Raw genomic sequence first — 54,743 nt, forward strand, 5'->3', positions numbered from 1 at the left:
GGGGGCGCCGCCGGCGGCCCCGGGCGGGGGGCCGGCCGGGGCCCACCGGCGGGCCGGCCCCCCACATCGGGGTGGGTCGCCGGCCGCGCGGTGTCGTCCACTGCCGGTCGGTCCGGCACTCTGAATTCGGTCCGGGAAGTCGGTCCGACGCTCTGAGTCGGTCCGGAGACCTGGTCGGTCAGGAGCCGGTGCCGCCCGGGTCGGGTGCCGACGGCTCGTTGTCCGGCACCGGCGACCCGGCGAGCGGGTGCCCGGTGTCGTCGACCAGGCCCGGGGCCATGCTGCCGCCGTGCGCCTCCTCGGCCTCCCGGGTCACCCGCGGGTCCCGGTCGTCCGGCGCCGCGTCCTGTCCGTTCTGCCGCTGCTCCACGGATCCCCCCTCACGATCGTCCACCACACCGCCGTACCCGCCCGCCCGCCGGGGAAACGTCAGGCGCGGGCCGGTGCGGGCGCGACGCCGAGCAGGCCGGCCAGCGCGGCGGCGTCACGTTGGGCCTGGTCACCGCAGCAGTTGTTCATCAGCACATGCAGCTCGGCGCACTGCTCGGCCAGTTCGCGTAGCAGCACCGACCAGTGCCGCAGCTCCTGCTCGCCGTAGGCGTAGCGGAACCGTTCCTGCTTGTCCCCGCTCTCCCAGGCGGTGCTGTGGCCGTGGAACCGGATCACCGCGAGATCGGTGGTGGCGACCAGGATCGGGGGCACCGACGAGGGGTGCCCCTGCGGCATGTCCACGCAGGCGTAGCCGAGGTCGTGCTCGCGCAGGAACGTCACCGTGTCGGTCATCGCCTCGTCGGTGAACCAGGACGAGTGTCGCAACTCGACGGTGACCGGCCAGGGGCGGCAGCGTTGTGCGGCGGCCAGGATCCGCCGCCGGGCCGCGTCGCCGCGGGCCAGCCACGGTGGGAACTGCAACAGCACGGCGCCGAGCCGGTCGGCCGCCGCGAGCGGGGCCAACGCCGCGTGGAACCGGGCCCACAGCTCGTCGTACGCCCCGGCGGGCAGGTCCCGCCAGCGCACCCGGCTCGGTCCGCCGGCCGGGCGCAGGTCCCGGGGCAGCGCGTCGACCGGGGTGTGGTGGCCGGTGAAGAGGCGGAACGCCTTGACGTCGAAGATGAAGCCGTCCGGGGTGGCCGCCGCCCACGCCGCGGTGGTCTCCGGCACCGGCACGGCGTAGTACGAGGTGTCCACCTCGACCAGCCCGAAGTGCTCGGCGTACCACCCGAGTCGACCGGCGGGGGTGTTGACCCCGCGCGGATACCAGCCGGAACGGATCAGCATCTGATCGGCCCACGAGGACGTGCCCACCTTGATGACACCCATGTAGTTCAGTTCACCGCCACGCCGGGCCGTCGGCAACCGGAGGCGACGGCGACAGGGTCGTACCGGTGCGGCCACCGGCCCCGACTGCCGCCGGTGTGACGCGTGGACGGGTGGCGGCGCTGAGGATCACGAGATGGACGCATCCCGCCTGGACCCGGAAGCCGTCGAGCGACTGCTCGTCGGCCACCCCGGCGAGGCGTCCGCCGGACCGCCCGCCCTCGTCGGCCTGCTCGACGCGGTGCGGGCGGAACCCCGCGCCGGCGAACTCGACGGCGAGACAGCCGCCGTCGTGGCGTTCCGGGCGGCCCGCCGGACCCGCCGGGTCCGCCGGCTCGGCGTCCGGGTGGCGGTCTGCGCCCTGGTGGCGTCCCTCTCCGGCGGGGTCGCGCTGGCCGCGACCGGGCACCTGCCCACCGCACCCCAACCGTCCGCGCCACCACCGGCCGCCACCGCCACCGCCACCCGCCCGTCGGCGCCGGCCCGTCCGGACCCGACCGGCTCCGCGCACCCCGGCCCGCCGCACCCGTCGTCGCCGCCCGGCCGCTGCGTCGCCTACCGGTCCCTCACCGGGGCGGACCGTGGACGGGCGCTGGGCACCCCCGCCTTCGCGGACCTGGTCGCCGCCGCCGGCGGCGCGGACCGGGTCCCGGCGTACTGCGCCGGCCTGCTCGACAGCGGCGGCCCGGCGGCCGGCACCGGACCCGACGGCGACGCCGGCCGCCGCCGTGGCGCGGGACCTCCCGGCGACACGAGGGCGCCCGGCGACCCGGGGCCTGCCGGTGACACGGGGCCGCCCGGTGACACCGGTTCCCCCGGTGACACCGGTTCCCCCGACGGCACCGGACGACCCGACGCGACGGGTCCGGGACGCCACCGGGCGTGAAGCCGACCACCGGACGGGTGCCCGAGGACGTCGCGACGCCGGCCGACCGCGGCCCGGACTGACAACCGGCTGGTAACTTGCCCCGGTGACCCCGCGGCGTCGACGAGCGGCGATCCTCCTCCGGCTGACCGTGCCGCTCGGTGTGCTGGCCGGAATCGTGCTCACCGCGCTCGGCTCGGCCACGCTCGCCGGCCTGCTGCCGTACTTCACCATCCAGAGCAACCTGGCGGTCGGCGGGCTCGCCGGCTACGCCACCTGGTGCGCGCTGCGCCGCCGGCCCGAGCCGCCGAGCGCGCTGACCGGGGCGGTGACCCTCTACATCACCATCACCGGCACGGTCTACCACCTGGTGCTGGCCAACGCGGCCAGCCCGTTCGCGGTGCCCCAGCCGCAGCGGGACCCGGGCGAGTGGTGGGGCAACCAGTTGCTGCACACCGTCGTCCCGTTGCTCGCGATCGCCGACTGGGCGCTGTCTCACCGCCCCGGCCGGCTCCGCCCCCGCTACGCCGCCTGGTGGCTGGCGTTCCCGGTGGCCTACCTGGCGTTCGCGCTGGTACGCGGGCTGATCGTGGACCGCTATCCGTACCCGTTCCTCGACGCCGGTCAGCTCGGCTACCCCGGGGTGGGGGTCAACGCGCTGGGGTTCGCCGCCGCGTTCTGGCTGCTCGGCCTGCTGTTCGTGGCCGTCGACCGGCTGCTCGCCCGCGCCGGCCGGGGCCACCCGGTGTCTTCGGACCACCCGGCGTCCCCGGACGACGCGGCGCGGCGCACGCCGACAGGTGTCGGCCGGTCCGGGTCGAGCCGCGGCGAGCGGCGATGAGGTGGACCGGGGAACCCGCCGCCGACCGGGTGCTGCTGGCGCTGCTCACCATGCAACGGGAGTCCTGGGAACAGGGACTCCTCGGCCAGGCGCTGCTGGATCTCGATCTGCACGAGGCCGCCGTGCTGGTCGCCGACGCCGCGGTGACCCGGCAGCGACCGGACGGCCGGCTCGGCGAACCCGCCGGGTCGGTCGGCGCGGTCAACGGGGCCGCCTGCGGCGAGGTGGTCCGGCACGCCGCCCGCACCACCGGGGACCCCAGGTACGGCAGGGCGTTGGACGCGCAACTCGACTGGCTGACCGGGTGGGCGCCCCGGGCCGCCGACGGCACCCTGTTCCACCTGCTCGACGGTCGCCAGGTCTGGGCGGACACGATCTACATGGTCGTACCGCTGCTGGCGTCGACCGGCCGCACGGAGCTGGCCGCCGCGCAGGTCATCGGGCACCGGCGCCGGCTGCACGACCCGCACACCGGCCTGTACGCCGCCCGCTGGGACGAGGACCGCGGTGAGCTGGACCGGCCGGGCCCGTGGGGCACCGGCAACGGCTGGGTGGTCGCCGGGATCGCCCGCGCGCTGCGCCCCGGCCCGGCCTGGCCGGCGGCGCTGCGGGCCGAGCTGGCCGGCCACGTCGAGGAGGTGCTGACCGCCTGCCTGGCGTACCGGGGCGACGACGGCCTCTTCCCGGACGTGCTCGACGACCCCGGTACGTTCCGCGAGGCCAACACCGCCCAGCTCCTCGGGTACGCGGCCCTGACCGGGGTGACCGACGGGTGGCTGCCCCGTTCCTGGGCAGCCGTCGGCGCGGACCTGTTGGCCGCCGCCGACCGGCGGGTCGACGGGCACGGCCGGGTGACCGGGGTCAGTGGCGCCCCCGAGTTCACCGGACCGGGGACCTCCCCGGAGGCGCAGGCGTGCCACCTGCTCGGGTACGCCGCGCTCCGACGCACGCGCGCTGCGCTCAGCCCTGGATGAGCCCGCGCACGTACGCCGCCTGGCCGACGTGCTGGAGATCGTCGTCGAGCACGCTGACCAGCCGCACGCCGAGGGTGACCGGCGGGTCCCAACTGGTGTCCACCACCCGGTCCAGGTCGGCCGGGTTCAGCCCTCGCAGGTATGCCAGGGTGCGGTCCACCACCGCCCGGTGGTAGTCACGTAACACGTCACCGTCCTCCGGTCGTACCGCGGCGACCTGCGCCGGGCCGTGGCCGAAGCCGACGTCGTCCGGGTCGGGTCGCAGGCCGAACCGCGGCGCCCAGTCGCCGGTGACCCAGAGCTGGGGTTCACCCATGACGTCGGCGACGTGGTGATCCTGGATCCGGGTGAGGTGCCAGATCAGCCAGCCCACCGGGTTCGCGCCGTCGGCCGGCGCTTGGCGGAGCTGCCGCGGGTCGAGCCCGTCGAGCGCGTCGGCGACCAACCCGGGCAGCCGCCCGTACCCCTCGGTCAGCAGATCCTTCACATCCACGCGTGCCTCACCCCCGCCGTCTCGTACCGTCCTCCCCGGCCAGTACCGCCGTGCCGGGCGGACAAACCTCTGCGACCGATCCGGTTCGGCCCCTCGGGGGACGCGGGGTGGGCGGTCCGGGCGTGTCCCGGGCGCTAACGTGATCATGTGGTCGCGGCGCTGGAGCTCTATCTCGACACCGACGCCACCCGTCGGGTCCGGGTGCTGTGGGACCTTCTGGAGTCCGAGGGGGTGCCGAGCCTGCGGTCGCTGCTGGGGCAGCGGCACCGCCCGCACGTCTCGCTCGCGGTCGCGCCCCGCCTGGACCCCGAGCGGGTGGCCGAGGCGCTGGCCGGGATGGTCGTCGCCGCGCCCCTGCGGCTGGAGTTCCCGCACGCCGGTCAGTTCGTCGGTCGGGTGCTGTGGCTCGGTGCGGTGCCGACGGCCGCGCTGCTGGAGCAGCACGCCCGGGTGCACGGACGGTTGGCCCGCGCCGGCATCGACGTGCTGGAGCACTACCGGCCGGGGCACTGGGTGCCGCACTGCACGCTGTCCATGCGGGTGCCGAACCCGCTGATGGCCGCCGCGGTGCGCCGCTGCCTGGAGGTGCTGCCGCTGACCGCGACCGTGGTGGGCGCGGCCGTCGCCGACCACGCCCGCGACATCTCCCACCCGCTCACCTGACCGGCCCGTCACCGGCCCTGGCCTGCCGGGGGTGCTCCGGCAGCGGTGAGGTCCAGGAGGAACGTCGGGTAGTCCGGCTGCGGACACGGGTCACCCCGGTGGCCGAGCCGCTCGTAGAAGGGCGCCGCCCGCTCCCGGTGGGCCTGCCACTCCAGGTGCCGGGCGAAACGGTCCCGCTGGGCGCCGGCCGGCTCGTCGCCGACGCCCATCGCCGCGAGCATCGGCCGCAGCCGGGTCCAGTCCGTGCTGCGCAGGCTCCGCGCGGTGATCGACATCGGCTCAGGATGCCGGCCGGCCCGATGGCCGGCCATCGGGTTTCGCATCGCCCGGGACCCGCCCGCCACCCGACACCCCGACCAGCGGATACGGCGACCGGGCCGCGTACGGCCTGGCGTGGTCCGGCGTTCGCGGGAGAATAGAATGGACCTATGAGGCGATCTCGGTGAGCAGCGTGGGCGTGTCGTACCCGGGCTACACCCACCGCTGTCTCGCCTACGACGACCCGGCCGTGCTGCACGCGCTGACGGTCGAGCAGGTCACCACCGGCCTCGCGGTGGGCGAGCGGGTGTGGCTGGTGGGCACCGAGGATCCGGCCGCCGGGATCCACCGGTTGGCGGCGGTTCCCGGGGTCGACGCCGCGCTGCGCCGGGGCGCGCTGCGCGTGCTCGACGCCACCGAGGCGTACCGGCACGACGAGGTCGTCGACCCGGAACGGCAGGTCCGGGCCTATGCGCGGGCCACCACCGAGGCACTCGACGCCGGGCACACCGGCCTGCGGGTGGTGGCCGAGGCGACCAGCCTGGTCCGCACCCGGGAACAGCGGGCGGCCTTCGCCCGCTACGAGCACCGGATCGACCACTGGATGCGGCACCGGCCCATGTCCGCGGTCTGCGCCTACGACCTGCGGGTGCTCGGCGACGCGGCGATCGCCGAGCTGGCCTGCCTGCACCCGATGACGAACGCGGACGTGCTGTTCCGCCTGCACTCCGGCGGCGGCGACACGGCGGCGGCGCTCGGCGGCGAGCTGGACCCGTCCAACCATGAACTCTTCGCGGCCGCCCTGGAGCGGGCCGACCCGCGCCCGGTCGCGGGACGCGTCGTGTTCGATGCCTCCCACCTGCGGTTCGTCGACCACCGCAGCCTGCTGCACCTGCGCGACCACGCCCGCCGGTACGGCGCTGTCGCGGTGCTGCGCACCCGCCGTCCCGCTCCGGCCCGACTGGTCGACCTGCTCGGCCTGACCGAGGTGCGGGTGGAGGTCGTCGGATGAGAACCGGCGCGGCGTCGGGTCACCTGGGCTACTTCCACGAGGCGTTGGTCTACGACTCCGACGAGGAGTTGCTGGCCGTGGTGGTGCCGTTCCTGCGCGACGGTGCGGCGGCCGGCGAGCCGACGGCGGTGAACCTGAGCGAGCGCCACACCGACCTGGTGCGGCGGGCGCTGCCCACCGGCGCCGGGGTCACGTTCCTGCCGGTCGCCGACGGGCGGGCCCGACCCGCTGTCGCGTTGCGCGCCTGCCGCGACCTGCTGGCCTCCTGGGTGGCGGCCGGCGCGTCGCAGATCCGGCTGGTCGGTGAGCTGCCGCCGGTCATGCTGGGCGCGACCTGGGACTGGTGGGCCCGCTACGAGTCGGCGATCAACCAGGCGTACGGCGAGTTTCCCCTCTGGGGCATCTGCGCCTACAACCGTCGGCGCGCCCCCGCGCACGTGCTGGCCGACGTGGCGCGTACCCATCCGTTGATGGCCCGACCGGACGGCGGGCACGAGGCCACCGGTCTCTACACCGAGCCGGAGACCTACCTGGCCGAGTGCCGGCCGGCGCCGCTGGACCCGGTGCAACGTTCGACGCCGCTGGTGGAGCTGGTCGATCCGACGCCGGCCCACGCCCGGGCGGCGGTGCGCGGGGCCGACCAGGGTCTGCTCACGTCCGACGGCTTGGACGATCTGGTCATGGCGGTCAGCGAGGTGGTGAGCAACGCGCTGCGGCACGGCGAGCCGCCGGTGCGGATGCGGCTGTGGCGGGCGGCCGATCGGATCGTGGTGACCGTCCACGATCGAGGGGACGGCCCGAAGGACCCGTACGCCGGGCTGCTGCCGGCGGGGGACGGTTCGGACGGTGGGCTGGGTCTGTGGATCAGCCACCAGAGTTGCGACCATGTGACGCAGCTTCGGGGCACGGACGGCTTCACCATCCGTCTGACGGCGGGGAACCCGCACTTCCCGGTCTGACCGCGTGACCGACCGGCGGGCGGGGGGCGCTATGCGCGCGCGGACGCGGTACCGTTGCGCCGCATCGTGCCCGGCGGGGCGGTGGTCATCCGCCGGCCTGGCGCCGGCGGACCGACGGAGGATGGCACATGTCCCACGGTGAGGAGCCGTTCGCACCCCACGACGACGTGTCGGCGCGACCGCGGTTCGATCCCGCGTTGCGCGGCTACGACAAGCGTCAGGTGGACCGGTACGTCGAGCAGATGGACGTCGAGATGGGCGCGTTGGCCGCTGCCCGGGACCGGGCGTACGCGCAGGTGCGCGAGCTGACCACACAGGCGCAGCGGGCGCAGGCCGAGGCGGCGGAGCTGCGGGACCGTCCGACGACTGTGGACCGGGCGTCCTTCCGGGACCTGGGGCCGATGGTCGACCAGATCCTGGACCTGGCCGAGAAGCAGGCGGGCCAGATCACCGAGGTGGCGAGCCGCCGGGCCGAGGAGGTCCAGGTCCAGGCGGAGAAGCTGTTGACCGCGGCCCGGGACCAGGTGGCGCGGGAGCGGCACGAGTTGGACGAGGAACTGGCCGCCCGCCGCGTCGAGCAGGACCGGGCGGACGAGGAGCGGCGGGCCGCCGCGCAGGCGGAGCTGACCGCGGTACGGGAGCTGGCGGAGAAGCTGCGCGCCGAGGGCCAGGCGGTGCACGACCGGGCCCAGCAGGAGGCGAAGCGGATCACCGAGCAGAGCGCCCAGCAGGTCGAGCAGGCACGGTCGGCGTCCGAGGCCCTGGTGAAGGCGGCGCGCACGCAGATCCAGCAGGAGGTGCAGGCCAACCGGAGCAAGGCCCAGCAGGAGCTGGCCCAGTGGCAGGCCACCATGGCCCGGGAGCTGGACGAGCGGCGCGCCGCGGCCGAGCAGGAGCTGGCCGACCGGGCGGCCGCCGCCGAGAAGGACATCGCCGCGCTGGTCGCCGAGGCCCAGCAGTACGCCACCGACGTGCGGCAGCGGGCCGACGAGGAGACCGCGGCGCACCAGGGGCAGCTCGCCGTCGTGCAGCGGGACCTCCAGCAGCGGCAGGAGGCCCTGAACCAGCTCCGGGCGGAGCTGGAGACGGCAGGCCGCCAGTTGACGGAGACCCGCCGGGAGGCCGCCACGGTCGAGCGGGCCGGCGCCGAGCTGGACGAGCGGCTGGTCGGCGTACGCCGCGAACTGGCCACCGAGACCCGGCGGCTCGACGAGGCCCGGCGTGCGGCGGAACTGGCCGAGCAGCACGCCAAGGACACCCGCGCCCGGGTGCAGCGGGAGGCCAAGCGGGTCGCCGATCTGGCCGCCGCGGCGGTCATGGCGGCGGCCGCGGGAGGCTCGGAGACCGCCGAGTACCCGCATGTGCCGGCGCGTCTGGTGCCCCCTGTCCCGGCGGCCCACCGGATCGCGGAGGACCGGCCCTCGGAGGACCGGACCTCGGACGAGCGGACCGCGGAGGACCGCGGCGACGCCGGGTGGTCCGACGGCGAGGAGCCTGGGCGGGAGCGGGCCGCCTCCGAGCGGCTGACCGCGGAGCCGTTCATCGAGCGGCTGGACGGGCCGAGCTTCGACGCGTTCGGGGTGCGCACCCCGGCCCCGCGGGTCAGCCCAGAGGCGGAGAACACGGGTACGGACGCCGACGTGCGCGCCCCGGCGTGACAGTCGAGCCGTACGCCACCCACCGGCTCCCGGTCGGCGACGGCCACGTCCTGCACGTGGAGGAGGTCGGGCGGCCGGACGGCGTACCTGTGGTCTTCCTGCACGGCGGTCCCGGCGGCGGCCTGGTGCCGGCCGCCCGCGGGTTCTTCGACCCGGCGCGCTACCGGGCGGTGCTGTTCGACCAGCGCGGCGCCGGCCGCAGCACGCCGTTCGGCGAGTTGCGGGCCAACACCACCTGGCACCTGGTGGGCGACCTGGAGACGATCCGGCGACGGCTGGGCATCGACTCGTGGCTGGTGTTCGGCGGCTCCTGGGGGGCCACGCTGGGCCTGGCCTACGCGCAGGCGCACCCGGACCGGGTCACCGGCCTGGTGCTGCGCGGGGTGCTGCTGCTGCGCCGCAGCGAGCGGGAGTGGTTCTACCAGGGCGGGCTGCGCCACCTGCAACCCGAGGAGTGGGACCGGTTCGTCGCCCCGATCCCGCCGGCCGAACGCGACGACGTGCTGGGCGCCTACCACCGGCGGCTGCACGGCCCGGACGAGGCGCAGGCGCGGGTCTGCGCGCGGGCGTGGGGGCGGTGGGAGGCGGTCAACTCGTCGCTGCTGCCCGACCCCGCGACGCTGGCCCACTTCACCGGCGAGGAACACGCGCTGCCGATCGCCCGGATCCTCTCCCACTACGTGGTGCACGGCGGTTTCCTCACCGAGGGCCAACTGCTCGACGGGGTGGACCGGATCCGCCACCTGCCCGCGGTGATCGTCAACGGCCGCTACGACCTGTGCTGCCCCCCGGTGTCCGCGTACGACCTGGCCCGCCGGTGGCCGGAGGCGGACCTGCGGATCGTGCCGGACGCCGGCCACTCGGCCGGCGAGCCGGGTGTCGCCCGGGAGCTGCTGCGCGCGCTGCGCGACGTGACCGACCGGATCGGTTGACCGACTGGTCATCTGCGGGCGTCACTGGCAGGATCTTGCCGGTGACTGGTGGCCTGTACGCGGTCAGCGACCTCCATGTGTCGTACGCCGAGAACCGGGCGGTGGTGGACCGCCTGCGGCCGGCGACGGCCGACGACTGGCTCATCGTGGCCGGTGACGTGGGTGAGGTCTTCGCCGACATCGAGCGGACCCTGCGGCTCCTGCGCGACCGGTTCGCCCGGGTGGTGTGGGTGCCGGGCAACCACGAGCTGTGGACCCACCCGAACGATCCGGTCACGTTGCGGGGGGTGGCCCGCTACGAGGCGCTTGTGGCGATGTGCCGCGAGCTGGGCGTGCTGACCCCGGAGGACGACTGGGAGGTGTTCCGGGGCGAGGGCGGGCCGGTCACCGTGGTGCCGCTGTTCCTGCTCTACGACTACTCCTTCCGGGCGCCCGGCACCACGACGAAGGAGGAGTCGCTGCGGGTGGCGTACAAGTCCGGGGTGGTGTGCACCGACGAGATGCTGTTGCATCCCGACCCGTACCCGGACCGGGAGTCCTGGTGCTGGGACCGGGTGGCGGCGACCGAGCGGCGGCTGGCCGACACCGATCCGACGCTGCCGACCGTGCTGATCAACCACTGGCCACTGGTGCGCGAACCCACCGATGTGCTCTGGTATCCGGAGTTCGCCCAGTGGTGCGGCACCGACCGCAGCGCCGACTGGCACGTCCGGCACCGGGCGGCCGTCGCGGTCTACGGCCATCTGCACATCCCGCGCACCACCCACTACGACGGGGTGCGGTTCGAGGAGGTGTCGCTCGGCTATCCGCGGGAGTGGCGGCGGCGCGGCGACGAGCCGGCACCGATGCGGCGGATCCTCGGCGGTGCGGCGTGATCGAGGCGCTGCTGCCGGCCGACGCGCGGGTCGTCGAGGCGTTCGCCGACTCCCCCGGCGAGGGACCGTACCCCGGCGAGGAGGACCTCGTCGCCCGGGCGGTCGACAGACGCCGCCACGAGTTCGTCACCGCCCGCCGCTGCGCGCGGCAGGCGCTGGCCCAGCTGGGGTACGCGCCGGCACCGATCCGCAGCGGGCCCCGACGGGAACCGCTCTGGCCGCCGGGGGTGGTGGGCAGCATCACACACTGCGTCGGCTACCGGGCCGCGGCGGTCGCCCCGGCCGGCGCGGTCGCCGGTTTGGGCATCGACGCCGAACCGCACGAGCAGTTGCCCGACGGGGTGGCCGACGCGGTGACCACCCCCGGCGAGCCGGAGCGGCTGGCCGCGCTGCGCGCCGCCGACCCCGCCACGCACTGGGACCGGCTGCTGTTCAGCGCCAAGGAGTCCGTGTACAAGGCGTGGTACCCGCTGACCGGGCGCTGGCTCGGGTTCGAGGACGCGGAGTTGACCTTCGATCCGGCGGGCCGGTTCACCGCCCGCATCCTGGTCGACGGCACCCGCGCCGACGGCGGGCCGGCGCTGCGGACGCTCGACGGCCGGTGGCTGGTCGCCGGCGGGCTGGTCCTCACCGCCGTGGCGGTCTTCTCCCGGCCCTGACCAGCACCACCGCGCATCCACCCGGTTTGCCCGGGTCGACCTGGGGTAGGGCCGTAGAGGCACTGGTCATTTCACCGCAGGGAGGACAGGTCCTGATGGATTCCAGCAAGCCCACCCAGATCGTCAAGGGTGTCGTCGAGGCCGCCGTCGAGAAGGTCGGTGACGCGTTGTCCCCGGACGTGCCCGGCGCGCCGGGCAGCGCGCCGCCCTCGTTGGAGGAGCCGACCACGCCGCACGGCCCGCTGCCGCCCAAGCACGAGCAGGGCGCGCCGGACACCCGGACCCCCACCGGCGCGGAGACCGGCGTCCCGAAGATCGCCAAGGGGCAGCAGGGCGCGTACCTCACCACCGCCAACGGCGCCCGGCTGCGCGACACCGACCACTCGCTCAAGGCCGGCCCGCGCGGCCCGGTGCTGCTGCAGGACCACCACCTGCGGGAGAAGATCACCCACTTCGACCACGAGCGGATCCCGGAGCGGGTGGTGCACGCCCGGGGCGCGGGTGCGCACGGCGTGTTCGTCGCCTACGGCGCCGCCGAGGAGGTCAGCCGGGCCGGTTTCCTGAAGAAGGGACGCGAGACCCAGGTCTTCGTCCGCTTCTCCACGGTGCTGGGCTCGCGCGGCTCGGCGGACACCGTCCGCGACACCCGCGGTTTCGCCACCAAGTTCTACACCGACGAGGGTACGTTCGACCTGGTCGCCAACAACATCCCGGTGTTCTTCATCCAGGACGCGATCAAGTTCCCGGACGTCATCCACGCCGGCAAGCCCCACCCGGACCGGGAGATCCCGCAGGCGCAGAGCGCCCACGACACGTTCTGGGACTTCGTCTCGCTGCACACCGAGGCGCAGCACCACACCATCTGGAACATGTCCGACCGGGGCATCCCGCGGTCCTACCGGACCATGGAGGGCTTCGGTGTGCACACGTTCCGCCTGGTCAACGAGGCCGGGGCGACGGTACTGGCCAAGTTCCACTGGAAGCCGAAGCTCGGCGTGCACTCGCTGACCTGGGAGGAAGCGCAGCTGCTCGGCGGCATCGACCCGGACTTCCACCGCCGGGACCTCTACGACGCCATCGAGGCCGGCGCGTTCCCCGAGTGGGAGCTGGGCATCCAGGTCTTCCCGGACACGCCGGAGGAGACGTTCGCCGGGGTCGACCTGCTCGACCCGACGAAGATCGTGCCGGAGGAGCTGGCGCCGGTGCAGCCGATCGGCAAGCTCACCCTCAACCAGACGCCGCGCAACTTCTTCGCCGAGACCGAGCAGGTGGCGTTCCACGTCGGACACCTTCCGCCGGGCATCGACGTCACCAACGACCCGCTGCTGCAGGGCCGCCTCTTCTCGTACGTGGACACGCAGCTCACCCGCCTGGGCGGGCCGAACTTCACCCAGATCCCGATCAACCGGCCGCACGCCGACGTCAACGACATGTTCCGGGACGGCTTCCACCAGCACGCGGTGCACGCCGGGGTGGCGCCGTACCGGCCCAACTCCCTCGACGGCGGCAACCCGTTCCCCGCCGGTGACCGGGAGAACGCGTTCCTCGACACCCCGGTCGTGGTGGCCGAGGCGCCGAAGGTCCGCGCCGCGCCGGCCTCGTTCGACGACCACTACAGCCAGGTACGCCTGTTCTGGCAGAGCATGTCGCCGGTGGAGAAGGAACACATCATCCGGGCGTACACGTTCGAGCTGGGCAAGTGCTACCACCAGGCGATCAAGGAGCGGCAGCTCCAGTGCCTGGCGAACGTGGACCCGGTGCTGTGCGAGCAGGTGGCCATCGGCCTGGGCCTGCCCGCGCCGCAGCCCACCGTGCCGCTGGCCGAGGTGCAGCCCAGCCCGGCGCTGTCCCAGGTCGGCCGGGAGTGGCCGGCCGACGGGCGGATGGTCGGCATCGTGGTGGACGCCGAGGGCGACCTGGGCGACGTGCACGAGGTACGCCGGGAGGTGTTCGCCGCCGGCATGGTGCCGCTGCTGATCGCCGCGCACGGCGGCACGGTCGACGGGCTGCCGGTGCAGCGTACGTTCGCCACCGCCCGGTCGGTCGAGTTCGACGCGATCCTGCTGGCCGGTGCGCCGGCCCCGGCGCCGGACGCGCTGCCGGCCCGGGACGACAAGGCCGGTGCCCCCGGCTCCCCGGCCACCGACCCGCGGGTGCTGCTGCTCGTCGAGGAGGCGTGGCGGCATGCCAAGGCGATCGGCGCGTGGGGCGCGGGCACGGAGGTCCTGCGGGCCGCCGGCGTGGCCGGCACCCCGGGCGTGGTCGCCGGCGGCTCCGGAGCCGAGGTGCTCGGCGAGGTGCAGCGGCTGATGGCGGCGCACCGGGTCTGGGAGCGGTTCCCGGCCTCGGTGGCCTGACCCCGCACGGCACGAGGGGGCGGTCCCGGATCCGGGACCGCCCCTCCCGCGTGCTCACCAGCGGTTGCGTGCCTCCTCGGCCCAGCCGGTCAGGCCGTCGAGGTCGACGCGCTCACCGTCGTCGGTGGCCGCCCAGCCGGTGAAGTGCCCGAAGCACTGGTGCGTCTCGCCGGCCAGCACCAGCAGGTTGGTGCGCGCCACCCGCTCGTGGAACGGATGGAACGTGACGTCGACCCGGTCGCCGGTGATCCGCCACGGCCGCAACCAGTCGGAGCGGTCGTACCGCCAGGTGAGGTCGGCGCCGATCTTGTGCAGCCGCCCGTCGACGAAGACCGCGTTCTCGGTCGAGCCGGTACCGTCGGTCCACTGTCCGCCGAGCTGGACGGCCCGACCCGCGGCGCTGCCGGCCGCCCAGTTCCACCGCACCGCGTACCGCCACTTGCCGCGCCCGTGGTCGAGCGCCGCGTACGACCCCTCCCCCACCGGGTGGGCGACGCCGTCGACCCGCAGCGTGCCGCGTACCGGGCGGCCGATGTCCTTGACGGTGTACTGGAACCGTCGGCTGCTCCAGGGCACCACCACGCCGAGCGACTCGTGCCCGGGCGGCAGCGGCACCTCCAGGTCGACCTCGACACCGGAGCCGGCGGCCCGGATCACGCTGCCCCGCGAATCCTGGTCGATCTCGACGGTCAGCCCGCCACCACGGGTCCGGACCGGGCCGTCGCCGCTGACCGTCGGCAGGACCGTGCCGCGGGCGAACGGCACCACCGCCTCCGCCATCGTCTCCCGGCCGGTGCGCCGGTCCAGCAGGTAGAGGCTCTGCACCCCGGCGTAGTCGAGCGACGACACGACCAGGCCGAGGATGTGCGTCGGGGTGACCACACCCCAGTGCTCCCAACGCTTGGCCCGACCCCAGCCGCGCAGGTTCGCCCGGTGCAGCGGGCGGCGGCTCCAGCCGACCGCCTCCGGGTTCAGCCGGCCGTCCGGCCGGCACAGGTCCACCGGCTCGGTGATCTCCCGCTCGTGCGTCATCGCCGCAGGTTACCGGCGTCCGCGTCGACCCGGCGGGGCGGTACCGGCACCGTGCCGGCCGGGGCCGTCCCGCCGGGCCGTCGGTGTCAGCGGCCCTGCTTGGCCCGGTCGATCAGCACCGGCACCGCCGGGGCGCCGTCGACCGGGGCCGGGTCCTCCGGGGTGGGCGCGATGCCGCCGGCCGCGATCCGGTCCAGCGTGGCCAGGCCGGCCGCGTCGATCCGGCCGAAGACGGTGTAGTTGGGGCGCAGCGCCGAGTCGCGCTGCACCAGGAAGAACTGGCTGCCGTTGGTGTCCGGGCCGGCGTTGGCCATGGCCAGCGTGCCCCGGGCGTAGAGGCGGCGCACGCCGGTGGGGTCGGTCGGCGCCGGCGGCAGGTCGGTGGGCAACTCGTCGCGGTAGCGGTAGCCCGGGCCGCCCGAGCCGCTGCCGGACGGGTCACCGCACTGCAACACCGTCAACGTCGGGTACGCGGTGAGCCGGTGGCAGGGCGTCCGGTCGTAGAACTTGCGCCGGGTCAGGTGCAGGAAGCTCTGCACGGTGCAGGGGGCCTGCGCGCGGTCGAGGGTGAGCCCGATCGGCCCCTGGTTGGTGTGCAGCGTGACCCGCACGGTCCCCCGGTCCGGGGTGCGGCGCGGGTCGGCGGGCAGCGGCACCGGCCGGACCGCCGGGTCCTCCGGCGTCGGCGTGTACGCGCACGGCCCCTTGGTGGGCGCGGGGTCGGCGGCCGGCGCCGCGCTCGCCGCGACACCTCCGGCGGCCACCAGCGCCGCGGCGGCCATGCTCACCCCCGCGAGACGGGCCAGCAGCGACACGGTGGTGGTCGGTCGGGTTTCGCTCGACACGTGGGTCCTCCCTGGACTCGTGGTACCGGAACGACCGGAGTCTATGGAGCGAGTGCGGTGATGTCGACGCGGCGGACCGGGGGAAAGTCGGTTGCCGGCGACGCGCGGTGTCCGGGACAGTGGCCGGCATGACGTTCTGACGGCCGTATCCCAGTCCGCGGGTCCGCCCCGCCTGCCCCGCCGTTCCCTCTCTTGTCGCAGAAACGAGCGTCTGTGTCCGCGTACCCCTCCGGGCGGGCCGTCGTGCCCGCCACCGTCTCCGTCTTCTCCTCCCCCGGCAGCTGGATCGAGTCCGCCGCGCTGGACCAGTGCCGTCAGGTCGCCGCCCTGGACGGCATGGCGCACGTCGCCGCCATGCCCGACCTGCACCCCGGCAAGGGCGCGCCGATCGGCGCCGCGATGGCCTCGACGGTGCTGTACCCGTTCCTCGTCGGCTCCGACATCGGCTGCGGCATCGCGGTGTTCCCGATCGCGCTGCGCCGGGCCGTGCCGGAACGGCTGGCCGCCCGCTTCCCGGACCTGGACCGGCCGCTCGACCCGAGCCGGGACGCCGACGACCCGGCCTGGTCGGTGCTGGCCGGCGACGTGCCGGCCGGTCACCTCGACGGCCTGGGCACGGTCGGGCGCGGCAACCACTTCGTCGAGCTGGCCCGGGTCGGGCCGGTCCTCGCCGCCGAGCACGCCGACCGGTTCGGCCTGCGCGCCGGCGACATGGTGCTGGTGGTGCACTCAGGGTCGCGCGGGCTGGGCGAGCGCATCCTGCGCGCGCACACCGAGGTGCACGGCGCCGGGCCCGCGCCCGACCCGGACGCCTATCTGGCCCGACACGACGCCGCCGTGCGGTGGGGGTCGCTCAACCGGCGGCTGCTCGCGGCGCGGGTGGCGTACGCGCTGGGCGCCGAACCCGCCGAACCGGTCGTCGACCAGTGCCACAACCTGGTCGAAATCCGCGACGGGCACTACCTGCACCGCAAGGGCGCGGCGCCGGGCGACGGGCGGGACGTGCTGGTCGCCGGCACCCGGGGCACGCCTTCCTACCTGGTGGCCGCGCACGCCGGCCCGGAGGCCAACCACTCGGTGGCGCACGGCGCCGGGCGCAAGATGTCCCGGGCCGACGCGCTGCGCCGGGGTCGGGCCAAGCACACCGTCGAGGAGCTGCGCCGCACCCCGGTCGGCTCGGTCGTGGTGTGCGGGGACCGGCAGCTGCTGTTCGAGGAGGCGCCCACCGCGTACAAGCGCATCGAGCAGGTGATCGGTGACCTGGTGGCGCACGACCTCGCCACGCCGGTCACCACCACGGTTCCGCTCGTCACCTACAAGACGCCCGACGCCGGGCGGCGCGACGAGCGCCGGAAGGGACGGCGGTGACCGAGCTGCTGCTGTCCGCCGGGCGCGGACCCGTCGAGTGCGCGTGGTCGCTGGCCCGGCTGCTGTCCCGCCTGGAGGGTGAGGCGGCCCGGCGGGGCCTGCGTACCGCGAGGATCGAAGCGGTGTCCGGCGACCGGGCCGGCACCTACCGGTCGGTGCTGGTCCGGATCACCGGCGCCGGGGCGGAGGCGTTCGCGGCCGGGTGGACCGGCACGCTCTGCTGGCAGGCGCCCAGCCCTTACCGGACGGGGCGCGGGCGGAAGAACTGGTACGTCACCGCCCGTCCGTGCCGCACCGACGTCGCGGTCACGCCGTTGCGCGAGGCCGACGTCGAGTTCGTGCCGTGCCGCACCGGCGGACCCGGCGGGCAGCACCGCAACAAGGCCAGCACCGCCGTCCGGGCCACGCACCGACCGTCCGGCCGGACCGTGGTGGTCCACACCGAACGGCACCTGTCACTCAACCGCCGGCTCGCGATCGACCTGCTGCGGCGGCAGCTCGCCGAGGACGACGCGGCGGCCCGGCGGGCCGGTGAGACCGCCCGGTGGCGGATCCACGACGACCTCGTCCGGGGCGACCCGGTGCGGGTGGAGCGGCCGTGAGCCGGGCGCCGGCGGCGGGAGGCCGGACCGCCCGGGTCGGCCGGTGACCGGCCCGGCTACGGTGGGCGGCGAACGGGCAGCTCAGCCCGGCGGGGTGCGACGCGCGAGGAGGACGGATGCGACGGAGGAGAGTCGGCCTGGGAGCCGTACTGCTGGCCGGCACGCTCGCCCTGACGTCCTGCGGGTGGAACACCGGCACCGATCCCGAGACCTACGTCCGGGACGCGATGAGCGAGGCCACCTCCATCAAGGAGAAGACCGGGCACTTCCCCCGGGGCGTTGACGAGCTGTCACTGGGCGACTACGACGGGGTGGGCAACGTCTGGTTCGTCACGAACAACGACGCGTCCGTGCTCTGCGTGGAGCTGTCCGTGCCGGACGCCAAGTACAGCGTGTACTCCTCCGAGCCCTCGCGGGTCACCGAGGGCACCTGTGACATGGACAAGGTCCAGTGAACGGCCTGGTGCGTCGGTTCCGCGCGGTCGTCGCGATGTGGATCTTCGTCGGGTCGGGCGGGTTCCTGCTGACCGCGTTCCTGGGTCTCGCCCTGCTGACCCAGTCGGGTCCGTTCGCACCCGCGTCGACCTTCTCCATCGACGCCGAGTTCCGCCCCGGCGCGGAGGTCAAGCGCCGTGACACCGGCGTACGCCCCGGCAATCTGCTGATCCTCGCGACCCCGGCCACCGTGGACGCCGACTCCGTTCGATGCACCGGGAAGAGCCGGGTCTACACCACCGGGGAGCAGCGGACCGTCGAGCTGACCGGCGCCCGGCCCGAGGGAACCGCAGCGGTCATGCGGGGGCGCCCCGACGGCGGCGGCGGGGCACGGGAGTTCACCCCGGTCCTGGCCACCGACGGGGTCAGCTGGATGGGGATCGACTTCATCAGCTGCACCGGTGACGGTGCGGAGGCGTTCGCGCTGACCTCCGCCAAGGGCATCCAGAGTGACAACTTCCGGCTCGGCACGGGCGTCGTGCTCCTCCTGCTCGCCCCGGTGCTGCTCGGACTGGGTCTGCTCGCGCTGTACGTCACCCGGAAGTGGAACCGGGAGGCGGCACTGCGCGGCGAGTCGACGAGCTGGCCGTACCGGTGACCGACCCGCCCCGCCTGCACGTCGGGTGCGCCATGTGGACGCACCGCTCCTGGTCTGGCCGCTTCCTGCCGCATCCGTTGCCGGCACACGAGCGGCTGCGCGCGTACGCCGGCTGGTGCACCGCCGTGGAGGGCAACACCACGTTCTACGCGACCCCGGCCCGGGAGACGGTGGCGTCCTGGGCGGAGCAGACCGACCCGGAGTTCCGGTTCCTGCCGAAGCTGCCGAAGGTGGTCACGCACGAGCGCCGGCTCACCGGCGGCGAGGCGGAGCTGCGGGCGTTCCTGGACGCGATCGAGCCGCTCGGCCCTCGGGCCGACGCCCTGTGGATTCAACTGCCCGCCTCGTTCGGCCCCGGTGACGTGCCCGACCTCGACCGGTTCCTGCGCACGCTGCCCACCACCCACCGGTACGCCGTCGAGGTCCGCCACCCGGCCTTCTTCACCGACCCCGCGGCGGCACGCGCGTTGGAGGCCACACTCGGGCGGGCGGGTGCCGAGTGGGTCCCGTTCGACACCACCGCGTTCTTCGACACCCCGCCGACGAGCGACGCGGAGCGGGAGGCGTGGACACGCAAGCCGCGCCTGCCGCCGCGGACCCGGGCGCTTACCGACCGGCCGATCGTGCGCTACCTGGGCCGCGACGACCCGGCCCGCACGGTGCAGGGCTGGCAGCCGTGGCTGGACGTGGTCAACGGCTGGCTGCGCGAGGGCCGTTCGCCGACCGTGTTCGTGCACACACCGGACAACGTGGACGCGCCCGAGCTGGCCCGCCGCTTCCACGACCAGGTCCGTGCCCGCCAACCCGGGCTCACGCCGCTGCCCGAGCCGGTGCCGGTCGGCACGGACACGCTGTTCTGAGCGCCGCGGGCGGTTCAGCCCGGTCGGCCGCCCTCGGGCGGTGGCAGCGCGTCGTCGTCGAGGAAGTGCGGTCGGTCGCCCCGCACCTGGGGTTTGCGGTGTTCGGTCAGCCGCAGGCCGACGCCGCGTACCGCCGCGATCGTGACGCCCGTGCCCAGGGCGTCGAGCTTACGGCGCAACCGCTTGACCAGGGACTGCACGTCGGCGCGGCGCTGGGTCGGCTCGCCGTGCCAGACCGCGTGGTGCAGCTCGGCATAGCTCCACACCCGGGCCGGCTCGCTGGTGAGGCAGGTCAGCAGGTCGCGTTCCAGCCGGGTGAGGGGTGCCTCGCGGTCGCCCCACCGGGCGGTGGAGCGGGCCGCGTCGATCACCAGCGCGCCGTCCGGCCCCGGCTCCGCCGGGGTGTCGGGTGGGGGTTCCACCGCGTCCGGATACGTCAGGCGGGGCCCTCGCCTGACCTCCATGCCGCCGGTGATCAGCTCGCGTAGCTCGTCCAGGTCGGCGACCAGCAGCAGGGGTGCGATGCCGTCCAACAGCTCGGTGAGCCGCAGGCGTTCGCCCGGGGCGGGGGTCACGCCGATGACCAGGGAAAATGGCTGCTCCGCCGCCTCGTCGGAGTGCCCCGTGTCCATCTCGTTCCTCGTCACGCGCCCCACCGTGACAGTAACTGTCAACCGGGCCCCGATCCGGGGGTCTGTTGGTGACATGTTGCTCGCGTATGGTCATTGATCGTTGCTTGCTGTCGATCATAGTGTCCACACAGGTGGCCGGCGTAGACCCGCACGGCGCCTAGGGGGCCTGGGGGGTTCGCTTCACACCGGTGTGCCAGTCGGGAGAGTTTGTCTCCTGGCCCTTCTGTCATGGCTCGATCATCCGCGGGTCATCCTCAAGGAAGGCAGCACCGATGCTGAGACGTCCACACCGAAGGGGCTTGGCCCGGCGGCTGGTGAGCGCAGGCGCCGCCGTGGTCCTCGCCGCGACCGCGCTGGCCGCCACCGGCACGGGAGCGCAGGCGCAGGGCGACACCTCCGCCGGCGACAAGATCCGGCCTGAGCTCACCCGACAGCTGGAGGGCAAGAGCGAAGGCGACTTCTGGATCCACTTCAAGGATCGGGCCGACCTGGGCAAGGCCGCCGGGGTCAAGGACTGGAGCCAGCGCGGTGCTGCCGTCGCGGCGGCGTTGAAGAAGACCGCCGCCGAGAGCCAGGGCAAGGTCCGCACCGAGTTGGACCGCTCCGGCACGAAGTACCAGACCTTCTGGGCGACAAACGCGATCAAGGTCACCGGCGGTTCGCTGACCATGGCGCAGAACCTCGCCGCCCACCCCGAGGTGGACGGCCTGTACGCGCCGGTCGACTACAAGCTGCCCGAGACGCAGCCGGGCGACAACGAGAAGTCGACGAACGCCCTGGAGTGGGGCGTCGCCAACATCAACGCCGACGACGTCTGGTCGCAGTACGGCGTCAAGGGCGCCGGCATCACCGTGGCCAGCATCGACAGTGGCGTCCAGTTCAACCACCCGGCGCTGGTGAACTCCTACCGGGGCAACAACGGTGACGGCACCTTCGACCACAACTACAACTGGTTCGACGCGGCCGGCGAGTGCGCCACCGCGCCGTGCGACTCCGACGGCCACGGCACGCACACCATGGGCACCATGGCCGGTGCGGACGGGGCCAACCAGATCGGTGTCGCCCCCGAGGTCAAGTGGATCGCCGCGAACGGGTGCTGCCCGACCGACGCCGCGCTGATCACCTCGGGTCAGTGGATGCTGGAGCCGACCGACCTCAACGGTCAGAACCCGGACGCCAGCAAGCGGCCGAACATCATCAACAACTCGTGGGGCACCACGGCGCCGTCGAACGAGCCGTTCATGGAGGACGTCACCAACGCCTGGACCGCGTCCGGCATCTTCGGTGTCTGGTCCAACGGCAACAACGGCCCGTCCTGCCAGAGCAGCGGCTCACCGGGCAGCCTGGCCAGCAACTACTCCACCGGCGCGTACGACATCAACAACAACATCGCCAGCTTCTCGTCCCGGGGCACCGGGCAGAGCGGCGAGATCAAGCCGAACATCTCGGCGCCGGGCGTCAACGTGCGCTCCAGCGTGCCGAACAACACGTACGCCAGCTACAGCGGCACCTCGATGGCGGCACCGCACCTGGCCGGCGCGATCGCGCTGCTCTGGTCCGCGGCACCGACCATGGTCGGTGACATCACGGCGACCCGTGCGTTGCTCAACGACACCGCCGTCGACAAGGCGGACGCCCAGTGCGGTGGCACCGCCGACGACAACAACGTCTACGGCGAGGGCCGCCTGGACGCCCTGGCGCTGCTCGCCGCGGCCCCGATCGGGGACAACGGCACGCTGGCCGGCAAGGTGACCGACTCGGCCACCGGCGCGGCGATCGCCGGTGCGACGGTCACCCTGACCGGCGCGGCGGACCGCACCCTGATCACCGGCGCGGACGGCACGTACTCCTCGCTCCTGCCGGCCGGTGACTACCAGGTGGTCGTCTCGGCCTACGGCTACGCGAGCCGTACCCTGTCGGCGACGGTCACCAAGAACACGACCACCACGCTCGACGTCGCGCTCACCGCGGTGCCCAGCGTGACGGTCAGCGGACAGGTCACCGACGGTTCCGGGCACGGCTGGCCGCTGTACGCGAAGGTGAGCGTCGAGGGCACGCCGATCTCCGACTACACCACTCCTTCGACCGGCCGCTACAGCCTGTCACTGCCGTCCGGGGCGACCTACCGGCTCCGGGTCGAGCCGCAGTACCCCGGCTACCTCACCACCACCAAGGAGGTGACGGTCCGCGGGGCCAACGTCACCGCCAACATCTCCGTGGAGGTGAACCCGGAGAAGTGCTCCACCGCCCCCGGCTACACCACCGCCTCCGACGGCGAGTACGAGACGTTCGACGGCACCACCACGCCCGAGGGCTGGTCCGTGGTGGACAACGCCGACCGCGGGCAGGTCTGGGAGTTCACCGACAGCGGTGACCGGGGCAACCTGACCGGTGGCACCGGCGGCTTCGCCGTCATCGACAGCGACAACTACGGCAGCGGCGGGCGGCAGGACACCTCGCTGGTCAGCCCGGTGGTCGACCTGACCGGGGTGAGCGCACCGGTGATCCGGTTCAACCAGGACTACAACTGGCTGAACAGTGACCGCGCGGACGTCGACCTGAGCCTCGACGGTGGCACCACCTGGACCAACGTGCTGCGCCAGGCGGCCGACGTGCGCGGCCCGCGGGTGACCGAGGTGCCGATCCCGCAGGCGGCCGACCAGTCGCAGGTACGGGTGCGCTTCCACTACTACGAGGCGAGCTGGGAATGGTGGTGGCAGGTCGACAACGTCCTCATCGGCAGCAAGCTCGTCTGCCAGCCGGTGAACGGCGGCCTCGTCCTCGGCCACGTGCGCGACAAGAACAACAACGGCTACGTCAACGGCGCGACCGTGACCAGCAAGGACCGCCCGGCGGAGAAGGCCACCACGGTCGCCACCCCGGACGACACCGAGCTGCCCGACGGCTTCTACTGGATGTTCTCGTCGCTGACCGGGACGCACCCGTTCACGGCCAGCGCGGGCAACTACGTGAGCCAGACCAAGCAGGTCACCGTGGAGGCCGACTGGGCCACCACGGCGAGCTTCCAGCTTGCCGCCGGCCGGCTGCAGGTGAAGCCGACCTCGGTGACCGGTACGGTCCGGATGCCCAGCGGGAAGGTCAACAAGACCTTCACGGTGACCAACACCGGCGGGGCCCCGGTCACCGTCGAGTTCAGTGAGCGCGACGAGGGGTTCGTGCTGCAACGGGCCGACGGCTCCCGACTGTCCCAGCAGGCGGTGCTCGGCTCGACCGGGGCGCCGGCGCAGCGGCTGACCGCACCGACGTCGTTCGCCGCCCGCTCGTCGGGCAAGACGTCCAACGCGATCACCCCGGCGGCCGCTCCGCAGGCCGACCCGTGGACCACCATCCCGGGCTATCCGGTGAACGTGATGGACAACCGGGTCGTCAACGTCGACGGCAAGGTCTACTCGATCGGTGGTGGCGACGGCACCGCGTCGAGCGCCAAGAACTACCGGTACGACCCGATCGCCCAGGCGTGGGCCGGCATCGCCGACCTGCCCGGCGCGCGTAACGCCATGACGGTGGGCGCGATCGACGGCAAGATCATTGCCACCGGTGGTTGGGGCCCCTCCGGGCCGGACGCCGCCACCTGGTCCTACGACCCGGCGGCGAACACCTGGACCCCCGTGGCCAACAACCCGGCGCCGCGGGCGGCGGCGGGCCAGGCGGTCGTGGACGGCAAGCTGTACGCGATCGGTGGCTGCACCACGGCCAGCTGCACGCCGATGTCCAACTCGGTGGTCCGCTACGACCCGGGCACCAACGCCTGGTCGACGCTGCCCGCCTACCCGAAGTCGGTGGCGTTCCTGTCCTGCGGCGGGATCAACGGCACCATCTACTGCACCGGCGGCAACGACGGTACGGCGGCGCAGAAGGCCAGTTACGCCTTCGACGCGGCGGCCAACGCCTGGACCGCCATTGCGGATGCGCCCAGTGACAGCTGGGCCGCCTCGTACGCGGTGGCCAGCGGCAAGCTCCTGGTTGTCGGCGGGTCGCAGGGCGGCGCGATCACCAACGCGGGCTTCTCCTTCGACCCGGCGACCAACGCCTGGGCCAACCTGCCCAACGCCAACACCCCCCGTTACCGGGGCGGCGCGGCTTGCGGGTTCTACAAGATCGGCGGCTCGTCGGGCGGCTTCACGGCCACCAAGGACAGTGAGGTCCTGCCGGGCTTCGCCGAGTGCGCCGAGGGCGCGGCCGACGTCAGCTGGATGACCATCGACAAGTCGAAGGTCACCCTGGCCGCCGGGGAGCAGGTCACGGTCACGGTCGGCATGACCGCGAACGTCGACCAGCCGGGCACCTACTCGGCCTCCGTGGTGATCAAGGAGAACACTCCGTACACCGTGGAGCCGGTGGCGGTGACCATGATCGCCCAGCCGCCCACCACGTGGGGCAAGCTGTCGGGCACCGTGTCCGGCACGAGCTGCCAGGGTGCCACGGCCCCGCTGGCCGGGGTGACCGTGCAGGTCGACTCCTGGGCGGGTTCCTACACCTTCACCACGGACGCCCAGGGCAAGTACGCCTACTGGATGGACCGGCGCAACAACCCGCTCACGCTGATCGTCGCGAAGGACGGCTGGAAGCCCCAGACGCGCCAGACGAAGATCAACAGCACGACGCCCGTCGTGGAGGACTTCACCCTCTCGCCCACCCGCTGCTGACGTCAGCGCCTGATCGGTAGGCCCGCCCGGTGCTTCGCGCCGGGCGGGCCTACCGCTGTACGGGGAGCACCCGTCACCACCTCGGCCTGCCGATGACACGGCGGCGCACGCCGGCCGCGGCGCCGGGGGAAGGAGTGGGGCGGGGCGGATCAGGAAGGGGTCAGGCGAAACCCGACGCCACGGACCGCGTGGATGGTCGCCGGGCCGCCCAGGCGGCGCAGCTTGTGCCGAATCCGGCGCACCACCGAGTGGATGTCCGAGCCCCGCCCCAGGTGGTCGTTGCCCCAGACGGCGCGGTGCAGGCGGGCGTACGTCCAGACCTGGCCGGGCGTTCCGACGAGGCAAAGCAGCAGGTCGTGCTCCAGCGGCGTCAACCCGATCTCCCGATCCCGCCAGCGCAGCACCCGCCGGTCGGAGTCGACGGCCAGATCCGGGCCGGCCGGGGTGGGCACGGACTCGCCACCGGATGGCGGGACGGGCGCCGGACGGCGTACCAGGTCGAGGAAGCGGCGTGCCTGGTGGGCGCTGGAGACGATCAGGAAGGTCTCGGTGCCGCCGAGCATCTGGGCGAGCTGCCGGCGCTCGGTCGACGAGGACGCGATGCCGATGACCAAGGACGGGATCGTTGTCATCCGTTCCCACTTTCCGGCAGGCTGGACCGCGGCGCCACGCATGCGTACGCACCCCTTCTCCGGGCCGGGTGACGGACGGGTCGGGGCGCGCGAGGATCCGGACCCCCGAGACGGGATGCGGCGTGAGGCGTGCTGGAGCTGCGGTTTCGTGAGGCTTCGGGGTTAGCTACCGGGATCATATAGCCGGGCACCGATCATTAGTAGAGCAGTTTACGTCGATGTAACCACCTGCGGCGAACCGACCCGGGCACCGGGCGGGAACCCCCGGCGAGTTCGCCGCCGGGCGGGCCGATGAGTGCCGGGACGTATGCCGGTCCAAGGTGTGTGACCACCCACCTGCTCCGCCTGACCGGCGCGAGGCCGACCCGCGCGGAGGCCACGGCCCGCTGTGCCGAACTGGCCGAGGCGCTGCGGGGCCGGGATCGGGATCGGGGTGTGGTGGTGTGCGACGTCTCCGGGCTGGCCTCGCCCGACCTGGTCGCGGTCGAGACACTGGCGCGGTTGCGCCTGACCGCCCGACGGTTCGGTTGGCGGCTGGAGGTACGCGGCGCGGACGCCGAGCTACGCCGGCTCGCCGACCTGTTCGGGTTGACCGGCGTGCTCCTCAGCCCGGTCGAGCGGACCGGGCAGCCGATCGGGCAGGCCGAACAGGGGGAACAGCCGCGCGGTGTCGAGGAAGTAGTTGAGCGAGGTGACCCGGTCACCGCAGACGCCCAGCACGATCAACGCCCAGGGCAGGTGCCCTGAACCGTCGGGGTCGCGCCGGTAGTGCCCGAACGCCGGCATCCCGTTGGCAGCCACCGGCACCAGTCGGGAGCCCCGGCAGCCGCTGCCGGTGCCGTTCATCCAGGCCCGAATGTCGGCCGGGCCGCGCAGCCACAGCGGCAGCGGCGGCATCGACAGCGTCGCGTCCTCGTGCAGCAGCGCGGTGAGCGCCGTGAGGTCGTACGCCTCGAACGCCCGCACGTAGCGGGCCAGCAACGCCTGCTGCCCGGGGTCGAGCGGTCGGCGCACCTCGGCACTGGCGTCGGTGGAGGCGAGCGTGGCCCGCGCGCGTTGCAGCGCGCTGTTGACGCTGGCCACCGACGTGTCGAGCAGGTCGGCGGCCTCCTGGGCCGACCAGGCGAGCACCTCGCGCAGGATGAGCACGGCCCGCTGCCGGGGCGGCAGGTGCTGCAACGCGGCGACGAACGCCAGCCGCACGGACTCCCGTCCGGCGACCACCTCGGCCGGGTCGCCGGCCTCGGGCAGGACCCGGTCGTCCGGCGCCGGGCCGAGCCAGATCTGCTCCGGGCGCGGCTCGCCGGGATGGGTGGCGGTGCCGCTGCCGGCCGGACCGAGATCCATCGGCCGGATCCGCCGCTGGGCGCTGGTGGCCATGGTGAGGCAGACGTTCGTGGCAATGCGGTAGAGCCAGGTCCGCAGCGCGGAGCGCCCCTCGAACCTGTCGAAGTTGCGCCAGGCCCGGACGAACGTCTCCTGCACCGCGTCCTCGGCCTCGAAGGCCGACCCCAGCATCCGGTAGCAGTAGCCGGTCAGCTCCGACCGGTACGCCTCGAGTTGCACCTCGACGGGAACGCTCGCCACCTCGCTCACTCGCCGAAGCTAGCCCACCTGCTGCGTGAACGCGAGCACGCCGGGCCCGAGAGCGATGAATTCGTGCCGGCCGCCCGGTCCAACCGTCATCAGGTCGACACACCCGAGGAGCACCGATGACCACCGCGCAGCGCAACGAGACCCAGGCCCCCGGGCGGTACGCCGACGTCAACGGCGTCCGCCTCTACTACGAGACGCACGGCACCGGCCGGCCGTTGATCCTGCTGCACGGCGGGCTCGGCTCGGGCGAGATGTTCACGCCGATCCTGCCCACCCTGACCGCGCAGCACCAGGTCATCCTGGTGGACCTCCAGGGGCACGGCCGCACCGCCGACGTGGACCGGCGGCTCGACGTGGCGTTCCTCGCCGACGACGTCGCCGCGCTGATCGACCATCTCGGGCTGGACCGGCCGGACGTGGTCGGTTTCTCCCTCGGTGGCGGCGTCGCCCTGAATCTCGGGTTCCGGCATCCGGAGAAGCTCGGCCGGCTGGTCGCCGCGTCCGCGCACATCCGCCGCGACGCCGTCTACCCGGAACTGCTGGCGCAGCAGGACCAGGTCGGCGCCGCGGCGGCCGAGTACATGAAGGACACCCCGATGTACGAGCTGTACCAGCGGGTCGCGCCGCGTCCGGAGGACTTCCCCCGGCTGCTCGACAAGATCGGTGTGGCGATGCGGACGGACTTCGACTTCACCGAGCAGGTCCGCGGCCTGCGGGTGCCGACACTCGTCGTCGCCGCCGACGCCGACATGGCCCCGCCGAGCCACTTCGTGGAGGTGTTCGCGCTGCTCGACGGCGGCCGGCGCGACGGCGGTTGGGCGGGTGAGGGCCGCCCGGCGGGCGGGCACGCGCTGGCGATCCTGCCCGGCCTGAGCCACTACGACATCGACCAGTCCCCGCTGTTCGCCGCCGTCACCCTCGCCTTCCTCGATCAGGGCCGCTGACGGCAGCCGGGCTGCCGCCGGTGTGTTCCGCCCGGGCGCCGGGTACGGGACGGGTAAGGAGCAACTGGTGAGGAGGACGAGATGACCGACCCCAGGTACGCACCGATCGGACTGGCCGCCGCCGGGCGGCTGGTCCCCGACGACGGCGGGACCACCGGAGGCGAGGTCGTCGGCGCGGACGACGCGGCGGCCGACGCGGCCCGCGCCGGCGCCGACGTGGACCTGTCCGGGGCCGCCCGGGACGGCGACGGCACCCCGGTCGGCGCCGCCGACGCCGACGCCGACCGCGAGCGCGCCGCCGGCGCGTGACACAACCGTCCGCCCCGCCTCCCGGTCCCTCGGGCGGCGGGGCGGACGGCGTCTCAGCGGTCGACCGGTAGCGCCACGTCGGGCAGGTGGCCCAGCGCGCGCACCGCGGTGACCGCCGCACAACCCTCGGCCAGCCATGCCAGATCGGTGCCCGGGAGCGGTCGGCTGCCGCTCTCCTCGACGCCGGTGCGGACGAAACCCTCACCACGCTCGGCGACTGACACCTGCACCTGGCCGAACGGGGCCAGCGTGGCCTGCCGCAACCCGGCCACCTCCGCCGCCGGCCGATCGGGCACGTTGAGGTTGAGCACGGTGCCCGGGTCCGCGTCCAGCAGCGCGGGCAACAACGTCATGGCCAGGTCGGCGGCGGTGGACCAGTGCCGCGCCTCGTCATCCTCGGTGTCCAGCACGGCGACCGCCGCGCCGCCGCTGCCGGCGCTCGCCACCAGCGCGGTGAGCACGTCCAGCGACACCGCCAGGGCGCGGATGCCGCTGTTGCCGGCGGTCAGCGCCGCGCCGACGGTGCCGGAGTGCAGGATCGCGTGGCCCGCGTTGGCGCCCCGGTTGATGCCGGACAGCAGCACGTCCGGGGGCGGACCGAACACGCCGAGCCCGGCCAGCACCGCGATGTACGCCGGGGACGCGGCCACCCCGTACGCCGGCACCTGCGGCAACCCGGCCAACTCGGTCTCGGCGAACACCAGCCGGCCGTCCTCGGTGACCGCGGACAGCGCCGCGCTCATCCCGCTCGCCTCGGCCTGCGGCGCGGCGACCACCACGTCCAGCCCGCGTTCGTACGCGGCCCTGGCCAGCGCCCGGATGCCGGGTGCGTGCACACCGTCGTCGTTGGTGACGAGCACCCGGGGAGTCCGCTCACCGGTCATCGTCGGCGCCTTCCAGCGGGGTCAGCCGCACCCGGCCGGCGAGTTCCCGGACCGCCTCGGCGCGGCCGGTGCCGAGCCCGTGCCGGGTCACGTTGAGCGCCCCGGCGGCGGCGCCGATGTGCAGCGCCTCCCGCATGTCCCCGCCGCGGGCGAGCACGGCGGCCACCCCGGCGGTCATCGAGTCCCCGGCGCCCCGGTGGTCGGCCAGTTCCAGCGGCGGGGCGTGCACCAGCAGCACCTCGCCGTCGTCGAGCAAGGCCAGGGCGGGTTCCCCGGCACGGCTGATCAGCACCGACTTCGCGCCCCGCTCCTGGCAACGGCGGCCGGCGTCGCGCAGCGCCTCGACGCTGTCGTCCTTGGCGAGCCCGTCGTCGAGCAGTTCCTCGTGGCTGACCTTCAGCACCGTCACCCCGCCGTCGAGCACCGCCTCCAGGTACGGGCCGGACAGGTCGGCTACCACGGTGCCGCCGTTTGCGGACAGGTCCGCGGCGAGCCGGCGGTAGATGTCCGGGTCGACCACCTGCGGGTCGGCCGGCCCGCTCAGCACGCTCACCGGGGCGCGCAGCCCTTCGGTCAACGTCACCGTGTACAGCTCGTCGATGTCGTGGCGCACCATCGGCGCGCCCGGGTGCTCGGCGATCTCGGCCCGCTCGCCGTCGCGCCGGTCGTGCACGTACCAACCGGTGGCGGCCTCCCGCCGCACCTCACGGACGGTGACGTCCTCGTCGTCGAGCAGCTTGCGGAGCGCGTCACCCACCTCGCCGCCGAGGCTCACACACATGGTCACCGGCACGCCGAGCGCCGCGATCATCCGGGTCTGCCACACGCCCTGCCCGCCCGGGTGCAGGTGCAGTTCGGCCACGCCGGCCTGCTGCTCGATGGTCACGGTCAACAGCGGGGCGGGGGCGAACACCATCACCTTCTGGTCCATCCGCCCCTGATGCCCGCTGACCGGCCCCGGTAATCCCCCAGGTCAGCGGGCATCAGGGGCGGTGCGGCGACGCCGCAGGTACGGCAGCGCGAACAGGTAGAGACCGCTCAGCAGGAGCAGCAGGAGCGGGAACAGTGGCACGTAGGAGACCCACACGATCGGGTCCTCCTGCGCCAGCGCGACGAAGGTGACCACGACGGTCACGGTGAAGGCGACGGAGAACCAACGGTGAAGCCGGCGGATGCGCGTACCCATGGATGGTGACCTCTCGACGGTGGCCTCCCGGCGGGGAGGCCGGTGCCGGAAACGCTAGGCCCGGGTGCCCGCGCGACGCTTCTCGATTCCTGACCGGTCAGACGCTCAGGGCCAGGTCCGCGACCTCGGCGGCACAGCCCCAGGACAGCGTCACCCCGGCGCCGCCGTGCCCGTAGGCGTGCACCAGCCGCCCGTCGGCCGGGTCCACCTCGACCCGGGGGCCGCCGTGCCGGGCCGGCCGCAACCCGATCCGCTCCCCGAGCACCTGCGCGCCGGCGAGCTGTGGCACCAGCGCCACGCACCGGCGCCGGATCGCCGCCGCCTCCCGCGGATCGGGACGGGTGTGCCCCACCCCCTCCGCGTAGGTGCCGCCGAGCACCACGTCGTGCCGGCGCGGGTGCACGTAGGTGATGCCCGCCGGGTCGTCCTCGTCGCGTACCGAGACGGTCAGTCCGGGGTTCGCCACCAGCACGATGTGCCCGCGCGCCGGGTGCACGGCCGGGTCGGCGGCGAGGCGGCCGGCGGCCAGGCCGGGCGCGTTGACCACGACCGGCGCGACGTCGTACGCCTCGGCCAGCGTGCCCACGGCACGGCGGGCGATCCGGCCCCCGCCCTCCTCCAGGCGCTGCCGCAGCCAGCCGAGGTAGTGGGTCATCTCCACCGACGGGGCGGTGAACCGCAGCAGAGCCGTGTACGGCGGCTGCGCCGGTTCGACCGTCAGGTCGCCGCAGGCGTCGGCCCACCAGGGCGGGCCGGTGTAGGGGTGGCGCAGCCACATCCGGGTCGGCCGGTCGACCACCCCCGGCACCCCGTCGGCCGCCTGGCGGCGCAGCTCGTCGTGCGTGTCCCGGGCCCAGCGCAGCACCCTCGGGTCGTCCTCGGTGTGGCTCGGGTACCAGACCGCGGCGGCCACCGTGGAGACCGTGTCCGCCGGGTCGTCGGCGGTCAGCACGGTCACGCGGGCGCCCCGCCGCTGGAGGGTGAGCGCCGTCGTCATCCCGACGACGCCACCGCCGACCACCGCCACGTCCGCTTCCGTCATCGTCCGCTCCGTCCGTCGTACCGTCGGTGTCCCCGCATGGTGGCCCGCTCCGACCCGCTCAGACCGGCGACGATCAGCAGGTACGCGGCCAGTTCCACCGCCGCCGTGAGCGCCGCCACGGGTGCCGGCATGGCGGGCGTGGGCGCGATCGCGTACCAGGCGAACAGGGCGGTGCTGCCCTCGGAGTACGACGCCGCGCTCAGCGAACCGTCGAGCAGGGGCAGCGCGACCACTGCCAACAGCGCCGCGCCCGCCGCGGCGAGCCGTCGACCCCGCCCGGCCAGCAGCACGGCGAGCGCCAACGCACCGAGCGCGAGGGCCAGCGGTGGCAGCACCACGAGGAGCAGTGTGGCCATCGTGGTGGCCCGGTCGACGCCGGCACCGTCCACCCGCTCCAGCGAGGACCGGCTGTGGATCTCGACGATCAGACTGCCGGTCGCGGCGACCACGACGCTGCCGACGTCGACGATCCGCACGGCCGCGTAGCCGATGATCGGCGCCGCCGCGACCGCGGCGGCGACCAGATGCCGACGCCGGCCGCCGCCCCGCAGGGCGACGAGCAGCACCGCCACGGCGACCAGCGTCGCCCAGCAGGCGGTCAAGGCCGCGTCGAAGCCGCCGGTGACGTCGACGCCGCGGTTGAGGGGCTCGTACCTCGTCCAGCCGTATTCCCTGGGGCCCTCGGCGGCGGGCATGGTCCGGACCGCGTCGATCAGCAGCGGCACGAGCGCCGCCGGCACCGCCCAGCGCGGGGCGGGCAGGCCGGCGGCGATCGCGTACGCGAGCAGCAGTGCCAGGCTCAGCACCTCGGCGCCGCGCCAGATCGGGGCGGCCGCCAGGACGCCGCCGACGTGGGCGACGGCGCACACCGCGGCGAGGGCCAGCAGCAGCGGAGCGCGTCGCACGCGCGGGATCCTTTCACGACATGCCGCCGCCCCGCCGCCCCACGATCGTCAGCTTCCCGCCGGCACCTGGTCCTTGATCTCGTCGTAGCCAACCGCACCCGGGGCGGCCGTCGGCGCGTAGATGACCCGGAGCACGCCGGTCGGGAACGCCTCGGTCGCGATGACCCGCAGGTGGTACGGGGTGTCGCCCTCGTCGAACAGCCGGCGGCCCTTGCGCGCGGCCACCGGGTGGATCAGCAGCCGCAGTTCGTCGACCAGGCCTGCGGCGAGCAGTTGCTGCACCACCGAGATCGAACCGGGGATGAGGACGCCCTTGATTCCGGGGTCGGCCTTGAGCGCGGTGACGGCGTCGACCAGGTCGCCCTGGATCAGCTCGGAGTTGCGCCAGGAGAACTCCAGCGGCCGGCGGGAGACGACCACCTTGCGCGTGTCGCCGAGCTGCTTGGCGAACGGCGCGTCCTCACCACCGGCGGTCTCCCGGTCCGGCCAGGCGCCGGCGAAGCTGTCGTACGTCCCGCTTCCGATCAGCAGCACGTCGGACGTGTCGTAGTCCTCCGCGACCGCGCGGCCCATGTTGTCGTCGAAGTACGGGAAGTGCCAGTCGGGGTCGATCTCGGCGACACCGTCGGCCGCGATGAACAGCGTGGAGATGACCTTGGCCATCGTGGTGCTCCTTCAATCGGTGGGGTGTCGACGGGTAGACCGCCGCACCGTGTCCAACTCATCGGCCCGCGGCGAGGTCACCCGATCAGAACGTGAAATCCGGTGGGGCGCCCTCGCCCACCCGCCCGTCGACCGCCTCTCGGAGGAGGTCCGCGTGCCCGGTGTGGCGGGCGTACTCCTCGATCATGTCGAGGAGCATCGTGCGGACGGTAGGGGTGCGCCCGTCCGGCCAGGTGAACGACGACGGCCCGGCCAGTCCACGTTCGACGATGACGGCGCTCATCAACCGGCGTGACCGCTGCACCGCGGCTCGCCACAGCGCGTACACGTCGTCCGGTGCGGCCTGCGCGCCGAAGCGCCAGTCCCAGTCGGGTTCGGCGTCGAAGTCGACGCCCTCCCACGGCGATCCATACCCCTGGCCGGCCACTTTCACGGCCAGCCAGTCCGTCTCGACAAGGGCCATGTGCGCGATCAGGCCGCCGAGCGTCATGGTGCTGGCGGCGGTGGCCGCGCGCAGGCCCGTCTCGTCGAGCCCTTCGGTCTTCCAGGCAAAGGTCCGTCGGTTGCGCTCCAGGACGGCCAGCAGCGCCTCGGCCTCGATCTCGGTGGTCGCGTCGCCCATCGCCGAAGCATAGGCAGCCGGCGAGATCCGTGGGGGGCGACGACGATCCGCCGGTACGGTTCGCGGGACGACACGCGAAAGGGGTACGTGATGGCGGGGACGACGACGTTGTGGCGCCCGACGGGCCCGCACGAACTCGATCTCGTCCGCGCCTCCGGCTGGCGGGCGTGGCCCCCGCGGCTGCCAGCCCAGCCGATCTTCTACCCCGTGCTCAACGAGCAGTACGCGATCATGATCGCCCGCGACTGGAACGTGCCGGCGTCCGGCGTCGGCTACGTGACCCGGTTCCACGTCGACCGGGCGTTCGCCGCCCGCTACCCGGTCCGCCAGGTCGGCGGCCGCGACATCCTGGAGCTCTGGGTGCCGGCCGAGGAACTCGACGAGTTCAACAGGCACATCGTCGGGCCGATCGAGGTGGTCCACGAGTTCACCTCCGACGGGCGGGCCGGCTGACCGGCGGCCGTCAGCCCGGGGTGAGGACGCAGAACTCGTTGCCCTCCGGGTCGACGAGCACCCGCCAGGCGACGGTCGTCTGCCCCAGGTCGGCGTCGGTGGCACCGAGGGACCGCAGACGGGCCGCCTCGGCGTCGAGGTCGTCGCCCGGGTAGGGGCGCACGTCGAGGTGGACGCGGTTCCACCCGGTCTTCACGTCGGGGGTGCGGACGAACCGCAGGTACGGTCCGACACCCTGCGCCGAACGCAGCACCGCCTGCTCGTCGGTCACCTCGTGCACGGTCCAGTCCGTGGCCCGGCCCCAGAACTCCGCCATGGCGCGCGGATCGGCGCAGTCGGCCACCACCGCGCCGATCGGCCCGGTGTCCGCGGACAGCGGGTCCGGCTCCCGTACGCAGAACTCGTTGCCCTCCGGGTCCGTCAGGACCGTCCACGGCACGTCGCCCTGGCCCACGTCGGCGGGGGTGGCCCCGAGTGCGGTCAGGCGCGCGACCACCTGCGCGTGGTGGTCCGCCGAGGTGGTGGCGAGGTCGACGTGCACGCGGTTCTTGGCCGTCTTGGGCTCGGTGGAGACGACGAGGTCGACGCAGACCGCGCTGGGGTCCGGGTAGTCGAAGCCCACGGGTTCGAGGTTCGTCACGCCGGGGGCCTCGCTGGCGATCCCCCAGCCGAGCACCTTTGCCCAGAAGCCGCCGAGCGCCACCTCGTCGTGGGCCTTCATGTTGATCTGCACGAGCCGAGTTGCCATGGCCGCGATGCTAGAGCCCGCGCCGGGTCGCGGTGGCCCCGGGAGGTGATCAGGAATCGAGAAGCGGGCGGCCACCGCCGCGCCCTAGCGTTGCCGCCAGGCGGTCGGCACCACGCGGACCGCGAGCCACGAGGGGGAATCGAGATGTCCGACGGGTTCAGCGCCGCCGAGCGCGCCGCGATGAAGGAGCGCGCCGCCGAGCTGCGCGCCGAGGGCAGGAAGGGCGCGAAGAAGGCCGACGACCTGCAGGCGGTGCTGGACCGGATCGCGCAGATGGCGCCGGACGACCGGAAGCTGGCCGAGCGCGTGCACGCCACGATCACCGCCGCTGCCCCGACGCTGTCGCCGAAGACCTGGTACGGCATGCCCGCGTACGCCAACGCGGCCGGCAAGATCGTCGTCTTCTTCCAGGAAGCCGGGAAGTTCAGGTACCGCTACTCGACAGTGGGCTTCCAGGAGGCGGCGAACCTCGACGACGGCGACATGTGGCCGGCGTCGTTCGCGCTGGTCAGGTGGAGCCCGGAGGTGGAGAAGAAGCTCACCGAGCTGGTGCGGACCGCCGTGTCCTGACCGTGCCGTCAGGCCGGCGGGACCGCGCCGAGGGCAAGCGTCGCGGCGTCCCGGGCACAGCCCCAGGACAGCATCACGCCGTTGCCCGCGTGGCCGTAGTTGTGCACGACGAGCGCGTCACCACGCCGCTCGGCCTCCACGCGGGGCGTCGCCCGGCCGGGCCGCAACCCGACGGTGTGTGCGAGCACCTCGGCACCGGCCAGGGCCGGTTCGACGGCGGCGCACCGGGCGACGATGTCGGCCTCCTCGACCGGGTCGGGTGTCGTGTCGTCGCTGTGCCGCTGCCCGCCGCCGAGCACCACGTGGTCGCCGTGCGGAAAGATCGACGCCCAGGTCGGTGCCATCGGCGCCTCCATGAAGAACCGTTCCAGGCCGGGGTTGCGCACCACGACCCGGGGGCCGCGCACCGGGTGCAGGTCGGCATCGCCGGTCAGCGCCCGTGCCGCCAGGCCGGTGCAGTTGACCACCACCGGGGCGAGCGCCACCGCCTCGTCGAGCGAGCCCACCGGCGACACCCGCACCTCGCCACCGGCCTCCCGGAAACGCTCCAGCAGGTAGGCGAGGTAGACCGGCATGTCGACAAGCGGCAGGCGGACGGTGAACGCGGTGCCGAAGCCGGCCGGACGCTCGTCCTCACCCAGTGACCGGAAGCCCGGCGTCTGCTCGGCGCCCGGGGGCGTCGCCCCGGCGGGCCGGGCGGCGAGCGTGCCGTCGCGCCACGCCACGCCCGGCATCGACTCGGAGTCGAACACCCGCAGTGTCTCGTCGGTCCAGGCGCGCTGCGGGTCGTCGGGCGGGGACAGGTTCGGACCGACCATGGCCCCGGCCAGCGCCGACGTGGTCCGGGCGGGCGGCGCGGCGGTGCGCACGAGCACCCGGGCGCCGGCCTCGGCCAGCCTGATGCCGGTGCTGAGGCCACTGACCCCGGCCCCGATGACAAGTACGTCCGGACGTGCGGTCATAGCGTCCCCCCAGCGCTCGGCGGCCGTGGCCGCCCGCCCATTCTGCCCGGTGCCCGCCGCGCTGTTTGTCCCCGATCCTCGCGGGTAGGCCTTTCTTGCCCCGGAAGATGCGGGGCGAGAAGACAAGCGGCGCGGCCATCCGGGAGGCATCGAGTGCGCGCAATGGTCTACCGAGGTCCGTACCGGGTGCGGGTGCAGGAGAAGGACCGGCCCGTCGTCGAGCACCCCAACGACGCGATCGTCCGGGTGACCCGGGCCGCGGTCTGCGGCTCCGACCTGCACCTCTACCACGGTATGATGCCGGACACCCGGGTCGGGATGACGTTCGGTCACGAGTTCGTCGGCGTGGTCGACGAGGTCGGGCCGTCGGTGCGCAACCTCAGGCCCGGCGACCGGGTGATGGTGCCGTTCAACGTCTACTGCGGGTCGTGTTTCTTCTGCGCCCGGGGGCTCTACAGCAACTGCCACAACGTCAACCCGAACGCCACCGCGGTCGGCGGCATCTACGGCTACTCGCACACCTGCGGCGGCTACGACGGTGGCCAGGCCGAGTACGTCCGGGTGCCGTTCGCCGACGTCGGGCCGAGCCCGATCCCGGAGTGGATGGACGATGACGACGCCGTCCTGCTCACCGACGCGCTCGCCACCGGTTACTTCGGGGCGCAGCTCGGCGACATCGCCGAGGGGGACGTGGTGGTGGTCTTCGGGGCCGGGCCGGTCGGCCTCTACGCCGCCAAGTCGGCGTGGCTGATGGGCGCCGGGCGGGTCATCGTCATCGACCACCTGGACTACCGGCTGGAGAAGGCGGCGTCGTTCGCCCACGCCGAGACGTACAACTTCGCCGAGTACGACGACATCGTCGTGCACATGAAGAAGATCACCGACCACCTGGGCGCGGACGTGGCGATCGACGCGGTCGGCGCGGAGGCCGACGGCAACCTGCTCCAGCACGTCACGGCGACGAAGCTGAAGTTGCAGGGCGGCTCCCCGATCGCCCTGAACTGGGCGATCGACTCGGTACGCAAGGGCGGCACGATCTCGGTGATGGGCGCGTACGGGCCGATGTTCAGCGCGGTGAAGTTCGGCGACGCGATGAACAAGGGCCTGACGCTGCGGATGAACCAGTGTCCGGTGAAGCGGCAGTGGCCACGCCTGTTCGAGCACATCCGCAACGGCTACCTCAAGCCCAGCGACATCGTCACCCACCGGATCCCGCTGGAGCACATCGCCGACGCCTACCACATCTTCTCCGCCAAACTGGATGGCTGCATCAAGCCGTTGATCGTGCCGAACGCCGCCTGAGCAGACCGGGAGCCGACCATGCCGTACACGCCGGACAAGCCGAAACTCACCGAGTCCCCGGACGAGCTGCGCGCCCGCATCCCCGGCTGGGGCGCCGACCTCGACCCGGCGGACCGGCCGTCGGTGCCGCAGGAGCAGTACGACCCGGGCAGCACCGGGGCGCACTGGGAGTTCCCCGAACGGCAGCCGGAGAAGTGGCCGCGTGAGCGGTCGATCGAGCACAAGTTCCTCACCCCGGTCTTCGGCACCTCGTGCCCGCCGAAGGGTCTCTCCGGCATGATCCGCCGCTACTCGTACCGCCGGTTCAGCGAAGGGCGAGCCGCGCACTGGCTGTTGCTGCTCGCCGCCGACCGGGTCGACACGGCGGAGAGCACGCTGGGCTCGTTGTTCAGCCGCCACCCGGACAACCCGGTGGCCGAGACCGGTGTGCGCAGCGAACTCACCCACCACGGGCTCGCGTCCCGGATGCGCGGCAACCGGGTCGACCGGGTGCACCACCCGCTCGATCCGATCGTGGTCGCCGCGCCCTGGGTGCTGGCCGGCGGCGTCGCGTACCTGCTCGTACGCCGGGTGGCGCGGCGTCGCTAGCGGTCAGCGCTGCCAGGAGTCGAGGCCGCGGACCGCGGCCCGGGCGATGTCGTCGGCCAGGCCGGGGTCGTTGCTCGTACCCTCCCAGCCCTGGTCGTGCAGGACGGTCACCGCGTCGGCGACCCTGATCACGATGATCTGGCTGGTGGCCTGCCCTTCGGCCGGGCTGCCGTCGAGGCCGGTCGCCGGCCGGGTGACAGTCACCAGCAGCGCCTCGTCCCCGGTCCGGGCCATCGGCGCGGACCGGACCGTGGCGGTGCCGCCCGCCTCCTGGAACGACCGGCAGGTGTCCACGGCCCCACGAGCCCGGCGCAGGTAGTCGGCGGCGCCGGTGCCCTCGAAGGCGAACACGGTCTGGTGGAGCGTGCCGTAGGGGACGTTCTCCGGCGGGTCCTTCGGCTGCTTGTAGGCGCTCGTCATGGCGGCGCTCGCGGTGACCGACCGTCCGCCGCTGCGGAACTCCTGGCCGCACAGTCCGGGCAGCGCGTCGGTGACCTCCATCGGCTGCGCGTCGCTCTTGCGCAGCTCCGGCGGCAGGTCGGCGAAGGCTGACGTCGGGATCGTCACGCGCCCGCCGGACGACTGCGACGCCTCCGGCGTCGCGGGGGTGGTCGCCGAGGTCGCGCTCGGGTCCGCGGTGCCGCCGTCGTTCCCGCCGCCATCGCCGCAGGCGCCGGCCAGCAGCGTGGCGACGAGCAGGGGTACGCCAAGCATCCGCCTACGGCGGCTCGGTGTCCTCATGTCGACCTCCGTCCCGCGCCCGTCCCGACGACGTGCCCGATGCCACGCCGCCCGAAACGGCGCGCCCGTCCCCCTGCTCCCCCAACTGCTGGGCACCCCGCCGCGTTCCGGCGCGCAGCCGCCTCTTGACATTTCATTAGGCACCTGACAATTTGGTCAGGTGCCTAATGAAACGAACGCCTACGAGCTGTCCGCTCCGGGCGCCTGGGCGAAGAAGTACTTCCTCGCCAGCCGGGCCCTCATGGAGTCCGTGCTACGCCCCTACGATCTCGGGAACACCCAGTGGTACGTGTTGTACCGGCTGAGTGAGGGCCGGCCGGTCGGCCAGCGCACCCTCACCCGCGAACTCGAGGTCGAACGGGCGACCCTCAGCGCGGTCATCGCAGCGCTCGTACGCAAAGGGCTGATCGAACAGGTGCCCGACCCGGACGACCAGCGCCAGAAACAGCTGCACATCACGCCGGCCGGCGTGAACCTGTGGAACTCGCTCCCCGATCCGATGGCGTTGATCGCGGAAGTCGCCTTCGGCGGAGTCGACCCCGCGGACATCGAAACCATGAATCGCGTCCTGCGCGGCGCGACCAGACGACTCATCGACTACCGGAAGGAGCACGGATCATGACCGTTCTCGTGACCGGCGGAACGGGCCTCGTCGGCCCCGCCTGCTCGGGCGCCTCACCGCGGCGGGTGTCGAATGCCGCGCCCTCGTCCGTCCCGGAAAAGCAGTTCCCCAAGGCGTACGGCGCGTCGAGGGTGACGTCCTCAGCCCTGGATCCCTGCCGGCAGCCGTGGAAGCCGTCACCGCGATCATCCACCTGGCCGCCGTCTTCCGCACCCGCGACGAAGACCAGATCTGGGCCGTCAACCGTGACGGCACCCGCAACCTGATCGCCGCCGTTGAGAAGCACGCGCCGAAGGCCCGGTTCCTGCTGGCCAGCACCTCCAACGTCTACGGCGCCGACAGCACGCACCCCGGGCGTGAGGACGACCCCGTCGCGCCGACGCTCGCCTACCCCGCCAGCAAGATCGAAGCCGAGCAGCTGCTTCGCGCCAGCGGGCTCACCTGGGGCATCCTGCGGCTTCCATTCATCTACGGAGACCGGGACGGACACCTCGAATCGCTGCCCGAACTCGCGGCCGGCATGGGGTGGCACCCGGCACAGAGGCTGAGCGTCTGCCACCACGCCGACATCGCCACGGCGTTCGCACTGGCCCTCACGGGCGCGTTCGACAACCGCACTGTCAACATCGCCGATGAGTCGGCGCTGAGTGTCTACGAGATGTCCCAGCTCGTCGGCTACTCCTACGGCTCCTCCGCCGAACCGCTCGGTCAGCCGTGGAAGGGGCAGATGGACACCAGCCTCGCCCGCAGCCTCGGCTTCACACCGACGATCAGCACCATCTACGAGGCCGTCCACAACGGCGCGCTCTGACGCCGCCCGCGCTGCGGCTCGCCAGTGGAACGTCATGGGTGTCAGAACCGCCGGACGACACCCATGACGTCCCACCCATCCGCAAAGCATCGTTTGCGCAAACGGATGTTTGCGGTAGCGTGAGGGCATGCAGTCCGGTCCTGACCTCGACCTCGCCTTCGCCGCCCTCGGCGACCCGGTCCGCCGCGCCCTGGTGACCCGGCTCGCCCGTGGTGAGGCAACCGTCGGCGAGTTGGGTGAGCCGTTCGACCTGACGCCGCAGGCCATCTCCCACCACGTCGGCGTCCTGCGCCGGTGCGGCCTGGTCGAGCAGCGACGGGAGGGCACCCGGCGACCCTGCCGTCTGCGCGTCGACCACCTCACCCGGCTCGGCTCGTGGATCGACGAGCAGCGCCGCACCTGGGACGACCGTCTCGACGCGCTGGAGGAGCACCTCGGCGGACCGGAGGCGACCCGGTGAGGGCGCGCACCGAGCGGCACGGCGACGAGCTGATCGCCCGGCGGCACCTGCCCGCCGCGTCCGGACGGGTCTGGGCCGCCTTCACCTCACCGGCGAGCATCGCGGCGTTCTGGGGCGGTTCGCACGCCAGCGTGCCGCCGGACTCGGTGACCGTAGACCTGCGGCCGGGCGGGGAGTTCGCTCTCGACACACGCGCGCCGGACGGCCGCACCGGGCGGCTCCGGTTCGTCTACGTGAGCATCGACCCGCCGCGCGAACTGGTCTTCGACGAGCCGGTCACCGGCCTGCGCACGACCGTCACGCTGCGGCCCGCGAGCCACGGCACCGAGCTGACCGTGCACCAGCGCAAGCTCCCGCCGGAGCTGCGCAGCGAGCAGGCGGCCGACGGGCTCGCGTCCATCCTCGACGCCCTGGCCGTCCACCTACGACACCACGACGATGGAGATCCCAGTGCCCCGAGCAACCCAGCGTGACCTGGTCGCCGAATACTTCGACGGCTTCCGGGCCAGTGACCACGAGCGGATCCTCGCCACGCTCACCGACGACGTCGAGTGGGTCATCCACGGCCACCGGACCACGCGGGGCCGGGAGGAGTTCGACGGCGAGATCGAGAACCCGGCGTTCACCGGCAGCCCGCAGCTCCACGTCGAGCGCGTGCACGAGGACGGGCCGGTCGTCGTGGTTACCGGCGAGGGCCGGGGCGTCAGCGTCGACCACGGGCCGTTCCGGTTCGCCTTCAACGACCTGTTCACCTTCCGGGACGGGCTCATCGCCCGCGTCGACTCCTACGTCGTCCCGCTGCCCGCGGCGTGAGCACCGCCTGACGCTCGGGTGAAGGTCCGCCGGTACGCCGACGGCGAGGTCCGCATCCCAGCCGTGAAGTGGTGCCGGAACGTCACCGCCGTCTCGAACCCGACCATGGCGGCGATCTCCTCGATCGGCACGGTGGTCGTCTCCAGCAATGGAAGGCTCGCCTGGACGCGCCGCTCGATGAGCCACCGGATCGGGGTGGTGCCGGTCGCCCGGGCGAAATGCCGCAGGTAGGTGCGGGTCGACATGTGCGCCCGGCGCGCCAGCCGGTCGACGGTGATCGGCACGTTGAGGTTCGCCAGCGCCCACGACATGCTCGCGGTGAGCCGGTCGTCCCCGGGGTCGCCCGGCACCGGGGCCTCGATGAACTGCGCCTGGCCGCCGTCACGGTGCGGCGGCACGACCAGCCGGCGGGCGACCGCGTTCGCGACCGTCGGGCCGTGGTCGCGGCGTACCAGGTGGACGCAGAGGTCGAGACCGGCCGCGCTGCCGGCGCCGGTGAGGACGTCCCCGTCGTCCACGTAGAGCACGTCCGCGTCCACGCGTACCGCCGGGTGGCGCCGGGCGAGCAGGTCGGCGTACCGCCAGTGGGTGGTGGCCCGGCGGCCGTCGAGCAGTCCCGCGCCGGCCAGGGCGAACGCGCCCGAGCAGATCGACACGATCCGGGCACCGCGCCGGTGGGCCGCGCGAAGTGCGTCGGTGAGCGCGGGCGACGGGTCGGCGTGCACGTCGGGCACGCCCGGCACGACAAGCGTGTCGGCGGCCGCGAACGCGTCGAGACCGTGGTCGGTGTGCAGGGCGGCCCCACCGACGACCCGCACCGCGCCGGGGGACTCCGCGCAGATCGTCAGCTCGTACCAGGGAAGGTCCAACTCCGGGCGGGGCAGGCCGAAGACCTCGGTGACGATCCCGATCTCGAATACCGACATGCCCTCGTACGCCAACACCGCGACGGTGGGACGACTCATGGCGGGATCTTAGCGGAGGGCGTCGCTCGCGCCACTGGAGTGGCGGCGCGGCGGTCAGCACGATGGGGCCATGTCGAACGTACTGCGTACTCCCCCGGCCCGCCCTGCCGACGCCCTCGCCCACTTCGCGGCCCGGCTCGCCTTCGAGGCCGACGTGAGCGACGTGCACGCCGACCTGGAGGCGGGCGTGCCGGACCTGGTCGTGGTCGACTCGCGCTCCCTCCACGCGTGGCGGCAGGGGCACATCCCTGGCGCGGTGCACCTGCCGACCGCGGAGATCGCCGGCCGGGCCGGCGATCTGGTCCCGCCGGACGCCACTGTGGTCACGTACTGCTGGGGGCCGGGCTGTAACGGCGCCACCCGCGCGGCGCTGGAGTTCGCCCGGCTCGGCCGGCCGGTCAAGGAGATGATCGGCGGGTACGAGTACTGGGTGCGGGAGGGCTTCCCGGTGCGTACCGAGACCGGGCTGACCCGCCGTCCCGCCGACGACCTCACCGCCCCGGCCGGCGCGTCGTGCGGCTGCTGAGGCGTGTCGGTTCCGTACAAGACGGCAGGTGGCGGCCGTTCCTAGCATGGCCGCATGCGTGATCTTGTCTACACCGGATTCATGTCGCTCGACGGCGTGGTCGACTCCCCCGGCGGCGGCCCGGGCGAGGACCACCGCAGCGGCGGCTGGGTCGTCAAGGGCATCGAGTTCCTACCCGAGGCGTTCTCGCTCAAGGGCGAGGAGCTGGCACAGACCACGGCGCTGATGTTCGGGCGGCGCAGCTACGAGGCGTTCGCGCCGACCTGGCGCGACTCCGAGGACCACGCCGCCTACCGGGACCTGCCGAAGTACGTGGTGTCGTCAACCCTGCCCGAGGACGCGCTGATCGACGGCTGGGGACCGCTGACGATCCTGCGCAGCACCGCCGACGTCGCCGCGCTCAAGCAGGGCGACGGCGGCGACATCTTCATCCACGGCAGCGCCGAACTCGCCCGCCGTCTCGCCGAGGCGGACCTGATCGACAGGTACCACCTGCTCGTCTTCCCGGTGCTGCTCGGCGCCGGCAAGGGTCTGTTCAGCCGGGCGGACCGGGACCGGCAGACGCTGCGTCTGCGCGACTGCGCCGCCTACCCCAACGGTGTGGTCAAGCTGATCTACGACGTGACCCGCTGAGCCGGGTCCAGCGCGATCGCACCACCGGCGCCCGCGCGCAGCTCACCGGCCGTCCGCCCGACGTACCGGCGCAGCGCGCGGGCCAGGTGCGGCTCGTCCACGTACCCGAAGGTGGTGACCGCGTCGGCGGACGGGCCGCCCGCGGCCAGCAGCACGGCGGCCCGGCGCGCGCGGTCGATCTGCCGCACCGCGCCCCGGGTCAGCCCGGTCGCCGCCCGGAACCGCCGTTCCAGGGTGCGCGGTGAGGCCGGCGGACGGCCACCGCGCAGCGTCTCGGTGACGAGCGGGTCGCGGACCACCACACCGGCGCGGACCAGCCGGTCCACCAGGGCCTCGGCGTCGTCCGGGCCGGGCGTCGCCCACCGGCCGCCGTCGAGGCGGAACGTCCGGCGGCCCACGTCGGGCAGCTCGGCCCCGCCGTCGACAAGAGCCGGTGCGGGTACGGCCCGCAGCGAGGTGCCGACCGCGAACTCGATGCCGACGAACGTGGCGCCCTCGGGCACCGGCGCCGTGCCGGTAGCGGTTTCGGGGCCGGAGACGGCCGCGTGGGAGCGCCCGTCGCGCTGCCAGAACACCAGTCCCCAGCACGGCGTCGCCACCGAGGTCATCTCGTCGACCCGCTCGCTGGTGCAGGTCCACACGGTGTCGATCCAGGCCGAGTCGGACGCCCGGGTGGTGAACCGCAGCTCCACGGCAGGAGCATACGGCGACCACGGGGTACGAGTCGTCCTCAGCGTCCCAGCGGTCGCACTCCCAGCCGGACGGACGACGGCTGTTCGTACCAGCCCGCCATCCTGGCAACTCCCGCCGGCAACCAAAGCGGTGATCGAGGCCTCACAACACCGAGGCACATCAACCTTCAGCCACACTCAGTGTTGGCAACGCCCCCCGCAGACCCCCGGCTTCGGAATGACCGTCACGCTGGCAGCTTCTCTCTCCACTGAGCGCTAAGCAGGGAGTCGGTAATGCTCACGCAACCTGACGACGAACTGCCTTGTCTGCTCGGCAACGAAGGAGGGCTCGCTATCTGCGCCGACCATCATCCGATTTAGCACACTGACGCACTGGTCAAATCTTCCCAATTCAGCGTACAAGATCGCCAGGTTCCCCCAGTCGAATTGTGATTTCGCCACTCCCTCTAGATGACGGGCCATTTCCGTCAAGGAAGTAAAGGCTCTCAGGAAGGGAAGCCCCACATCTCTCAAATCCGAAAGCAACAGCTGAACAACCGCTTCGATATCACCTCTCGACAGGACGGCCCATCGCGGAACCAGGCCCCCTTCGCGACCTTGAGCAGGGAACAGATCTGTAAGGGACGCCCCAACCACGCAGGCGCCTTCGGTCAGGCCCAAGAAGCTTGCAGCCAAACCAGAGACTCGACTGTGAATAACACCGACGGACGGGTCCAACGAGATACCCCAGTCACGGGGTGTCACATCAAGCCCAATAGAGAAAACCAGACCGTCACCTGCGGGCTGCTCGAAGATCAGGTAGCCTTCCTCGTCATCCGGCCCATTCACCCAGCCAAGGTTGCCCAGCTCTCGAGCCAACCTCCGCCTAAGATCATCTATCAAGACCCGCATGCTGGACACTGCCAAAGATCGAACTGAACACCCATTGTCAATTGCCAGCGGGTGGAGCACCACAGTGGTCAAGACGATCGGCTGAACCGGGCGGAACAAGGACCCGGTGCCCGGAGGTCTCCACCGCCGGGTACCGGATCGGCCTCTTCGGCTTGTTCCAGCGCTACTGCATGCCTTGGGTGCCAGTGCGAACCGCACCTGAGCCCCGGGCCGCCTGGCTGTCCCCCGCAGCTGCTGAGATCGCTACCGAGGAACCCACGCAACCAGGGCGGCCGGCGGTCGATGGGATGCCCCGCAGCCGTCACCCGACCTACCGGGTAGCGGACCCCTGCCCACTCTGCTCGTCGGTCACGTCGTCACGCGCGGGGTAGCCGAGCGCCTCGGCGAGGTCGCCGGCGGCGGCGGCGTACGCGGCGTAGATGTCGTCGTCGAAGTGGTTGCGCCAGTCGCCGGACGCGCCCTTGCGGTAGTGCGAGATCCGCCCCGGGGTCTCCTTGCTCTTCTTCATCTTGGTGAAGCTGTAGCGGGCCAGGAGGGCCTCCAGCTCGGCCGGCGGCAGGGTGATCCCGCAGTGCCGCATGAGCTGGTCGACCTCGTCGGCCTGTCGCTCGCCGGTCAGGTCCTCGTAGCGGAACAGCCGGAACGTCTCCGCCGGCGGCGCGACGGCCCAGGACCGCATCTGCCCGAACTGCTTCTTGTCGTCGAGGCGCTTGATGACGTAGAGCATCCCCTCCTTCTTCGGCAGTTCCTGGAGGGCCTTGCGCGCCTGTGGGATGTCGCCCATCGGGGCGTGTGAGTTGCGCAGCGAGAAGTAGCTGGACACGACGACGTCGCGCGGGTCGCGGATGACGAAGAACGCGCGGTAGGTGCCGGCCTTGGGCACGGCCTCGAAGCGCTTGTGGGAGAGGAAGATCGCCAGGCCCACGCGCCCGGCCGGCACCGGTGCCGTCGCGCCGCCGGAGTAGAAGCGCGGGTCGTAGGGCAGCAGCCCGCAGTGGCGGTAGACGGACGCGTCGCTGAACAACGCCTTGATCCACTGGCTGCCGGTCTTGCGGACGGTGCAGTGGAAGATGTTGTCGAACTCGCTGCGCTGCACGACCGGCACGGTGAGCCGCATGCGGGCGTTACGTGCTTCCATCTGGGCCCGCCGGGCCTTGACGCGTAGGGAATTCGGCGAATTGTGCTTGGCGAATTCGACGGCCCGATTGATCATTTTCCAACCTTATCCGGACCCCTGCGCGGCGGGGGCTGCACGACAGCTTTGCGCACGTCACGCAGGCGTAATCCGCAGACTCCGCCTGCTCGCCCGCGCCGCTAGGAATATCCCCTACGGTCCTTTTGATGTCAATCCCGGACAGCTGACGGCACGCAGGTAACCTACAATTTAGATAGGAATTGCAGGTTGAATGCGCGGGACACCGCCCGTGCCGACCCACCGGCACAATGGCGCCGTGCTCACCGCCACCCGCGCTCTGCTGACGTCCCTCGACCCGCTGTCCCACCGCGAACGGACACGACGCCTGGTGGCGTGGGCACTGACCGCGCCCGACCGCCAGCGGGTCTGCGCCGACCTGCGCGCACTCGGCGCCTACGAGCGGCGGCTCGCGTTGCTCGCCGACCTCGCCACCCGGGACACCGAGGCCATCGCCGCCGCGATCGACGACCCACAACCCTCGATCAGCGCCACCGCGCTGACCGCAGCGGTGCGGGCCGGTATGACGCCCGTCGGCCTGGCCGACCGGCCGGCGATCGCGCGACGCCGGGTCTACCGGGCGCTGCGCCGCCGGCCGGCGCCGATCGTCGCCGACCCGCTGATCACCGAGGTACGCGACCGCTTCGGCGACCACGAGGCCGCCGCCCTGCTGCCGGCCTGCGGCCCGGAGACGGTACGGGCGCTGCTGCCCGACCTGGAACACGCGCTGAACCCGGAACGGCTGCTACGACGGCACTCCGACGTCGTGCTGGCCCGCATCGGCGAACGGCTGGCCACAGCCCTGCCGGAGCTGCGTGCGGGGATCTGGGGCGAGGTGGCCGGCGCGGTGCTGCGCGCCGATCCGGCGCCGGCGCTCGACCTGCTCGACCGGTACGCCCCGGAGGAGTCACTGCCCGGTCCGCTCATCGCGTACGGTCGTCTCGCCGCGCACGACGCGGGCCGGGTCGTACGGCTGCTCACGACCCCGGCCCGCGCGGCCTGGCTGGCGCGGACCACGCTGCCCCGGGCGCTGCTACGCCGGCTCGCGGCGCTGCCCACCGGCGAACTGGCGCCCCTGGCCGCCCGGCTGCGCGAGCGCGACCACGCACTGGCCGAGCTGCTGCGCGCCGTCGCGCCGAGCCGACGTGCCGAGTTGTACGACGCGGCGCTCGCCGACACCGACCCCACGGCGCTGCTGCCGGAAACACAGGTGATGGAGGTGCTGCCGGCGGCGGTGCGGGTCCGCGAGGCGGCCCGGGTGCTGACCCTGCCGGGCGTCCGCGAGCGGGAGCCGGCGGTGTGGTTCTGGAGCGCGTACCTGCCGTGGCCTCAGGCGTCGACGGCGGTGGGTCCGGCACTACGTTCGGGCGACGCCGAGGAGCGGGCGCAGGGGTGGACGCTGCTGGTGGCGGCCGCCCGCCGCTCCCGCGACCCGCGGGTGGTGGCCGAGGTGGTGGTCCGGCTCGGCCGGCTGCGCAACGAGCAGGAGCCGGTACGCGCCGCCGCGCTCACCGCGCTGGCGACCGTGGCGCCCCTGCTCACCGCCGGCACCGCGGGCGGGCTCACCCAACTGACCACCGACGCGGTCGACGCGCGGGACACCTCGGCGGTCACCACGACCGCGTTGAGCCGGCTGGCGGCCGACGTCCTCGCGCACCACGTCGACGTGCCGGAGTTGGTCGAGTGGGCGCTGCTCACGATCGACCTGACCAGTTCCGGCGCGAACGTGCCGGTGCTGCGCCGCTTCGACACGGTGCTGCGGCGGGGACAGGAGGCGGTGGTCTTCGACCGGCTGCGCGGCTGGGTGGAGGCCGGCATGGCCCGTGGCCGGTACGGGCTGCTGTTCGCGCTCACCCACGCGCTCGGCAAGCGGGCCTGGCAGCTGCCCGGCCTCCAGGACCTGCTGCGCCGGGCGATCGGGCCGCGCACGCTGCCCTCGGTGGCGCGCACGGCGGCCGGGCTCTGGCTCGCCGATCCACGTACCCGTGCGCGCCGCGTCGCCGAGGTGCTCGACGTGGACGCGTCGGCGGTGGCGATCCACGAGGTGTGGGCGACGGTCTGCACCTCCCGCACCGACCTGCTCGACCGGGTGCTGCGCCGTGCCCCGCGCGGCCGGTTCGTCGAGCGCGGGAAGCGGTGGGTGCCCGGCTGGGCACCGCACGCCGACCGGTGGCTGCCCCGCCACCAGGCCCGCTTCGTGGCGCTCCAGGATGTCGTCGTCACCGACTCCGGCCAGCCGGTGTGGCAGCGGGCGGCGGCGATCCGGACCGCCGCCGGGGCCGGAGCGGCGGGACGCGAGCTGGTGCTGCGCCACCTCGACGCGCCCGAGGTGCCGATCGCCGAGGCGGCGCTCGGCGCGCTGGCCTGGACCGACCGGCCGGACGAGGCGTTGCCGGTGCTGCTCCGCTACGCCGACGGCGACCGGGCACGTGTCGCGCTGTACGCGGCCGGCCGGGCCGCGCCGTACGTCGCCCCCGCCCGGCTGGTCGAACCGCTGCGTGGGGTGCTGACCGGCGCCGCGAAGGTCACCAGCCGTAAGGAGGCCGCCCGGCTCCTGGCCCGCCACGGGCCGGTGGACGTGCTGGCGGCGCTGGCCGACGCGTACGCCGATCCGCGGGCACACCGCGACGTGCGCACGGCGATCGTCTCCGCCGCCCGGCAGCGGCTGGGGCCCGAGGCGGGGTGGGCGGTGTTGCGGGCGGCGGTGCACGGCAGCCGCGAGGAGCGGCGCGCGGTGCTCGGGGCATACCCGTCCGGAATCCCCCAACGGCATCGGCCTCGCTACGCCGCGCTCGTCGTCGAGGCGTGCCGGGCCGACGACCGGGAGGTCCGGCGGGCCGCGTTCACCGCTCTCGGCCAGTGGTGGCCGTGGCTGGACGACGTCGCCGACCTGGTCGTCGACCGGCTCACCGACCTGGACGAGACGACACCGAACATCGGGGTGGCGAACCTGCTGCGGGCCGGTGGCGACCGGGCGTTCCGCGCCGCGCTCGCCCGGCTGGTGGACCGGGACGCGGCCGACGACGACCCGGGCGGCCCGGCCGCCGACCGGCCTGCCCGGCGGCGCGTCGGGCTGCTCGCGGACGGCGCGGCCATCTGGTCCGACAGCCTCTCGGCCGCCGACCGAACCGGGCGGGTCGAGGCGGCGCGGTGGCTCGCCGGTCACGACGGCTTCCTGGCTACGGCCACCGGGCTGCTCGTCACACTCGGCCGGCTGGACAACCTGGACGAGGTCGCCGCGCTCTGCGCGGGCCGACCCGTGGTCGCGGTCCGCACCGCCGAACGGGTCAGCGGTCGCCTGCGCGACATGCGGCAGCGGCCCGATCCGGCTGTTCTCGCCGACACGGTGGCCCACCTCACCGGTCGCGGGGACCTCGCCGGCGGGCTGTTCGCGGTGACGCTGGTCGCGCACGGCTCGGCGTTCGGCTGGAAGACACCATGGCGGGAACTGCTGATCGGGTTGCGCCGTCATCCGGACGCCGACGTGCGGGAGGCCGCGTACACGCTCGACATGAGCTGATCACGTCGGCTCCTGGTCCGCCGTTGCCGCGACGGCGTTCGGGGCGTGTGCCACGGCTACGGTGTTCGGGGCGTGCGCCGCGGCGCCGGCGCTCGGTCGTGGCCGGAGGCCCGGGACAGCAGCGGGCGCAGCGGCCCGTCGCCGGGGAGGCCGGGCATCCGGCGGGCCACCCCGGCGAGCAGGTCGGCGACCTGGACGCGCGGGTCGTCGCGCGAGTCGGTCATCACCAGCCCGGCCAGCGGTGACGGGCCGGGCTGGTCGCCCGCGGCCAGCGCCGCCTGGAGGCGGCGCAGCCGGCCTTCGGTGAGCGCGCTCTGCTCGTCGTGGATCACCAGCACCCGCCGCCGTCCGCCGCTCCAGTGAAGGACGGTCTCGGCCAGCGCCGGCAGCAGCGGCTCCAGCGGCGGCGGGATCGTCCGGTCGCCCGCGTACAACCGGGCCTGCACGGCTGCGACCCGGGCCCGGTCGAGCGCGTCGAGGACCGCGCCGGCCGGCCCGTCCCCGACGTGACGCCGCAGCGCGTCCCGCGCGGCGAAGAACCGTTGCACGCTCCGGTCGTCCGCTCGGTCCCGCCGCTTGGTGCGCAGCATGTCGACGACGGCGGCGAGGAAGCCGGCCCAGTCGGGTCCGGCCGCCCGCCCGGCCCGGTGCAGCGCCGCCGCGGCCGGACGCCGGTCACCGGTGAGGCGGGTGCCCGCCGCGTACGACGGCTCGGCCAGCAGCAGGTCGACGACCCGGGTGGCGAGGAAGAACTCCTTGTCGACCAGGTGCACGTGCGCCCGGCCGCGCAGCGCCGACAGGAACCACTCCACCACCTCGGCGGCTTCGTGGCTGCGCAGGAACTGCCGGGACTTGACCTCGTCGGGCGAGAACCGGAACCCGGACCGCAGCGTACGGATCAGTTCGGCGGCCTCGTCGCGGCTCAGGTCGACACTCGCGTGGACGATCACCGGGGTGGCCGGATCAAGCAGGTTGGTGCCGGAGAAACCGGACTCGTCGCAGGCGATCTCCAGCACCGCGCCGGTAAGCGCCTCGTCGGGTGGCAGACCGCCCTGGAGCGGCAGCCTCGTACCCGTCGACCCGGCCATGCCGACCATGCTCGCCCACCCGGCCCGCGACGGACCAGCGGTTAACCCGGATCGCGCCCGCCGGGCTCAGCGCCGACAGCTCCGCGACCAGGTGCCGGGCCCGCTCCACGATCACCGAGAACGCCTCCCGATCCACCGAGCGGCCGTACGACAGCCCACCGACAAGCTGTCAGCGGCCGTGTCAGCGCCGTGTCAGGGCGGTGGCGGCACGGCCGCCCATGGTGGTCGCATGACGAGTTCAGCGATCGCGGTCTCCGGGCTGCGCAAGGCGTACCAGGACAAGGTGGTGCTCGACGGCATCGACCTGGATGTCCCCGCCGGCACGATCTTCTCCCTGCTCGGCCCCAACGGGGCCGGCAAGACGACAGCCATCAACATCCTGACCACCCTGATCCGCGCGGACGCCGGGACGGTGCGGGTCGCGGGGCACGACGTGGTCACCGAGGCCAAGGCGGTCCGCGCGGCGATCGGTGTGACCGGGCAGTTCGCGGCGGTGGACGAACTGCTGACCGGGCGGGAGAACCTGCAACTCATGGTCGACCTCGGCCCGCGCGGCCGGGTGACCGGCAGGCGGGTCGTCGCCGAGCTGCTGGAACGGTTCGACCTGGTCGGGGCCGCCGACGAGGCGGTGTCGACGTACTCCGGGGGGATGCGGCGCAAGCTGGACCTGGCGATGACGCTGGTCGGCGAGCCGCGGATCATCTTCCTGGACGAGCCGACGACCGGGCTGGACCCGCGCAGCCGCCGCATCATGTGGTCGATCATCCGGGAGCTGGTGGCCGACGGGGTGACCGTCTTCCTCAGCACCCAGTACCTCGACGAGGCCGACCGGCTCGCCGACCGGATCGCGATGCTGGACCAGGGCCGGCTGGTCGCCCAGGGCACGCCGGAGGAGCTGAAGCGCCGGATCCCCGGCACGCACGTGCGGTTGCGGTTCGGCACCGTCGCCGAACTCGACGCGGCGGCGCTCGCCCTGCCCGACGCGGTACGCGACGAGGAGTCGCTGGCCCTGCGGGTGCCCGCCGACGGTGGGACCGCCTCGCTGCGGGCCCTGCTCGACCGGCTCGACGCGCACGCGATCAGCGCGGACGAGCTGTCCGTGCAGACCCCCGACCTGGATGACGTGTTCCTGGCCCTGACCGGCCGTACCCCGGAGGTGGCCGCATGAGCAGGAACCACTCGGTCGTCATGCTGCGCCGCAACCTGACGCACCTGCGCCGCAACCCGAACTCGGTGTTCAACGCGGTGCTGATGCCGATCATCGTCATGCTGATGTTCGTGTACATGCTCGGCGACGCCTTCTCCGTGGGTGTCGACTACGTCGACTACGCGACGCCGGGCCTGATGCTGCTGGCGGTCTGCTACGGCCTCGGGGGCACCGCCGTGTCGGTCAGCTCCGACATGACCAAGGGCATCATCAACCGGTTCAAGGTCATGCACGTCTCCCGGGGCGCGGTGTTGACCGGCCACGTCGTCGCCACCGTGCTCACGAACGTCGTCGCGGTCGCGGCCCTGGTCGGGGTGGCGTTCCTGCTCGGTTTCCGCCCGGCCGCCGGACCCCTCGACTGGCTCGGCGTGGCCGGCACGGTGGTGCTGCTCAGCGTCGCCGTCAGCTGGTTCACCGTCGCGCTGGGCCTGTTCGCCAAGTCGCCGGAGTCGGCGGGCATGGCCGCCGTGCCGCTGATCCTGCTGCCGTTCTTCAGCAGCGCGATCGTGCCGGCGGACAAGATGGGGGCGGGACTGCGGCAGTTCGCCGAGTACCAGCCGTTCACGCCGGTCATCGAGACCCTGCGCGGCCTGCTCGCCGGCACGCCGTCGGCCGGCGACGTGATCCCCGCGCTCGCCTGGTGCGCCGGCATCGCAATGGTCGGCTACCTGTGGGCGCGGTCCACGTTCACGAAGCGAGCGTGATCCCGGCCAGCCGCTCCCAGTCGGTCCCCCGGCCCTGTGCGACCGCCTCGGCGAACCCCGCGTCGCCGAGGCGGTCGCGCGCGGCCGCCTCGATCCGGGGCACCTCGGGGTGGGAACGGTCGGGCAGCCCGCGTACCGCCGCACTGGCGCCGAGCAGCCGCGCCGCCTGATCCGGCCGGTCCAGCCGCAACGCCAGGTCCGCGACACCGACGAGCACCTGCGCGGTCAGCGGCGCGTAGCCGCCGTCGCGCGCCGCCCGGCACGCCGCCGCCCGATGGGTACGCGCCTGCTCGACGTCCCTGGCCAGGTAGCCCAGCAGATCCTCGGTGCCCGCCCGGATGCCGGCCAGGTCCGCCTCGTCGCCGAGCAACGCCGACACGGCCCGCAGTTGCGCGTACGCCTCGTCCGCGTCGCCGTCGTAGTGGGCCAGGTACGCCTCGGCCAGCGCCAGTTCGGCCAGGGCACCCGGCCAGGCGACCCGGGCGGCGAGCCGTTGCGCCTCCGTCAGGGCGGCCGTGCTCGCCACGTGGTCGCCGCGCAACCGGTGCAGCCACGCCAACCGCGCCCGCATCCGGATCACGTCCTCCACGGCGCCGACCTCGGTGACCGCCACGACGGCCTCCTCGTAGTACGCGCACGCGGCGGCGACGTCACCGCGTGCCGCGATCAGCTCGGCCAGCTCGCTGAGCGCGAACGAGATACCGAACCGTTCGCCGACCGCCCGGAACTCGGCGAGCGCCCGCCGCAGGGACGCCTCCGCCTCCGCCGGCTCCCGGCCGAGGATGACCCGCAGCTTGCCCAGGTGCAGCCGGGCCAGCGCGCGTACCCACGGGTCCTCGTGGTCGAGCAGCGTCTCCCAGGCGGGCAGCAGCGCGTCCGGTTCCCGCAGCATGCGCTCCATCGGCACGACGAGGGCCAGCTCCGGGTGCGCGCCCCCGCCGGCCCGGCTCAACCGGTACGCCTTGTGGATCCACTGCGCCGCGTGCTGCGCGTCACCCGGCCCGGAGGTGAGGAACAGCACCACCAGCCCGTACACCACGGCACGGATGTCCTCGGGCACCTCGCCGGGCGTCTCGGTGGCCGCGATGATCAGCTCCATGCCCTCGGTCCGGTGGCCGCCCAGCCACCAGTACCAGCCGGCACCGGCCGCCAACCGCATCGCCGCACGCGCCTCGCCGGCCGCGAGCGCGCCCCGCATCGCGGCGGTGATGTTGTCGTGTTCGGCGTCGAGCCGCGCGAGCCAGGTGAGCTGGTCGGCGCGGCGCAGACGCGGCGCGGCGGCCTCGGCCAGTTCGGTGAAGTACGCCAGGTGCGCGTGGCGGGCGAGGTGCGCCTCCCCCGCCTCGGCGAGCCGCTGCGCGGCGTACTCCCTGATCGTGCCGAGCATGCGGTAACGCGGCCCGGCCCCGCCCGCGGCGACCAGCAGCGACTTCTCGGTCAGCGCGGTCAGCAGGTCGAGCACGTCGTCGGCCACGACGGCACCCCCGGCGCAGATCCGCTCGGCCGCCTC

58 protein-coding genes and 1 pseudogene (1 of these 59 cut by a window edge) are annotated in these 54,743 nt (G+C 73.4%); 34 read left to right on the plus strand and 25 right to left on the minus strand.

What is annotated here, in order from left to right; genetic code table 11:
• Window positions 1-178 precede the first annotated feature (178 nt).
• Together ACLQ2X_RS25945 and ACLQ2X_RS25950 are read right to left on the minus strand one after the other, a co-directional pair.
• On the minus strand, window positions 179-370 hold the full coding sequence (locus ACLQ2X_RS25945) for a GTPase activator (protein ID WP_425683696.1): 192 nt from the start codon (window positions 368-370) through the stop codon (window positions 179-181).
• 59 nt (window positions 371-429) lie between these two features.
• Complete coding sequence (locus ACLQ2X_RS25950) at window positions 430-1,320, minus strand: DUF72 domain-containing protein (protein WP_425683697.1); 891 nt, start codon at window positions 1,318-1,320, stop codon at window positions 430-432.
• Window positions 1,321-1,453: 133 nt separating this feature from the next.
• Here ACLQ2X_RS25950 and ACLQ2X_RS25955 point away from each other — a divergent pair, with 133 nt between their 5' ends.
• The 3 genes from ACLQ2X_RS25955 to ACLQ2X_RS25965 all read left to right on the plus strand — a co-directional run bounded on the left by ACLQ2X_RS25955 (window position 1,454) and on the right by ACLQ2X_RS25965 (window position 3,997).
• Window positions 1,454-2,203: a hypothetical protein gene (locus ACLQ2X_RS25955; protein ID WP_425683698.1), complete on the plus strand. Its 750-nt coding sequence runs from the start codon at window positions 1,454-1,456 to the stop codon at window positions 2,201-2,203.
• Window positions 2,204-2,288: 85 nt separating this feature from the next.
• A complete protein-coding gene (locus ACLQ2X_RS25960; RefSeq protein ID WP_425683699.1) occupies window positions 2,289-3,023 on the plus strand; it encodes a Pr6Pr family membrane protein in 735 nt (244 codons plus the stop codon).
• On the plus strand, window positions 3,020-3,997 hold the full coding sequence (locus ACLQ2X_RS25965; RefSeq protein ID WP_425683700.1) for a glycoside hydrolase family 88 protein: 978 nt from the start codon (window positions 3,020-3,022) through the stop codon (window positions 3,995-3,997). The genes ACLQ2X_RS25960 and ACLQ2X_RS25965 overlap by 4 nt, the downstream gene beginning before the upstream one ends.
• Here ACLQ2X_RS25965 and ACLQ2X_RS25970 read toward each other — a convergent pair.
• A complete protein-coding gene (locus ACLQ2X_RS25970) occupies window positions 3,984-4,490 on the minus strand; it encodes a mycothiol transferase (protein ID WP_425683701.1) in 507 nt (168 codons plus the stop codon). The two genes, ACLQ2X_RS25965 and ACLQ2X_RS25970, sit on opposite strands and share 14 nt — an antisense overlap.
• A 147-nt stretch (window positions 4,491-4,637) precedes the next feature.
• Between ACLQ2X_RS25970 and ACLQ2X_RS25975 the strand changes: the two genes are divergently transcribed.
• Window positions 4,638-5,153, plus strand: coding sequence for a 2'-5' RNA ligase family protein (locus ACLQ2X_RS25975; RefSeq protein WP_425683702.1), 516 nt, complete (start codon window positions 4,638-4,640; stop codon window positions 5,151-5,153).
• 8 nt (window positions 5,154-5,161) lie between these two features.
• On the opposite strand, the gene ACLQ2X_RS25980 is transcribed toward ACLQ2X_RS25975, so the two are convergent.
• Window positions 5,162-5,428: a hypothetical protein gene (locus ACLQ2X_RS25980; RefSeq protein WP_425683703.1), complete on the minus strand. Its 267-nt coding sequence runs from the start codon at window positions 5,426-5,428 to the stop codon at window positions 5,162-5,164.
• Between the two features lie 167 nt (window positions 5,429-5,595).
• Here ACLQ2X_RS25980 and ACLQ2X_RS25985 point away from each other — a divergent pair, with 167 nt between their 5' ends.
• The 7 genes from ACLQ2X_RS25985 to ACLQ2X_RS26015 all read left to right on the plus strand — a co-directional run bounded on the left by ACLQ2X_RS25985 (window position 5,596) and on the right by ACLQ2X_RS26015 (window position 13,863).
• Window positions 5,596-6,423, plus strand: coding sequence for an MEDS domain-containing protein (locus tag ACLQ2X_RS25985; RefSeq protein ID WP_425683704.1), 828 nt, complete (start codon window positions 5,596-5,598; stop codon window positions 6,421-6,423).
• Window positions 6,420-7,382, plus strand: coding sequence for an anti-sigma factor RsbA family regulatory protein (locus ACLQ2X_RS25990; protein ID WP_425683705.1), 963 nt, complete (start codon window positions 6,420-6,422; stop codon window positions 7,380-7,382). Before ACLQ2X_RS25985 ends, ACLQ2X_RS25990 begins: the two co-directional genes overlap by 4 nt.
• A gap of 128 nt (window positions 7,383-7,510) precedes the next feature.
• Entirely contained in the window at window positions 7,511-9,040 is a 1,530-nt protein-coding gene (locus ACLQ2X_RS25995; protein ID WP_425683706.1) for a hypothetical protein, read from the plus strand.
• The gene (gene pip, locus ACLQ2X_RS26000; protein WP_425683707.1) at window positions 9,037-9,972 is read left to right on the plus strand and encodes a prolyl aminopeptidase; all 936 of its coding nucleotides are present in this window, start codon (window positions 9,037-9,039) and stop codon (window positions 9,970-9,972) included. The genes ACLQ2X_RS25995 and pip overlap by 4 nt, the downstream gene beginning before the upstream one ends.
• A gap of 41 nt (window positions 9,973-10,013) precedes the next feature.
• Window positions 10,014-10,847, plus strand: a complete 834-nt coding sequence (locus tag ACLQ2X_RS26005; RefSeq protein WP_425683708.1) for a metallophosphoesterase family protein — start codon at window positions 10,014-10,016, stop codon at window positions 10,845-10,847.
• On the plus strand, window positions 10,844-11,506 hold the full coding sequence (locus tag ACLQ2X_RS26010) for a 4'-phosphopantetheinyl transferase family protein (protein ID WP_425683709.1): 663 nt from the start codon (window positions 10,844-10,846) through the stop codon (window positions 11,504-11,506). The genes ACLQ2X_RS26005 and ACLQ2X_RS26010 overlap by 4 nt, the downstream gene beginning before the upstream one ends.
• A gap of 95 nt (window positions 11,507-11,601) precedes the next feature.
• A complete protein-coding gene (locus tag ACLQ2X_RS26015) occupies window positions 11,602-13,863 on the plus strand; it encodes a catalase (RefSeq protein WP_425683710.1) in 2,262 nt (753 codons plus the stop codon).
• 54 nt (window positions 13,864-13,917) lie between these two features.
• Here the strand turns inward: ACLQ2X_RS26015 and ACLQ2X_RS26020 are convergent, their stop codons facing one another.
• A complete protein-coding gene (locus tag ACLQ2X_RS26020; protein WP_425683711.1) occupies window positions 13,918-14,895 on the minus strand; it encodes a DUF2804 domain-containing protein in 978 nt (325 codons plus the stop codon).
• Between the two features lie 86 nt (window positions 14,896-14,981).
• The gene (locus ACLQ2X_RS26025) at window positions 14,982-15,740 is read right to left on the minus strand and encodes a peptidylprolyl isomerase (RefSeq protein WP_425683712.1); all 759 of its coding nucleotides are present in this window, start codon (window positions 15,738-15,740) and stop codon (window positions 14,982-14,984) included.
• 213 nt (window positions 15,741-15,953) lie between these two features.
• Here ACLQ2X_RS26025 and ACLQ2X_RS26030 point away from each other — a divergent pair, with 213 nt between their 5' ends.
• From ACLQ2X_RS26030 to ACLQ2X_RS26050, 5 genes are all read left to right on the plus strand, one after another.
• Window positions 15,954-17,108 carry an RNA ligase RtcB family protein gene (locus tag ACLQ2X_RS26030; protein WP_425683713.1) on the plus strand — a complete coding sequence of 385 codons (1,155 nt, stop codon included), beginning with the start codon at window positions 15,954-15,956 and terminating at the stop codon, window positions 17,106-17,108.
• Window positions 17,105-17,710, plus strand: coding sequence for a peptide chain release factor H (gene prfH, locus ACLQ2X_RS26035; protein ID WP_425683714.1), 606 nt, complete (start codon window positions 17,105-17,107; stop codon window positions 17,708-17,710). Before ACLQ2X_RS26030 ends, prfH begins: the two co-directional genes overlap by 4 nt.
• Before the next feature lie 116 nt (window positions 17,711-17,826).
• Window positions 17,827-18,165, plus strand: a complete 339-nt coding sequence (locus ACLQ2X_RS26040; RefSeq protein ID WP_425683715.1) for a hypothetical protein — start codon at window positions 17,827-17,829, stop codon at window positions 18,163-18,165.
• Window positions 18,162-18,803, plus strand: coding sequence for a hypothetical protein (locus tag ACLQ2X_RS26045; RefSeq protein WP_425683716.1), 642 nt, complete (start codon window positions 18,162-18,164; stop codon window positions 18,801-18,803). The genes ACLQ2X_RS26040 and ACLQ2X_RS26045 overlap by 4 nt, the downstream gene beginning before the upstream one ends.
• Before the next feature lie 32 nt (window positions 18,804-18,835).
• Window positions 18,836-19,663: a DUF72 domain-containing protein gene (locus ACLQ2X_RS26050; protein ID WP_425683754.1), complete on the plus strand. Its 828-nt coding sequence runs from the start codon at window positions 18,836-18,838 to the stop codon at window positions 19,661-19,663.
• Window positions 19,664-19,677: 14 nt separating this feature from the next.
• Here ACLQ2X_RS26050 and ACLQ2X_RS26055 read toward each other — a convergent pair whose 3' ends face one another.
• The gene (locus ACLQ2X_RS26055) at window positions 19,678-20,310 is read right to left on the minus strand and encodes a winged helix-turn-helix domain-containing protein (protein ID WP_425683717.1); all 633 of its coding nucleotides are present in this window, start codon (window positions 20,308-20,310) and stop codon (window positions 19,678-19,680) included.
• Between the two features lie 299 nt (window positions 20,311-20,609).
• On the opposite strand from ACLQ2X_RS26055, the gene ACLQ2X_RS26060 reads away from it, so the two are divergent.
• Complete coding sequence (locus ACLQ2X_RS26060; protein WP_425683718.1) at window positions 20,610-24,962, plus strand: S8 family serine peptidase; 4,353 nt, start codon at window positions 20,610-20,612, stop codon at window positions 24,960-24,962.
• A gap of 149 nt (window positions 24,963-25,111) precedes the next feature.
• Here ACLQ2X_RS26060 and ACLQ2X_RS26065 read toward each other — a convergent pair whose 3' ends face one another.
• Window positions 25,112-25,594 (minus strand): winged helix-turn-helix domain-containing protein, encoded by a 483-nt coding sequence (locus tag ACLQ2X_RS26065; RefSeq protein ID WP_425683719.1) that lies wholly within the window; start codon window positions 25,592-25,594, stop codon window positions 25,112-25,114.
• 291 nt (window positions 25,595-25,885) lie between these two features.
• Here ACLQ2X_RS26065 and ACLQ2X_RS26070 point away from each other — a divergent pair.
• A pseudogene (locus ACLQ2X_RS26070) lies at window positions 25,886-26,125 on the plus strand (hypothetical protein); the annotation flags it as partial.
• Between the two features lie 30 nt (window positions 26,126-26,155).
• Here ACLQ2X_RS26070 and ACLQ2X_RS26075 read toward each other — a convergent pair.
• Window positions 26,156-27,190, minus strand: a complete 1,035-nt coding sequence (locus ACLQ2X_RS26075) for a sigma-70 family RNA polymerase sigma factor (protein WP_425683720.1) — start codon at window positions 27,188-27,190, stop codon at window positions 26,156-26,158.
• A 116-nt stretch (window positions 27,191-27,306) separates the two neighbouring features.
• Here ACLQ2X_RS26075 and ACLQ2X_RS26080 point away from each other — a divergent pair, with 116 nt between their 5' ends.
• Together ACLQ2X_RS26080 and ACLQ2X_RS26085 are read left to right on the plus strand one after the other, a co-directional pair.
• The gene (locus ACLQ2X_RS26080; protein ID WP_425683721.1) at window positions 27,307-28,134 is read left to right on the plus strand and encodes an alpha/beta fold hydrolase; all 828 of its coding nucleotides are present in this window, start codon (window positions 27,307-27,309) and stop codon (window positions 28,132-28,134) included.
• Between the two features lie 81 nt (window positions 28,135-28,215).
• Complete coding sequence (locus ACLQ2X_RS26085; protein WP_425683722.1) at window positions 28,216-28,443, plus strand: hypothetical protein; 228 nt, start codon at window positions 28,216-28,218, stop codon at window positions 28,441-28,443.
• 53 nt (window positions 28,444-28,496) lie between these two features.
• Here ACLQ2X_RS26085 and surE read toward each other — a convergent pair whose 3' ends face one another.
• From surE to ACLQ2X_RS26120, 7 genes are all read right to left on the minus strand, one after another.
• Window positions 28,497-29,327, minus strand: coding sequence for a 5'/3'-nucleotidase SurE (surE, locus tag ACLQ2X_RS26090; RefSeq protein ID WP_425683723.1), 831 nt, complete (start codon window positions 29,325-29,327; stop codon window positions 28,497-28,499).
• Window positions 29,317-30,243: a 1-phosphofructokinase family hexose kinase gene (locus tag ACLQ2X_RS26095; RefSeq protein WP_425683755.1), complete on the minus strand. Its 927-nt coding sequence runs from the start codon at window positions 30,241-30,243 to the stop codon at window positions 29,317-29,319. The genes surE and ACLQ2X_RS26095 overlap by 11 nt, the downstream gene beginning before the upstream one ends.
• Window positions 30,244-30,300: 57 nt before the next feature.
• Window positions 30,301-30,513, minus strand: a complete 213-nt coding sequence (locus ACLQ2X_RS26100) for a hypothetical protein (protein ID WP_425683724.1) — start codon at window positions 30,511-30,513, stop codon at window positions 30,301-30,303.
• Window positions 30,514-30,610: 97 nt separating this feature from the next.
• On the minus strand, window positions 30,611-31,555 hold the full coding sequence (locus ACLQ2X_RS26105; RefSeq protein ID WP_425683725.1) for an FAD-dependent oxidoreductase: 945 nt from the start codon (window positions 31,553-31,555) through the stop codon (window positions 30,611-30,613).
• The gene (locus tag ACLQ2X_RS26110; protein WP_425683726.1) at window positions 31,552-32,460 is read right to left on the minus strand and encodes a hypothetical protein; all 909 of its coding nucleotides are present in this window, start codon (window positions 32,458-32,460) and stop codon (window positions 31,552-31,554) included. Before ACLQ2X_RS26110 ends, ACLQ2X_RS26105 begins: the two co-directional genes overlap by 4 nt.
• A gap of 48 nt (window positions 32,461-32,508) precedes the next feature.
• On the minus strand, window positions 32,509-33,123 hold the full coding sequence (locus tag ACLQ2X_RS26115) for a dihydrofolate reductase family protein (protein ID WP_425683727.1): 615 nt from the start codon (window positions 33,121-33,123) through the stop codon (window positions 32,509-32,511).
• Window positions 33,124-33,208: 85 nt separating this feature from the next.
• Window positions 33,209-33,745, minus strand: a complete 537-nt coding sequence (locus tag ACLQ2X_RS26120; RefSeq protein ID WP_425683728.1) for a DinB family protein — start codon at window positions 33,743-33,745, stop codon at window positions 33,209-33,211.
• Between the two features lie 90 nt (window positions 33,746-33,835).
• On the opposite strand from ACLQ2X_RS26120, the gene ACLQ2X_RS26125 reads away from it, so the two are divergent.
• A complete protein-coding gene (locus ACLQ2X_RS26125) occupies window positions 33,836-34,198 on the plus strand; it encodes an ADP-ribosylation/crystallin J1 (protein WP_425683729.1) in 363 nt (120 codons plus the stop codon).
• Between the two features lie 10 nt (window positions 34,199-34,208).
• Here ACLQ2X_RS26125 and ACLQ2X_RS26130 read toward each other — a convergent pair whose 3' ends face one another.
• The gene (locus tag ACLQ2X_RS26130; RefSeq protein WP_425683730.1) at window positions 34,209-34,946 is read right to left on the minus strand and encodes a VOC family protein; all 738 of its coding nucleotides are present in this window, start codon (window positions 34,944-34,946) and stop codon (window positions 34,209-34,211) included.
• A gap of 144 nt (window positions 34,947-35,090) precedes the next feature.
• Between ACLQ2X_RS26130 and ACLQ2X_RS26135 the strand changes: the two genes are divergently transcribed.
• Window positions 35,091-35,516 carry an iron chaperone gene (locus tag ACLQ2X_RS26135; protein WP_425683731.1) on the plus strand — a complete coding sequence of 142 codons (426 nt, stop codon included), beginning with the start codon at window positions 35,091-35,093 and terminating at the stop codon, window positions 35,514-35,516.
• Window positions 35,517-35,524: 8 nt separating this feature from the next.
• Here the strand turns inward: ACLQ2X_RS26135 and ACLQ2X_RS26140 are convergent, their stop codons facing one another.
• Window positions 35,525-36,478 carry an NAD(P)/FAD-dependent oxidoreductase gene (locus tag ACLQ2X_RS26140; RefSeq protein WP_425683732.1) on the minus strand — a complete coding sequence of 318 codons (954 nt, stop codon included), beginning with the start codon at window positions 36,476-36,478 and terminating at the stop codon, window positions 35,525-35,527.
• 162 nt (window positions 36,479-36,640) lie between these two features.
• Between ACLQ2X_RS26140 and ACLQ2X_RS26145 the strand changes: the two genes are divergently transcribed.
• The gene (locus tag ACLQ2X_RS26145; protein ID WP_425683733.1) at window positions 36,641-37,780 is read left to right on the plus strand and encodes a zinc-dependent alcohol dehydrogenase; all 1,140 of its coding nucleotides are present in this window, start codon (window positions 36,641-36,643) and stop codon (window positions 37,778-37,780) included.
• Between the two features lie 18 nt (window positions 37,781-37,798).
• A complete protein-coding gene (locus tag ACLQ2X_RS26150; RefSeq protein ID WP_425683734.1) occupies window positions 37,799-38,368 on the plus strand; it encodes a hypothetical protein in 570 nt (189 codons plus the stop codon).
• A 3-nt stretch (window positions 38,369-38,371) separates the two neighbouring features.
• Here ACLQ2X_RS26150 and ACLQ2X_RS26155 read toward each other — a convergent pair whose 3' ends face one another.
• Window positions 38,372-39,109, minus strand: coding sequence for a hypothetical protein (locus tag ACLQ2X_RS26155; protein WP_425683735.1), 738 nt, complete (start codon window positions 39,107-39,109; stop codon window positions 38,372-38,374).
• A 160-nt stretch (window positions 39,110-39,269) separates the two neighbouring features.
• On the opposite strand from ACLQ2X_RS26155, the gene ACLQ2X_RS26160 reads away from it, so the two are divergent.
• The 5 genes from ACLQ2X_RS26160 to ACLQ2X_RS26180 all read left to right on the plus strand — a co-directional run bounded on the left by ACLQ2X_RS26160 (window position 39,270) and on the right by ACLQ2X_RS26180 (window position 41,815).
• Window positions 39,270-39,731, plus strand: coding sequence for a MarR family winged helix-turn-helix transcriptional regulator (locus ACLQ2X_RS26160; protein ID WP_425683736.1), 462 nt, complete (start codon window positions 39,270-39,272; stop codon window positions 39,729-39,731).
• Window positions 39,732-39,771: 40 nt separating this feature from the next.
• Window positions 39,772-40,542, plus strand: a complete 771-nt coding sequence (locus ACLQ2X_RS26165; RefSeq protein ID WP_425683756.1) for an NAD-dependent epimerase/dehydratase family protein — start codon at window positions 39,772-39,774, stop codon at window positions 40,540-40,542.
• 127 nt (window positions 40,543-40,669) lie between these two features.
• Window positions 40,670-41,002, plus strand: coding sequence for an ArsR/SmtB family transcription factor (locus ACLQ2X_RS26170; RefSeq protein ID WP_425683737.1), 333 nt, complete (start codon window positions 40,670-40,672; stop codon window positions 41,000-41,002).
• Complete coding sequence (locus tag ACLQ2X_RS26175; RefSeq protein ID WP_425683738.1) at window positions 40,999-41,475, plus strand: SRPBCC family protein; 477 nt, start codon at window positions 40,999-41,001, stop codon at window positions 41,473-41,475. The genes ACLQ2X_RS26170 and ACLQ2X_RS26175 overlap by 4 nt, the downstream gene beginning before the upstream one ends.
• On the plus strand, window positions 41,453-41,815 hold the full coding sequence (locus ACLQ2X_RS26180) for a nuclear transport factor 2 family protein (RefSeq protein ID WP_425683739.1): 363 nt from the start codon (window positions 41,453-41,455) through the stop codon (window positions 41,813-41,815). The genes ACLQ2X_RS26175 and ACLQ2X_RS26180 overlap by 23 nt, the downstream gene beginning before the upstream one ends.
• Here the strand turns inward: ACLQ2X_RS26180 and ftrA are convergent.
• Entirely contained in the window at window positions 41,788-42,780 is a 993-nt protein-coding gene (gene ftrA, locus ACLQ2X_RS26185; RefSeq protein ID WP_425683740.1) for a transcriptional regulator FtrA, read from the minus strand. The two genes, ACLQ2X_RS26180 and ftrA, sit on opposite strands and share 28 nt — an antisense overlap.
• A gap of 70 nt (window positions 42,781-42,850) precedes the next feature.
• Here ftrA and ACLQ2X_RS26190 point away from each other — a divergent pair, with 70 nt between their 5' ends.
• Window positions 42,851-43,306: a rhodanese-like domain-containing protein gene (locus tag ACLQ2X_RS26190; protein ID WP_425683741.1), complete on the plus strand. Its 456-nt coding sequence runs from the start codon at window positions 42,851-42,853 to the stop codon at window positions 43,304-43,306.
• Between the two features lie 54 nt (window positions 43,307-43,360).
• Window positions 43,361-43,939: a dihydrofolate reductase family protein gene (locus ACLQ2X_RS26195; protein ID WP_425683742.1), complete on the plus strand. Its 579-nt coding sequence runs from the start codon at window positions 43,361-43,363 to the stop codon at window positions 43,937-43,939.
• Here ACLQ2X_RS26195 and ACLQ2X_RS26200 read toward each other — a convergent pair.
• The 3 genes from ACLQ2X_RS26200 to ACLQ2X_RS26210 form a co-directional block, all read right to left on the minus strand.
• Entirely contained in the window at window positions 43,921-44,631 is a 711-nt protein-coding gene (locus tag ACLQ2X_RS26200; RefSeq protein WP_425683743.1) for a helix-turn-helix domain-containing protein, read from the minus strand. The two genes, ACLQ2X_RS26195 and ACLQ2X_RS26200, sit on opposite strands and share 19 nt — an antisense overlap.
• A 255-nt stretch (window positions 44,632-44,886) precedes the next feature.
• Window positions 44,887-45,459, minus strand: coding sequence for a hypothetical protein (locus ACLQ2X_RS26205; RefSeq protein WP_425683744.1), 573 nt, complete (start codon window positions 45,457-45,459; stop codon window positions 44,887-44,889).
• Window positions 45,460-45,832: 373 nt separating this feature from the next.
• The gene (locus ACLQ2X_RS26210; RefSeq protein ID WP_425683745.1) at window positions 45,833-46,735 is read right to left on the minus strand and encodes a sulfotransferase domain-containing protein; all 903 of its coding nucleotides are present in this window, start codon (window positions 46,733-46,735) and stop codon (window positions 45,833-45,835) included.
• 238 nt (window positions 46,736-46,973) lie between these two features.
• Between ACLQ2X_RS26210 and ACLQ2X_RS26215 the strand changes: the two genes are divergently transcribed.
• Window positions 46,974-50,234 (plus strand): hypothetical protein, encoded by a 3,261-nt coding sequence (locus tag ACLQ2X_RS26215; protein ID WP_425683746.1) that lies wholly within the window; start codon window positions 46,974-46,976, stop codon window positions 50,232-50,234.
• Between the two features lie 56 nt (window positions 50,235-50,290).
• Here the strand turns inward: ACLQ2X_RS26215 and ACLQ2X_RS26220 are convergent, their stop codons facing one another.
• Window positions 50,291-51,322, minus strand: coding sequence for a DUF3800 domain-containing protein (locus ACLQ2X_RS26220; protein WP_425683747.1), 1,032 nt, complete (start codon window positions 51,320-51,322; stop codon window positions 50,291-50,293).
• Window positions 51,323-51,551: 229 nt separating this feature from the next.
• Between ACLQ2X_RS26220 and ACLQ2X_RS26225 the strand changes: the two genes are divergently transcribed.
• Together ACLQ2X_RS26225 and ACLQ2X_RS26230 are read left to right on the plus strand one after the other, a co-directional pair.
• Window positions 51,552-52,490 (plus strand): ATP-binding cassette domain-containing protein, encoded by a 939-nt coding sequence (locus ACLQ2X_RS26225; RefSeq protein WP_425683748.1) that lies wholly within the window; start codon window positions 51,552-51,554, stop codon window positions 52,488-52,490.
• Window positions 52,487-53,233 carry an ABC transporter permease gene (locus ACLQ2X_RS26230; RefSeq protein ID WP_425683749.1) on the plus strand — a complete coding sequence of 249 codons (747 nt, stop codon included), beginning with the start codon at window positions 52,487-52,489 and terminating at the stop codon, window positions 53,231-53,233. Before ACLQ2X_RS26225 ends, ACLQ2X_RS26230 begins: the two co-directional genes overlap by 4 nt.
• Here ACLQ2X_RS26230 and ACLQ2X_RS26235 read toward each other — a convergent pair.
• Window positions 53,217-54,743 carry the end of a BTAD domain-containing putative transcriptional regulator gene (locus tag ACLQ2X_RS26235; RefSeq protein ID WP_425683750.1) on the minus strand. The gene runs 1,611 nt beyond the window's last position, so only the last 1,527 of its 3,138 coding nucleotides appear in the window; the start codon falls outside the window, past its right edge — the gene reads right to left on this strand; it ends in the stop codon at window positions 53,217-53,219. The genes ACLQ2X_RS26230 and ACLQ2X_RS26235 overlap by 17 nt on opposite strands.

The organism is Micromonospora sp. DT31 (assembly GCF_049841795.1).
GTDB lineage: Bacteria > Actinomycetota > Actinomycetes > Mycobacteriales > Micromonosporaceae > Micromonospora.

Excerpts from the sequence above, each read along its gene's own strand:
- ACLQ2X_RS26040 (WP_425683715.1), top strand. The coding sequence starts at position 17,827 with ATGCGACGGAGGAGAGTCGGCCTGGGAGCCGTACTGCTGGCCGGCACG.
- ACLQ2X_RS26095 (WP_425683755.1), bottom strand. The coding sequence starts at position 30,243 with ATGGTGTTCGCCCCCGCCCCGCTGTTGACCGTGACCATCGAGCAGCAG.
- ACLQ2X_RS26050 (WP_425683754.1), top strand. The coding sequence starts at position 18,836 with ATGTGGACGCACCGCTCCTGGTCTGGCCGCTTCCTGCCGCATCCGTTG.
- ACLQ2X_RS26150 (WP_425683734.1), top strand. The coding sequence starts at position 37,799 with ATGCCGTACACGCCGGACAAGCCGAAACTCACCGAGTCCCCGGACGAG.
- ACLQ2X_RS25950 (WP_425683697.1), bottom strand. The coding sequence starts at position 1,320 with ATGGGTGTCATCAAGGTGGGCACGTCCTCGTGGGCCGATCAGATGCTG.
- surE (WP_425683723.1), bottom strand. The coding sequence starts at position 29,327 with ATGACCGGTGAGCGGACTCCCCGGGTGCTCGTCACCAACGACGACGGT.
- ACLQ2X_RS26020 (WP_425683711.1), bottom strand. The coding sequence starts at position 14,895 with ATGACGCACGAGCGGGAGATCACCGAGCCGGTGGACCTGTGCCGGCCG.
- ACLQ2X_RS25990 (WP_425683705.1), top strand. The coding sequence starts at position 6,420 with ATGAGAACCGGCGCGGCGTCGGGTCACCTGGGCTACTTCCACGAGGCG.
- ACLQ2X_RS26195 (WP_425683742.1), top strand. The coding sequence starts at position 43,361 with ATGCGTGATCTTGTCTACACCGGATTCATGTCGCTCGACGGCGTGGTC.
- ACLQ2X_RS26100 (WP_425683724.1), bottom strand. The coding sequence starts at position 30,513 with ATGGGTACGCGCATCCGCCGGCTTCACCGTTGGTTCTCCGTCGCCTTC.
- ACLQ2X_RS26105 (WP_425683725.1), bottom strand. The coding sequence starts at position 31,555 with ATGACGGAAGCGGACGTGGCGGTGGTCGGCGGTGGCGTCGTCGGGATG.
- ACLQ2X_RS26230 (WP_425683749.1), top strand. The coding sequence starts at position 52,487 with ATGAGCAGGAACCACTCGGTCGTCATGCTGCGCCGCAACCTGACGCAC.
- ACLQ2X_RS26120 (WP_425683728.1), bottom strand. The coding sequence starts at position 33,745 with ATGGGCGACGCGACCACCGAGATCGAGGCCGAGGCGCTGCTGGCCGTC.
- ACLQ2X_RS26210 (WP_425683745.1), bottom strand. The coding sequence starts at position 46,735 with ATGATCAATCGGGCCGTCGAATTCGCCAAGCACAATTCGCCGAATTCC.
- ACLQ2X_RS25955 (WP_425683698.1), top strand. The coding sequence starts at position 1,454 with ATGGACGCATCCCGCCTGGACCCGGAAGCCGTCGAGCGACTGCTCGTC.
- ACLQ2X_RS26220 (WP_425683747.1), bottom strand. The coding sequence starts at position 51,322 with ATGGCCGGGTCGACGGGTACGAGGCTGCCGCTCCAGGGCGGTCTGCCA.
- ACLQ2X_RS25965 (WP_425683700.1), top strand. The coding sequence starts at position 3,020 with ATGAGGTGGACCGGGGAACCCGCCGCCGACCGGGTGCTGCTGGCGCTG.
- ACLQ2X_RS26125 (WP_425683729.1), top strand. The coding sequence starts at position 33,836 with ATGGCGGGGACGACGACGTTGTGGCGCCCGACGGGCCCGCACGAACTC.
- ACLQ2X_RS26135 (WP_425683731.1), top strand. The coding sequence starts at position 35,091 with ATGTCCGACGGGTTCAGCGCCGCCGAGCGCGCCGCGATGAAGGAGCGC.
- ACLQ2X_RS26080 (WP_425683721.1), top strand. The coding sequence starts at position 27,307 with ATGACCACCGCGCAGCGCAACGAGACCCAGGCCCCCGGGCGGTACGCC.
- ACLQ2X_RS26115 (WP_425683727.1), bottom strand. The coding sequence starts at position 33,123 with ATGGCCAAGGTCATCTCCACGCTGTTCATCGCGGCCGACGGTGTCGCC.
- ACLQ2X_RS26130 (WP_425683730.1), bottom strand. The coding sequence starts at position 34,946 with ATGGCAACTCGGCTCGTGCAGATCAACATGAAGGCCCACGACGAGGTG.
- ACLQ2X_RS26155 (WP_425683735.1), bottom strand. The coding sequence starts at position 39,109 with ATGAGGACACCGAGCCGCCGTAGGCGGATGCTTGGCGTACCCCTGCTC.
- ACLQ2X_RS25980 (WP_425683703.1), bottom strand. The coding sequence starts at position 5,428 with ATGTCGATCACCGCGCGGAGCCTGCGCAGCACGGACTGGACCCGGCTG.
- ACLQ2X_RS26190 (WP_425683741.1), top strand. The coding sequence starts at position 42,851 with ATGTCGAACGTACTGCGTACTCCCCCGGCCCGCCCTGCCGACGCCCTC.
- ACLQ2X_RS26015 (WP_425683710.1), top strand. The coding sequence starts at position 11,602 with ATGGATTCCAGCAAGCCCACCCAGATCGTCAAGGGTGTCGTCGAGGCC.
- ACLQ2X_RS26085 (WP_425683722.1), top strand. The coding sequence starts at position 28,216 with ATGACCGACCCCAGGTACGCACCGATCGGACTGGCCGCCGCCGGGCGG.
- ACLQ2X_RS25995 (WP_425683706.1), top strand. The coding sequence starts at position 7,511 with ATGTCCCACGGTGAGGAGCCGTTCGCACCCCACGACGACGTGTCGGCG.
- ftrA (WP_425683740.1), bottom strand. The coding sequence starts at position 42,780 with ATGAGTCGTCCCACCGTCGCGGTGTTGGCGTACGAGGGCATGTCGGTA.
- ACLQ2X_RS26140 (WP_425683732.1), bottom strand. The coding sequence starts at position 36,478 with ATGACCGCACGTCCGGACGTACTTGTCATCGGGGCCGGGGTCAGTGGC.
- ACLQ2X_RS26065 (WP_425683719.1), bottom strand. The coding sequence starts at position 25,594 with ATGACAACGATCCCGTCCTTGGTCATCGGCATCGCGTCCTCGTCGACC.
- ACLQ2X_RS26225 (WP_425683748.1), top strand. The coding sequence starts at position 51,552 with ATGACGAGTTCAGCGATCGCGGTCTCCGGGCTGCGCAAGGCGTACCAG.
- ACLQ2X_RS26145 (WP_425683733.1), top strand. The coding sequence starts at position 36,641 with ATGGTCTACCGAGGTCCGTACCGGGTGCGGGTGCAGGAGAAGGACCGG.
- ACLQ2X_RS26170 (WP_425683737.1), top strand. The coding sequence starts at position 40,670 with ATGCAGTCCGGTCCTGACCTCGACCTCGCCTTCGCCGCCCTCGGCGAC.